General features: G+C 69.9%; 50 protein-coding genes (1 of these 50 running past the window's edge). 32 read left to right on the top strand and 18 right to left on the bottom strand.

What is annotated here, in order from left to right; all coding sequences use genetic code 11:
* A protein-coding gene (locus HF576_RS06200) for a choice-of-anchor I family protein (RefSeq protein ID WP_168911836.1) crosses the window boundary here: on the bottom strand, nt 1-1,480 show its 5' end (the start). Its footprint begins 2,513 nt before the window's first position; the window shows 1,480 of its 3,993 coding nt (coding positions 1-1,480); it begins with the start codon at nt 1,478-1,480; its stop codon lies off the left edge, out of view.
* A 228-nt stretch (nt 1,481-1,708) separates the two neighbouring features.
* Between HF576_RS06200 and HF576_RS06195 the strand changes: the two genes are divergently transcribed.
* Genes HF576_RS06195 through HF576_RS06185 form a run of 3 tightly spaced genes read left to right on the top strand, consistent with a single transcriptional unit; the run spans nt 1,709 to nt 4,604 of the window.
* Complete coding sequence (locus HF576_RS06195) at nt 1,709-2,893, top strand: acyl-CoA dehydrogenase family protein (RefSeq protein WP_168911835.1); 1,185 nt, start codon at nt 1,709-1,711, stop codon at nt 2,891-2,893.
* 26 nt (nt 2,894-2,919) lie between these two features.
* The gene (mmsB, locus tag HF576_RS06190; RefSeq protein ID WP_168911834.1) at nt 2,920-3,831 is read left to right on the top strand and encodes a 3-hydroxyisobutyrate dehydrogenase; all 912 of its coding nucleotides are present in this window, start codon (nt 2,920-2,922) and stop codon (nt 3,829-3,831) included.
* Complete coding sequence (locus tag HF576_RS06185) at nt 3,828-4,604, top strand: enoyl-CoA hydratase (RefSeq protein WP_168911833.1); 777 nt, start codon at nt 3,828-3,830, stop codon at nt 4,602-4,604. The genes mmsB and HF576_RS06185 overlap by 4 nt, the downstream gene beginning before the upstream one ends.
* Before the next feature lie 114 nt (nt 4,605-4,718).
* On the opposite strand, the gene HF576_RS06180 is transcribed toward HF576_RS06185, so the two are convergent.
* The gene (locus HF576_RS06180) at nt 4,719-5,255 is read right to left on the bottom strand and encodes a MarR family transcriptional regulator (protein ID WP_168911832.1); all 537 of its coding nucleotides are present in this window, start codon (nt 5,253-5,255) and stop codon (nt 4,719-4,721) included.
* Between the two features lie 90 nt (nt 5,256-5,345).
* Between HF576_RS06180 and HF576_RS06175 the strand changes: the two genes are divergently transcribed.
* The 6 genes from HF576_RS06175 (at nt 5,346) to HF576_RS06150 (ending at nt 11,986) form a co-directional block, all read left to right on the top strand.
* Complete coding sequence (locus HF576_RS06175; protein WP_168911831.1) at nt 5,346-6,122, top strand: electron transfer flavoprotein subunit beta/FixA family protein; 777 nt, start codon at nt 5,346-5,348, stop codon at nt 6,120-6,122.
* Nucleotides 6,123-6,133: 11 nt separating this feature from the next.
* The gene (locus tag HF576_RS06170; RefSeq protein WP_168911830.1) at nt 6,134-7,132 is read left to right on the top strand and encodes an electron transfer flavoprotein subunit alpha/FixB family protein; all 999 of its coding nucleotides are present in this window, start codon (nt 6,134-6,136) and stop codon (nt 7,130-7,132) included.
* 6 nt (nt 7,133-7,138) lie between these two features.
* Nucleotides 7,139-9,043 (top strand): cytochrome b/b6 domain-containing protein, encoded by a 1,905-nt coding sequence (locus HF576_RS06165; RefSeq protein WP_168911829.1) that lies wholly within the window; start codon nt 7,139-7,141, stop codon nt 9,041-9,043.
* A gap of 98 nt (nt 9,044-9,141) precedes the next feature.
* On the top strand, nt 9,142-10,446 hold the full coding sequence (locus HF576_RS06160) for a sensor histidine kinase (RefSeq protein WP_168911828.1): 1,305 nt from the start codon (nt 9,142-9,144) through the stop codon (nt 10,444-10,446).
* A complete protein-coding gene (locus HF576_RS06155; protein ID WP_168911827.1) occupies nt 10,434-11,111 on the top strand; it encodes a response regulator in 678 nt (225 codons plus the stop codon). Before HF576_RS06160 ends, HF576_RS06155 begins: the two co-directional genes overlap by 13 nt.
* A complete protein-coding gene (locus HF576_RS06150) occupies nt 11,108-11,986 on the top strand; it encodes a DUF4097 family beta strand repeat-containing protein (RefSeq protein ID WP_168911826.1) in 879 nt (292 codons plus the stop codon). The genes HF576_RS06155 and HF576_RS06150 overlap by 4 nt, the downstream gene beginning before the upstream one ends.
* Before the next feature lie 65 nt (nt 11,987-12,051).
* Here HF576_RS06150 and HF576_RS06145 read toward each other — a convergent pair whose 3' ends face one another.
* From HF576_RS06145 to HF576_RS06135, 3 genes are all read right to left on the bottom strand, one after another.
* Nucleotides 12,052-12,741, bottom strand: a complete 690-nt coding sequence (locus tag HF576_RS06145) for a pentapeptide repeat-containing protein (RefSeq protein ID WP_168911825.1) — start codon at nt 12,739-12,741, stop codon at nt 12,052-12,054.
* Nucleotides 12,742-12,751: 10 nt separating this feature from the next.
* The gene (gene cofE / locus HF576_RS06140; RefSeq protein WP_168911824.1) at nt 12,752-13,537 is read right to left on the bottom strand and encodes a coenzyme F420-0:L-glutamate ligase; all 786 of its coding nucleotides are present in this window, start codon (nt 13,535-13,537) and stop codon (nt 12,752-12,754) included.
* 169 nt (nt 13,538-13,706) lie between these two features.
* Complete coding sequence (locus tag HF576_RS06135; RefSeq protein WP_168911823.1) at nt 13,707-14,213, bottom strand: GNAT family N-acetyltransferase; 507 nt, start codon at nt 14,211-14,213, stop codon at nt 13,707-13,709.
* Nucleotides 14,214-14,525: 312 nt separating this feature from the next.
* Here HF576_RS06135 and HF576_RS06130 point away from each other — a divergent pair, with 312 nt between their 5' ends.
* From HF576_RS06130 to HF576_RS06120, 3 genes are all read left to right on the top strand, one after another.
* Nucleotides 14,526-15,086, top strand: coding sequence for a thioesterase family protein (locus HF576_RS06130; RefSeq protein ID WP_168911822.1), 561 nt, complete (start codon nt 14,526-14,528; stop codon nt 15,084-15,086).
* Nucleotides 15,087-15,206: 120 nt separating this feature from the next.
* Entirely contained in the window at nt 15,207-15,779 is a 573-nt protein-coding gene (locus HF576_RS06125; protein ID WP_168911821.1) for a hypothetical protein, read from the top strand.
* A 45-nt stretch (nt 15,780-15,824) separates the two neighbouring features.
* Nucleotides 15,825-17,261, top strand: a complete 1,437-nt coding sequence (locus HF576_RS06120; protein ID WP_343234176.1) for a hypothetical protein — start codon at nt 15,825-15,827, stop codon at nt 17,259-17,261.
* On the opposite strand, the gene HF576_RS06115 is transcribed toward HF576_RS06120, so the two are convergent.
* From HF576_RS06115 to HF576_RS06105, 3 genes are read right to left on the bottom strand one after another with little or no spacing between them, the layout of a single operon-like run.
* Nucleotides 17,165-17,677: a hypothetical protein gene (locus HF576_RS06115; RefSeq protein WP_168911820.1), complete on the bottom strand. Its 513-nt coding sequence runs from the start codon at nt 17,675-17,677 to the stop codon at nt 17,165-17,167. The two genes, HF576_RS06120 and HF576_RS06115, sit on opposite strands and share 97 nt — an antisense overlap.
* Nucleotides 17,674-18,366: a DUF4352 domain-containing protein gene (locus HF576_RS06110; RefSeq protein WP_240948647.1), complete on the bottom strand. Its 693-nt coding sequence runs from the start codon at nt 18,364-18,366 to the stop codon at nt 17,674-17,676. Before HF576_RS06110 ends, HF576_RS06115 begins: the two co-directional genes overlap by 4 nt.
* Nucleotides 18,356-19,027, bottom strand: a complete 672-nt coding sequence (locus HF576_RS06105; RefSeq protein ID WP_205834743.1) for a hypothetical protein — start codon at nt 19,025-19,027, stop codon at nt 18,356-18,358. Before HF576_RS06105 ends, HF576_RS06110 begins: the two co-directional genes overlap by 11 nt.
* Before the next feature lie 70 nt (nt 19,028-19,097).
* On the opposite strand from HF576_RS06105, the gene HF576_RS06100 reads away from it, so the two are divergent.
* Nucleotides 19,098-22,919: a proline dehydrogenase family protein gene (locus tag HF576_RS06100; RefSeq protein ID WP_168911818.1), complete on the top strand. Its 3,822-nt coding sequence runs from the start codon at nt 19,098-19,100 to the stop codon at nt 22,917-22,919.
* Nucleotides 22,920-22,940: 21 nt separating this feature from the next.
* On the opposite strand, the gene HF576_RS06095 is transcribed toward HF576_RS06100, so the two are convergent.
* The gene (locus HF576_RS06095; protein ID WP_240948646.1) at nt 22,941-23,972 is read right to left on the bottom strand and encodes a LacI family DNA-binding transcriptional regulator; all 1,032 of its coding nucleotides are present in this window, start codon (nt 23,970-23,972) and stop codon (nt 22,941-22,943) included.
* 320 nt (nt 23,973-24,292) lie between these two features.
* Between HF576_RS06095 and HF576_RS06090 the strand changes: the two genes are divergently transcribed.
* The 5 genes from HF576_RS06090 (at nt 24,293) to HF576_RS06070 (ending at nt 30,176) form a co-directional block, all read left to right on the top strand.
* Nucleotides 24,293-25,657, top strand: coding sequence for an extracellular solute-binding protein (locus tag HF576_RS06090; RefSeq protein ID WP_168911816.1), 1,365 nt, complete (start codon nt 24,293-24,295; stop codon nt 25,655-25,657).
* 73 nt (nt 25,658-25,730) lie between these two features.
* The gene (locus HF576_RS06085) at nt 25,731-26,660 is read left to right on the top strand and encodes a carbohydrate ABC transporter permease (RefSeq protein WP_168911815.1); all 930 of its coding nucleotides are present in this window, start codon (nt 25,731-25,733) and stop codon (nt 26,658-26,660) included.
* Nucleotides 26,657-27,583: a carbohydrate ABC transporter permease gene (locus HF576_RS06080; protein ID WP_168911814.1), complete on the top strand. Its 927-nt coding sequence runs from the start codon at nt 26,657-26,659 to the stop codon at nt 27,581-27,583. Before HF576_RS06085 ends, HF576_RS06080 begins: the two co-directional genes overlap by 4 nt.
* 52 nt (nt 27,584-27,635) lie before the next feature.
* Complete coding sequence (gene arfA / locus HF576_RS06075) at nt 27,636-29,147, top strand: arabinosylfuranosidase ArfA (RefSeq protein WP_168911813.1); 1,512 nt, start codon at nt 27,636-27,638, stop codon at nt 29,145-29,147.
* 12 nt (nt 29,148-29,159) lie between these two features.
* Nucleotides 29,160-30,176 carry a LacI family DNA-binding transcriptional regulator gene (locus HF576_RS06070; protein ID WP_168911812.1) on the top strand — a complete coding sequence of 339 codons (1,017 nt, stop codon included), beginning with the start codon at nt 29,160-29,162 and terminating at the stop codon, nt 30,174-30,176.
* Between the two features lie 117 nt (nt 30,177-30,293).
* On the opposite strand, the gene HF576_RS06065 is transcribed toward HF576_RS06070, so the two are convergent.
* The gene (locus tag HF576_RS06065) at nt 30,294-31,868 is read right to left on the bottom strand and encodes an alpha/beta hydrolase-fold protein (protein WP_205834741.1); all 1,575 of its coding nucleotides are present in this window, start codon (nt 31,866-31,868) and stop codon (nt 30,294-30,296) included.
* Between the two features lie 330 nt (nt 31,869-32,198).
* On the opposite strand from HF576_RS06065, the gene HF576_RS06060 reads away from it, so the two are divergent.
* A complete protein-coding gene (locus tag HF576_RS06060; RefSeq protein ID WP_168911811.1) occupies nt 32,199-34,409 on the top strand; it encodes an alpha/beta hydrolase-fold protein in 2,211 nt (736 codons plus the stop codon).
* A gap of 54 nt (nt 34,410-34,463) precedes the next feature.
* Here HF576_RS06060 and HF576_RS06055 read toward each other — a convergent pair whose 3' ends face one another.
* Nucleotides 34,464-35,024 (bottom strand): pyridoxine/pyridoxamine 5'-phosphate oxidase, encoded by a 561-nt coding sequence (locus HF576_RS06055; RefSeq protein ID WP_168911810.1) that lies wholly within the window; start codon nt 35,022-35,024, stop codon nt 34,464-34,466.
* Nucleotides 35,021-35,722 (bottom strand): DUF4386 domain-containing protein, encoded by a 702-nt coding sequence (locus tag HF576_RS06050; RefSeq protein WP_168911809.1) that lies wholly within the window; start codon nt 35,720-35,722, stop codon nt 35,021-35,023. Before HF576_RS06050 ends, HF576_RS06055 begins: the two co-directional genes overlap by 4 nt.
* 93 nt (nt 35,723-35,815) lie before the next feature.
* Between HF576_RS06050 and HF576_RS06045 the strand changes: the two genes are divergently transcribed.
* From HF576_RS06045 to rocD, 5 genes are all read left to right on the top strand, one after another.
* Nucleotides 35,816-36,250, top strand: a complete 435-nt coding sequence (locus HF576_RS06045) for a hypothetical protein (RefSeq protein ID WP_168911808.1) — start codon at nt 35,816-35,818, stop codon at nt 36,248-36,250.
* The gene (locus tag HF576_RS06040) at nt 36,250-36,465 is read left to right on the top strand and encodes a helix-turn-helix transcriptional regulator (RefSeq protein WP_168911807.1); all 216 of its coding nucleotides are present in this window, start codon (nt 36,250-36,252) and stop codon (nt 36,463-36,465) included. Before HF576_RS06045 ends, HF576_RS06040 begins: the two co-directional genes overlap by 1 nt.
* Before the next feature lies 1 nt (nt 36,466).
* Nucleotides 36,467-37,486 carry an NAD(P)-dependent alcohol dehydrogenase gene (locus tag HF576_RS06035; protein WP_168911806.1) on the top strand — a complete coding sequence of 340 codons (1,020 nt, stop codon included), beginning with the start codon at nt 36,467-36,469 and terminating at the stop codon, nt 37,484-37,486.
* A 138-nt stretch (nt 37,487-37,624) separates the two neighbouring features.
* On the top strand, nt 37,625-38,509 hold the full coding sequence (ddaH, locus tag HF576_RS06030; RefSeq protein WP_205834739.1) for a dimethylargininase: 885 nt from the start codon (nt 37,625-37,627) through the stop codon (nt 38,507-38,509).
* Between the two features lie 10 nt (nt 38,510-38,519).
* Nucleotides 38,520-39,746, top strand: a complete 1,227-nt coding sequence (gene rocD, locus HF576_RS06025; protein WP_277348805.1) for an ornithine--oxo-acid transaminase — start codon at nt 38,520-38,522, stop codon at nt 39,744-39,746.
* 46 nt (nt 39,747-39,792) lie between these two features.
* On the opposite strand, the gene HF576_RS06020 is transcribed toward rocD, so the two are convergent.
* Nucleotides 39,793-40,485 (bottom strand): FadR/GntR family transcriptional regulator, encoded by a 693-nt coding sequence (locus HF576_RS06020; RefSeq protein ID WP_168911805.1) that lies wholly within the window; start codon nt 40,483-40,485, stop codon nt 39,793-39,795.
* A gap of 94 nt (nt 40,486-40,579) precedes the next feature.
* Nucleotides 40,580-42,325 (bottom strand): molybdopterin-dependent oxidoreductase, encoded by a 1,746-nt coding sequence (locus tag HF576_RS06015; protein WP_343234175.1) that lies wholly within the window; start codon nt 42,323-42,325, stop codon nt 40,580-40,582.
* 149 nt (nt 42,326-42,474) lie between these two features.
* On the opposite strand from HF576_RS06015, the gene HF576_RS06010 reads away from it, so the two are divergent.
* The 4 genes from HF576_RS06010 to HF576_RS05995 all read left to right on the top strand — a co-directional run bounded on the left by HF576_RS06010 (nt 42,475) and on the right by HF576_RS05995 (nt 46,241).
* Nucleotides 42,475-44,169 (top strand): circularly permuted type 2 ATP-grasp protein, encoded by a 1,695-nt coding sequence (locus HF576_RS06010; RefSeq protein WP_168911804.1) that lies wholly within the window; start codon nt 42,475-42,477, stop codon nt 44,167-44,169.
* Entirely contained in the window at nt 44,163-45,095 is a 933-nt protein-coding gene (locus HF576_RS06005; RefSeq protein WP_168911803.1) for an alpha-E domain-containing protein, read from the top strand. Before HF576_RS06010 ends, HF576_RS06005 begins: the two co-directional genes overlap by 7 nt.
* Complete coding sequence (locus HF576_RS06000) at nt 45,092-45,937, top strand: transglutaminase family protein (protein WP_168911802.1); 846 nt, start codon at nt 45,092-45,094, stop codon at nt 45,935-45,937. Before HF576_RS06005 ends, HF576_RS06000 begins: the two co-directional genes overlap by 4 nt.
* 157 nt (nt 45,938-46,094) lie before the next feature.
* Nucleotides 46,095-46,241: a hypothetical protein gene (locus tag HF576_RS05995; protein ID WP_168911801.1), complete on the top strand. Its 147-nt coding sequence runs from the start codon at nt 46,095-46,097 to the stop codon at nt 46,239-46,241.
* Between the two features lie 13 nt (nt 46,242-46,254).
* Here HF576_RS05995 and HF576_RS05990 read toward each other — a convergent pair whose 3' ends face one another.
* Nucleotides 46,255-47,256 (bottom strand): substrate-binding domain-containing protein, encoded by a 1,002-nt coding sequence (locus HF576_RS05990; RefSeq protein WP_168911800.1) that lies wholly within the window; start codon nt 47,254-47,256, stop codon nt 46,255-46,257.
* A gap of 159 nt (nt 47,257-47,415) precedes the next feature.
* Between HF576_RS05990 and HF576_RS05985 the strand changes: the two genes are divergently transcribed.
* On the top strand, nt 47,416-48,813 hold the full coding sequence (locus tag HF576_RS05985) for a glycoside hydrolase family 5 protein (RefSeq protein ID WP_168911799.1): 1,398 nt from the start codon (nt 47,416-47,418) through the stop codon (nt 48,811-48,813).
* Nucleotides 48,814-48,849: 36 nt separating this feature from the next.
* On the opposite strand, the gene HF576_RS05980 is transcribed toward HF576_RS05985, so the two are convergent.
* Both HF576_RS05980 and HF576_RS05975 read right to left on the bottom strand, forming a co-directional pair.
* Nucleotides 48,850-50,499 (bottom strand): MGH1-like glycoside hydrolase domain-containing protein, encoded by a 1,650-nt coding sequence (locus HF576_RS05980; RefSeq protein ID WP_168911798.1) that lies wholly within the window; start codon nt 50,497-50,499, stop codon nt 48,850-48,852.
* 114 nt (nt 50,500-50,613) lie between these two features.
* On the bottom strand, nt 50,614-51,933 hold the full coding sequence (locus HF576_RS05975; protein ID WP_168911797.1) for an ABC transporter substrate-binding protein: 1,320 nt from the start codon (nt 51,931-51,933) through the stop codon (nt 50,614-50,616).
* A gap of 297 nt (nt 51,934-52,230) precedes the next feature.
* Between HF576_RS05975 and HF576_RS05970 the strand changes: the two genes are divergently transcribed.
* Genes HF576_RS05970 through HF576_RS05960 form a run of 3 tightly spaced genes read left to right on the top strand, consistent with a single transcriptional unit; the run spans nt 52,231 to nt 55,533 of the window.
* Entirely contained in the window at nt 52,231-53,172 is a 942-nt protein-coding gene (locus HF576_RS05970; protein ID WP_425522978.1) for a carbohydrate ABC transporter permease, read from the top strand.
* Between the two features lie 46 nt (nt 53,173-53,218).
* Complete coding sequence (locus tag HF576_RS05965) at nt 53,219-54,130, top strand: carbohydrate ABC transporter permease (protein ID WP_168911796.1); 912 nt, start codon at nt 53,219-53,221, stop codon at nt 54,128-54,130.
* Between the two features lie 11 nt (nt 54,131-54,141).
* Entirely contained in the window at nt 54,142-55,533 is a 1,392-nt protein-coding gene (locus HF576_RS05960) for a Gfo/Idh/MocA family protein (protein ID WP_168911795.1), read from the top strand.
* On the opposite strand, the gene HF576_RS05955 is transcribed toward HF576_RS05960, so the two are convergent.
* Entirely contained in the window at nt 55,509-56,930 is a 1,422-nt protein-coding gene (locus HF576_RS05955) for a rhamnulokinase (protein WP_168911794.1), read from the bottom strand. The two genes, HF576_RS05960 and HF576_RS05955, sit on opposite strands and share 25 nt — an antisense overlap.
* Nucleotides 56,931-56,973: the final 43 nt, after the last annotated feature.

Raw genomic sequence — 56,973 nt, 5'->3', positions numbered from 1 at the left:
CGTCGGTCGGCGACGAGATGTCGAAGACCGCGATGCCGCTGACGCGCTCGAGGCCCACGAACGCGTAGGTACGGTCACCCACGGCGCCGATGGCGACGTTCTCGGGCTCGGGGCCCTTGGAGTCGCTGCGCGACTCGAGGTCGCTCGCACCGTGGTCGGAGTTGAAGTTGGCGGGAGCAGCCGAGTGGGTGATCTGCTCGAGCGCGTCGCCCGAGTCCCACACCAGCTCGCCGTCGGTCGACCAGATCGAGAACGACCGGCCGCCGTACGAGTAGAGCTCGGAGTAGCAGCCTGCCTCGGTGTCGAATCCGTCCTCGATCGAGACGTTGAGTCGCCCGAGGTCGGCGTCGCCCGTGAGCCCTGCGAGCGGCTCGCACACCGGACCCTGGCCGTCGTCGGCGAGGTCCTTCACGCGCGACTCGTCGACGTAGTCGCCCCATTCGCGCACGTCGCCCTCGTTCGCGGTGACGAGGTAGGTCTGGCCGCCGACCGAGTACGACTGGATGCCGTCGGGCATGTACATGCCCTTCAGGCCCGCGTAGGTGCGCACATTGAAGGTCGGCGCGCCGTCGGGGTCGCGATCGCTGGCGTCGAGCCCGGCGCCTTCGGCACCGTGATCCTTGAAGCCGAGCGCGTGGACGTCGGTGACGGTGGCCGAGGCGAGGTCGACGACCGCCAGGGCGTTCGCCTCCTGCAGCGAGACGTAGGCGACATCGCCGTCGACGGTGACGTACTCGGGCTCGAGATTGCGGCTGACCGGGTGGTCGTCGCCGTGGGGGGTCGGACCGAACACCCGCACCTCGTCGGCGAGCGGCTTCGAGCCGCCGGCCTCGAACTCGTGGAAGGTCGCCGTCTTCACGGCCTCCTGGGCCGGCGCGGCGACGCCGTCGGGGAGCGCGACGACGCTGACGGAACCCTCCGGGTCGCTCGAGAAGTCGTCCGCCGGCTCGCCCTCGTTGGCGACGACGGCGTAGGCCCCGTCCTTCGCGACCGTCACCATGTCGGGCAGCGCGCCCACGACGACGGAGCCGAGGACCGCGGATGCCGCGTCCTGCGCGTTCGCGTCGAAGAACACCAGCGTGCCGGGGTCGGTCTTCACGGGTGCCTCGAACGCGACGACGCCGAGGCCGTCCGCGCGCACCGCGACCGAGTTGGCCACGCCGGTGGAGCTCAGCTGGAACGCCTCGGTCATCGAGGTCGGGTCGCTGTAGTCGAGCACGCTCACCGAGCCGGCCTGCGCGTTGACGACGAAGAGGCGGTCGCCGTGGGCGGCGACGATCTCGGCCGCGCCCTCATCGAAGGCGCCGGTCTCGAACGTGCCGAGCGGCGAGAGCGCGAGCGCGGCGTCCGGCGCGGAGTGCGTGATCGGATCGGGGACGATCGCCGCCGTGGCGGCGGTGAACGGCGTCAGCGCGAGGGCGCAGACGGCAGCCGTCGTCGTCGCGAATGCGACGAGTCGGCGAGGGGCGTGCGAAGGCATCGATTTCCTCACGGGAGGGGGCGGGTGTCGCGCGACAGAGTGCGCCCCCTGTGCCTACAGAGTGCGGGTGTCGTCGCGGTGAACGACGGGCGACGGAACGGTGCATTCACTGGCCGTCCTAGCAGATACATGGACGTCCATGTAAAATCGGATGCAGTGCCGACGAGGGCACGAAGACAACGATCCGGATGCCGCACAACGGCGCCGTGGATCGGCGAAGGAGCAACGGTGTCCACCACGATCACCCCCGAGCTGACGACCGACGAGCGGGCAGCGATCCTCGATGCCGTGCGGGAGTTCGCGCAGACCGAACTCGAACCGCACGCGCTGGAGTGGGACGCGGCATCCCACTTCCCTCGCGAGACGCTGCGCCGAGCCGGCGAACTGGGCCTCGGCGGCGTGTACGTGCGCGACGACCTCGGCGGGAGCGGGCTCTCGCGCTCCGATGCCGTCGCGATCTTCGAGCAGCTGGCGCAGGGCGACACCGCGATCGCGGCCTACATCACGATCCACAACATGGTGGCGTGGATGATCGACACCTACGGCACCGAGCCGCAGCGTCAGCAGTGGCTGCCGCTGCTGACGTCGATGGAGGGCTTCGGCAGCTACTGCCTGACCGAGCCCGGAGCGGGTTCGGATGCCGCGGCCATCACCACGAGCGCCATCCGGGTCTCTGACGAGGATGGCGACGACGAGTTCGTGCTGACGGGCGTCAAGCAGTTCATCTCGGGTGCCGGCGAAGCATCCGTCTACATCGTCATGGCGCGCACCGGCGAACCGGGCGCCCGCGGGATCACCGCCTTCCTCGTGCCCGACGGCACGCCGGGACTGTCGTTCGGGGCGACCGAGCACAAGATGGGCTGGAACGCGCAGCCCACGCGCCAGGTGATCCTCGACGAGGTGCGGGTGCCGGCGTCGAGCATCCTCGGCGGTGAAGGGCAGGGGTTCAAGATCGCGATGTCGGCGCTGGACGGCGGCCGCATCAACATCGCCGCGTGCTCGCTGGGCGGAGCGCAGTGGGCGCTGGATCGCGCGGTGCGCTACGTGCACGAGCGCTTCACGTTCGGCGAGCCGCTCGCCGAGAAGCAGTCGGTCGTGTTCACACTCGCCGACATGGCCACCGAGCTGCGCGCCGCGCGCGCGATGGTGCGGGATGCTGCGACCGCGCTGGACGCCAAGATCGCCGGATCCGACGTCGACGACGCCGCGATGCAATGCGCGATGGCCAAACGCTTCGCGACCGACGCCGGGTTCCGGGTCGCGAACGAGGCCCTGCAACTGCACGGCGGCTACGGGTACCTTCACGAGTACGGGATCGAGAAGGTCGTGCGCGACCTGCGCGTGCACCAGATCCTGGAAGGCACGAACGAGATCATGCGCGTCATCATCGGCCGGCAGCTGCTGGCCGGCTGACGCGCCGACGGACAAGGACGTCTGCAATGAGGATCGCATTCCTGGGGCTCGGGCACATGGGCCTGCCGATGGCGAAGAACCTGGCCGCCGCAGGCCACGAGGTGGTCGGCTTCGACGTGATGCCGGCTGCCGTCGAGGCGGCGCGAGAGGCGGGACTGACCGGCGCCGACTCGGGGACGGATGCCGCGGCCGGCGCGTCGGTCGTGTTCACGATGTTCCAGACCGGCCAGCAGGTGCTCGACGCCTATCGCGGCGTCGACGGGGCCGAGGGGCTGCTCAGCGTGGCGGCATCCGGAACGCTCTTCGTCGACTGCTCGACGATCGCCGTCGACGACGCCCGGGCCGCGCACGAGCTCGCCGAAGCCGCAGGACACCGCTCGCTGGACGCCCCCGTGTCGGGAGGGGTGGTCGGGGCCGAGAACGCGACGCTCGCGTTCATGGTGGGCGGGTCGGACGAGGACTTCGAGGCCGCGCGCCCGCTGCTCGAGACGATGGGCCGTCGGGTGGTCCACTGCGGCGGGGCGGGGCTCGGCCAGGCCGCGAAGGTCTGCAACAACATGATCCTCGCGGTGTCGCAGATCGCGGTGGCCGAGGCGTTCGTGCTGGGGGAGCGGCTCGGGCTGTCGCACCAGGCGCTGTTCGACGTCGCCTCCAACGCGTCGGGTCAGTGCTGGGCGCTCACGACCAACTGTCCCGTGCCCGGCCCGGTGCCCACGAGCCCCGCCAACCGCGACTACCAGCCCGGCTTCGCGGGCGCGCTCATGAGCAAGGACCTGGGCCTCGCCGAGCACGCCGTGACATCGGCGGGCGTCGACGCGAAGATGGGGATGCTGGCGCGCGAGGTCTATCGCGAGTTCGCCGAGGGGCCGGGCGCCGGTCAGGACTTCTCGGGCATCATCAACACGATCCGCACGCGGAGCGGGGAAGGCAGCCGATGACCGAGTTCGAGACGATCCTCGTCGACACGCGGGGGAAGGTCGGGTGGATCACCCTCAACCGGCCCGACGCGCTGAACGCCCTGAACACCCAGGTCATGCACGAGGTGGTCGTCGCAGCGTCCGCGTTCGACGCCGACGACGGGATCGGCGCGATCGTCGTCACCGGCTCGGAGCGCGCGTTCGCCGCGGGCGCCGACATCAAGGAGATGGAGGACAAGTCCGGTCTCGACATGGTCATGAGCGACCACTTCGGGGGCTGGGCTCAGTTCGCCGCGGTGCGCACGCCGGTGATCGCTGCCGTGTCGGGCTATGCGCTCGGCGGCGGGTGCGAGCTGGCGATGATGTGCGACATCATCCTCGCGGCCGACACGGCGAAGTTCGGTCAGCCTGAGATCACGCTAGGAGTCATCCCCGGCATGGGCGGGTCGCAGCGGCTCGTCCGCGCCGTGGGCGCCTACAAGGCCGCCGACCTGATCCTCACCGGACGCATGATGGATGCCGCCGAGGCCGAGCGCTCGGGACTGGTCTCACGCGTGGTGCCCGCCGCCGAGCTGCTCGACGAGGCGCAGAAGCTCGCTGACGGCATCGCCGCGAAGTCGCTGCCGTCGCTGTTCGCGGCCAAGGCCGTGCTCGACGCGGCGCTGGAGAGCTCGCTCTCGGAGGGTCTGCGGCTCGAGCGCCACGTCTTCGCGTCGCTGTTCGACACCGCCGACCAGAAGGAGGGCATGGCCGCCTTCCGCGAGAAGCGCCCGCCCGGGTTCGAAAATCGCTGAGTGGAACCCCCGGTCGTTGAGCGAGCGAAGCGAGTCGAAACGTCTCGAGCCGACGTCGCACGCACGTCCGATGCGTTTCGTCTCGCTCGTTCCTCGCTCGCTCGACGACCGGGGTCAGAACGGCTCGGGCTGGGGTCGCGGGTCGGCGAAGTCGCCGGCGTCCTTGCGCAGTCGCGCGATGATCCGCACCAGCTCTGTCGTGTCTTCCTCGGCCAGCCCCGGCTGCTCGAACACCTCGGCGTTGAGCGCGGTCGTCGCCCGCTCCACCAGCGCTCGGCCCGGCTCGGTGAGGACGAGCATCGCTGCGCGCCCGTCCGTCGGATGCGGCTCGCGCGCGACGAGCCCGTCGCGGGCGAGCCGGTCGACGGTGTTCGTGACGCTGGTCGGATGCACCTGGAGGCGCGCGATGGCGCTGGCCATCGGCATCCGTCCCTCTCGTGTGAACCCCAGCAGACGGAGCATCTCGTACCGCGCGAACGACAGGCCGAACGGCTTGAGGGCGGCGTCGATGCGCGCGAACATCAGCTGCTGCGCGCGGATGATCGAGGTGACGGCGGTCATGCCGGCGGCAGCCGATTCCCAGCCGTGCTCGATCCACTGGCGTTTGGCCTCGGCGATCGGATCGACCGGAAGACGCCTGGTTGCTGCCACGTGGACCTCCCGCACCCACCGTACCGGGCGGGCGGTTCGTCGGTCCTGCAGGCCGGGCTTTAGACTCGACGCCAGCGTGAGGAGATCGTCATGAAGATCGTCGTCCTGGTCAAGGAAGTCCCGGATACCTACGGGGATCGCAAGCTGTCGCTGGAAACCGGCCTGGCCGACCGCGCGGCGAGCGAGACGGTGCTCGACGAGATCGGGGAGCGTGCCCTCGAGGTCGCCCTGTCGTACGCCGACAAGACGCCGGGAACCGAGGTCGTCGTGCTGTCGATGACCCCGGAGTCGGCTTCGGCCACGGTGCGCAAGGGGCTCGCGATGGGCGCCGCTTCGGCCGTGCAGGTGGTCGACGACGCTCTGCTGGGCGCCGATCTGGGCCTGACCGCAGAGGTCCTCGCGGCGGCCCTGAAGCGCGTCGGGTTCGACCTCGTGGTCGCGGGCAACCAGTCCACCGACGGCTCGGGCGGCGTCGTGCCGGCGATGGTCGCCGAGCTGCTCGATGTGCCGGCGGCGACGTACCTGAACTCCGTGGAGATCACGGATGCCGCCGTCAGCGGCGTGCGCGCCTCGGACGGCGCGACCATGCAGGTCTCGGCGCCGCTGCCCGCGGTCATCTCGATCACCGAGGCGCTGCCGGACGCGCGGTTCCCGAACTTCAAGGGCATCATGGCGGCGAAGAAGAAGCCGTTCGAGACGCTCTCGCTCGAGGACCTCGGCATCGACCCGCATGATCCGAATGCCTCGCGGTCGATCGTGATCGGGCTCAGTGAGAAGCCGCCGCGTGAGGCGGGCGTGAAGATCGTCGACGAAGGCGATGCGGGCGAGAAGCTCGCCGAGTTCCTCGTCCAGAACCGGCTCGTGTGAGGGTGAGTGAGATGGCTGAATTCGCAGATGACTCGATCCTCGTGCTGCTCGAGACGACCCCCGCTGGAGCGCTTGCCAAGTCCGCGGCCGAGCTCCTGGGTGCGGCCTCCCAGGTCGGGTCGCCCGTCGCACTGGTGATCGGCGACGCGGCGCTGGCGACGGACACTTCGACTCCTTCGTCGCTCAGTGCAAGCGCCGCCGCCCTCGGCGCGGCGTCGGTGCTGGTGGCCCCCCGCGTCGACGGACTGACCGTTCCGGCTGTCGACGCGCTCGCCGCCGCGGCGGACCGCGTGCGGCCGGACGCGATCCTCGTGCCCCACTCGATCGAGGGCCGCGAGGTCGCCGGGCGGTACGCGGCGCGCACGCGCTCGGGTCTCGCCGTCGACGCCGTGGGCGTCTCGCGCGACGCGGAGGGCGTCGTGGCGCACCACTCCGTCTACGGCGGGTCGTACAACGTCGACGCCGCGGTGACGTGGGGCGCGCCCGTCATCACGATCCGGCTGGGATCGGTGGATGCCCGTGCCGAAGCGATCGCTCAGCCGACCGTGCACGAGCTGGACGTGCGAGCCTCGGGCCGCGCGGCGGCGACGGTGTCGTCGGTGGATGCCGCCGTGGTGGCATCGTCGCGTCCCGAACTGCGCGGAGCGGCGAAGGTCGTCTCCGGCGGTCGCGGGCTCGGCTCGGAGGAGAAGTTCGCGCTCGTCGAGCAGCTCGCCGATGCGCTCGGAGCCGCCGTGGGAGCCTCGCGCGCCGCTGTCGACGCGGGCTACGTTCCGCAGACGTACCAGGTGGGGCAGACCGGCGTGTCGGTGTCACCGCAGCTGTACGTCGCGCTCGGCATCTCGGGCGCCATCCAGCACAAGGCCGGCATGCAGACCGCCAAGACCATCGTCGCGATCAACAAGGACGGGGATGCCCCGATCTTCGAGATCGCGGACTTCGGTGTGGTCGGCGACCTGTTCACGGTGGTGCCGCAGCTGATCGCGGCCCTCGAGGCGAAGAAGGCGTAGGGCGCTGTGGCCACCTTCGGTTCTTCGGTGCGCCGCGGCTTGCCGCGCCGTCCCGGCGGCGAGCCGTGGCCGCCGCCCGGCGAGGCGCCCGTCGCGACCGCCGAGCCTGCCCAGGCGGCTGTCGCCGTCGCCCCGGAGCCCACGAGCCCGCAGCACGTGACCCCCGAGGCTGCCGCGGTCACGGTGCCGGTTGTCCAGGGGGCAGAAGCCGCGGGTTCAGAGCCCCTGAACCCGCAGGAAGTGACCCCCGAGGCTGCGCCGGTCGTGGCGCCGGTCGTTGAGCGAGCGGAGCGAGACGAAGCGCCCGGGCCGACGGCATCCGCTGCCCGTCCGGTGCGCCGTGGGCTGCCACGCGTGCCCGGCGGCGAGCCGTGGCCGCCCGCCGGCACCGCGCCGGTCGCTCAGGGGGCAGGCGCTGCGGCTACGACGCCGTCGACCCCGCGGGATGTGACCCCCGAACCTGGGGTTCGGCCGGTCGACCAGGCTCAGCGGGCAGAAGCGGCGACGTCCGTCGCGGCGATGCCGCAGGATGTGACCCCCGAACCCGCGGCGGCGGAAGCGCCCGACGGGGCGACCCGGCTTCGGCGCGGGTTGCCTCGTGTGCCGGGCGGCGAGCCGTGGCCCCCGGCCGGGCTCGCGCCGACGCCGACGCTGGCGACCGGAGCGGAAGTGACGACGGATGCGGCGGCGACAGCGGCCGCGACGGTCCCGGATGCCCCGGCCGCAACCGACGCGCCGGTCCCGGGTGCCGCGCCGACAGCGGCTGCGACGCCCCCGGGTGCCGCTTCGACGCCTGCCCCGCCGGTCGCAGGTGCCGCGACCGCACCGGCTGCGGCGGCCCCGGATGCTGCCGCACCAACGACCGCCCCGGCCCCCGCCGTTGCGGCGACGGCCTCGGGCGTCGCCCTGGACCGGCCGCTGCCCTTCACCCGCACCGTGTGGCCCGGTCGGGCCGCACGTGAGGCCGCACCGGCGGCGGAGCCGAAGCGGATCGGGCCGTTCACGAAGCTGCAGTGGGCGGGCGCGGTCGTCGTCGGTGGCGCGGGGCTGCTGTACGCCGCCGGGATGGCGGTCGCCCTGGTGCGCTGGCTGCTGTCCACCCAGTGGGGCGTCGACTTCCTCGCGGCATACCCGGGGGAGTATCACCTGCCCGAGACGGCGCCCGTCGGCTTCCCCGCCTGGCTCGGGTGGCAGCACTTCTTCAACGTCTTCCTGATAGTGCTGATCATCCGGTCGGGCCTGCGCGTGCGCACCGAGAAGCGTCCGACCGTGTTCTGGTCGCCGCGCACCAACAACCGCCGCAAGATCAGCCTCACCCTGTGGTTCCACCAGTCGCTCGACATCCTGTGGGTGGTCAACGGAGTGATCTTCGTCGTCCTGCTGTTCGTCACGGGGCAGTGGATGCGGATCGTGCCGACCAGCTGGGAGGTGTTCCCCAACGCCGTCTCCGCGACGCTGCAGTACGTGTCGCTCGACTGGCCGACCGAGAACGGCTGGGTGAACTACAACTCGCTGCAGCAGCTCGCCTACTTCGCGACGGTGTTCCTCGCCGCACCGCTGGCCATCATCACGGGCGTGCGCATGTCGGGCATCTGGCCCAAGAACGCCAAGGCGCTGAACAAGGCGTATCCGGTGGAGTGGGCGCGCGCCGTGCACTTCCCGGTGATGCTGTACTTCGTCCTGTTCATCTTCGTGCACGTCGTGCTGGTCTTCGCGACCGGGGCGCTGCGGAACCTCAATCACATGTACGCGGCGCAGGGGTCCGCCGACCCGGACGCGTACGCCATGAACTGGACGGGATTCTGGATCTTCGCGGTCTCGATCCTGGTGATCGCGGCGGCGTGGGTCGCCGCCCGCCCGCTGGTGCTGGCACCCACCGCGCGGTTGTTCGGCAAGGTCTCGGGACGCTGATGTACGCGGGATCCCGGGAGCAGTCTGGGGGATAACCCGAACGCAGGTCTCGGGCTGACTCAGGGGCGCGCGAGGCGCGATCGCCCTACCGTGAGGGTATGAGTTCCGACACCTCCCTCTCCGCGCAGCCTTCCGCGCCGCCTTCCGCGCCGCCCGTCACGTCGCCGTCCACGGCGACGCCGGCCCGGGTCGCCGGCGCGATCGCACAGCTGGCGGCCCTCGGGGTCGTCGGTCCGGTGATCTTCACGGTGCTCGCCACGATGCTGGCGCTGGGCATCGGCCTGCTCGCGGTGCTGGGCATCGGCCTGCTCTTCCTCGTCGCCCTCGCCTACCTGATCTTCGCGCTCGGCTGGCTCGAGGCGGCCCGTGTCGACGGCCTCTACGAGTTCGGCCTGCCGCCCCGCCGCCTGCGGGTCAGCGGTCGTCCCGGTTTCGGCGGCTTCCTGCGGACGCTGTGGCTGCAGGCCATCGATCCGCTGAGCTGGCGCGGGGTCGCCAACGCGGCGATCGCGACCGTGCTGGGGTGGCTCGTGCTGGTCCTCATCGGCTTCGCCGCCTCCGGCGTCGTGCTGGTGTTCGCACCGCTGTTCGCGGAAGACGGCGGCATCACGATGGGCCAGACCAACATCGCCGTCCCGCTCGCGTGGGCCGTGCCTGTCGGCCTGCTGTCGGCGCTCGTCGGCACCGCGGGCGTGATCGGTCTCGGCATCCTGCATGGGATCCTCTCGCGGGCGATCATGGTCCCGTCCCAAGAGGCGCAGCTTGCAGAGGCGGCGCGCACCTCGAGCGTGCAGCGCGAAGGAGCTGTCCGCGCCGCCGACGTCGAGCGCACCCGCCTCGAGCGCGACCTGCACGACGGCGTCCAGCCGCGGCTGGTGTCCGTCGGCATGACGCTGGGCCTCGCGCAGCAGAAGATCGATTCGGACCCGGATGCCGCCAAGGCCCTGGTGGCCGAGGCCCACACCTCGACGAAGGCCGCCATCACCGAGCTGCGCCAGCTGGCGCGCGGCATCCACACCGCCGTCCTCGACGATCGAGGACTCGACGCCGCGCTCTCGGCGCTCGCCGGCCGCTCGGTGGTGCCGGTGCACCTCGATGTGCGCATGGAGGGCCGGTGCAGCCGCGATGCCGAGGCCGCCGCGTACTTCACGATCGCCGAGGCGCTCACCAACGCCGCCAAGCACGCCCGCGCGACCGAATGCCGTGTCGTGGTGCGACTGCGCGAGCCGGGGACGCTGTGGGCGCGAGTCGAAGACAACGGCATCGGCGGAGCCACGGTCATGCCCGGCGGCGGTCTCGACGGCATCATCAACCGCGTCGTCGCGGCCGGCGGTCAGGCCAAGATCGACAGCCCGGCCGGCGGGCCGACGTCGGTGGAGGTGAGCATTCCGTGCGCATCCTGATCTGCGAGGACTCCGCGCTGCTGCGCGAAGGGCTGGTCCGCGTGCTCGAGGACGCCGGACACACCGTCGTCGCCGCGCTCGCCGACGCCTCTCAGCTCGACGAGACAGCCGATCGGACCTCACCCGACCTGTGCATCCTGGACGTGCGCCTGCCGCCGACGTGGACCGACGAAGGCATCCGTGCCGCCCTCGCCCTGCGCAGCCGCCATCCGGCCCTGGCGCTGCTCGTGCTCTCGCAGTACGTCGAAGAGCGCTACGCCGCCGACCTCATCGCCCCCAGTGCCGGATCGCTCGGATACCTGCTGAAGGACCGCGTGGCGGACGTGTCGGACTTCCTCGAGGCCGTCGACCGCATCGCGGGCGGCGCGACCGTGCTGGATCCTGAGGTGGTGGCCCAGCTGCTCAGCAGGCGGGCCCGCGACACCCGGATGCAGCGGCTCACCGACCGCGAAGCATCCGTTCTCGCCCTCATCGCCGAAGGCCGGTCGAACCAGGCCATCGCACGGACGCTGCACGTGAGCGAGGGCAGCGTCGAGAAACACATCACCGCGGTGTTCCAGAAGCTCGGGCTCGAACCCGACGAATCCGGAAACCGCCGAGTGCTCGCCGCACTCGCCCACATCGAGCACGGCGGGATCCCGCCGCAGACAGGAGCAGACCGATGAGCATCGCCACCCCGCCGCCGGCACCGCCCGCGCCTCCGGCGCCGCCGACCCAGAACCCTCCGACGCAGAGCCTGCCGAACCAGCCCGCGCGCGAGTCGTCGCGCGTGGTCGCGATCGTCGTGATCGTGGTGGGCGCCGTGATCCTGCTGGGCGCGATCGTCTCGTCGGTACTCGGCACGTGGGCCGCGGCATCCGTCCACACCACCTCGCGCACCGTGGCCGTCGACGGCGTCACCGAGCTGGACGTCCAGGTCGACGCCGGCGACATGCGGGTCGAGTTCGCCGATATCGACGACGCCGAGCTCGAGGTGCGCAGCGCATGGGGCATCGACCGCTGGACGCTCGCGCGCGACGGCGGCGAGCTCATGATCGCCTCTCCGAACGGCTGGTTCAACGGCTGGTTCGGAGGCTGGCTCGGCGGGAACGGCAGTGCTGTCCTCCGCCTGCCGCAGTCGCTCGAGGGACTGGATGCCGACCTCGGGCTCGCTGCCGGAGACCTGACGGTCGACGGGTCGTTCGACGAGCTCGACCTGCAGGTCGACGCCGGGAGCGCCGAGGTCTCGGGCTCCGCGAACAGCGTCGAGGCGCATCTGAGCGCGGGGCGCGCCGACCTGGTGCTCGACGACGTCGGCGATGCGCAGGTCACAGTGAACGCCGGCTCGCTGGAGGCTGCCTTCTCCGGCAGCGCTCCGAACGAGCTCATCGCCGAGGTCAACGCCGGCTCGCTCCGCCTGGTGGTGCCCGACGGCGAGTACGACGTGAGCTCGGACGTTGCCGCCGGCGACTTCGACAACCGCATCGGCAGCGTGCCCGGGGCCGCCCACACCATCCGGGTCACGGTTTCGGCCGGCGACGCGGTGCTGCGGGCGCAGTAGCCCCACGCCGCCATCACGCCGTCGTCCTCCTGTCGATATCGGCAGGGGGACGACGGCGTTCCGGGTCAGTCGTCGACGAGGATGCCGGTGAGCTCGGCGAGCGCGGGCGCCATGAGCTGCAGCTGCTCTCGCGAGATCGTCGCGCCGCGCAGGCCGGCCATCCCCACGACCTCGAGCACCTCGGCACCCCGCAGGTCGACGTCGGTGAGGTTCGCCCCGCTGACGTTGAGGGCACCGATCCGGCTGCCCGGGAATGCGACGCGACGGGCCGTGGCCTCGAGCAGATCCAGCTCGTCGATCCTGCAGTCGACGAACGCGACGTCGAGCAGCTCGGCGCCCCGGAGGTTGACGAACCCCAGCTTGCAGCGCGTGAAGCGGATGCCCCGCCACGTCGTGTCGAACGCCTCGAACGATCCGAACCGGCTGTCGCGGAACTCGACATCGCGCAGTCCTGAACGGGCGGCGCTCACCACGGGCGCGTCGACGCCGTCGAACACGGACTCGACCACCCGGGCCCCGCGCAGCGTCCACGAGCCGACGGTCGTCCCGGTGACCCGGCATCCGTCGACGGTGTCGCCCGTGCCGAGCGCCCACTCGTCGATCGCGAGCCCGGTGTACTCGATGGCCTCGAACCGGCCGGCCTCGAACGCGGCGGTGTCGCCCGGGGTCAGCCCGGTCAGCAGTGACTCGTCGAAGTCGAAGGCCGGCGCCTGCGCTCCCCGGGATCCTCGGGCTCTCGCCGCACGCGCGTTCATGCCGAGCACACTACGGGGCGCGTCCGACGTCGGCGGCCTGTCCGGCCGCGAATCCCTCGGCGTACGCCTCGTCGGCGCCGAGCCGGAACATGTCCCGCTCGAGAGCTCGGACGATCGACCGCGCGCCGGGCAGCTCGAGCGACCCGACGAGGTCGGCCCGGCCGCGCACGACCGCGACCGGCAGCCGCGCCGCCTTGCCTTTGACCAGGTCTGCGGCGGCGGCGAGCTCGTCGGCGACGCACGGCATGGTCACCACGAGCGGGCGGCCTTCGGCATCCGTCCCCCCTCGCAGGTCCTCGAAGACGTGCACACCGCCCGCGCCGATGGCGTGATCGGTCTGACCCTCGCGCCACGCGCGCCCGAGGGTGTCCGACACGATCACGCCGACCTCGACCCCGAGGCGTTCGCGCAGTCCCGTCGCGATCGTCCTTGCCGACGCGTCGGGGTCCTCCGGCAGCAGCAGCACCGTGCCATCGGGCGTGTTCGAGGCGTCCACGCCGGCCGCTGCCGACACGATGCCCAGGCGGTTCTGAACGATCCGCGTCGTCGAGCCGGTGGGCAACGTGCGGGATGCCACGACCCGCACCGTCTCGGCGGTGATGGCGTCTTCGCGGTCGTCGGCGACGACGAACCGGCCCTCGGCCTTCGACACGATCTTCGAGGTCACCACGAGGATGTCGCCGTCGGCGAGCCCGCCCCCGGCCGCTTGCGAGATCACGTCGACGAGGTCGGTGCCCGCGGTGATCTCGGGGATGCCGTGCAGGGGCCAGATGGTGAGCGGGGGGCGAGGCTGCATCCGTCCAGTCTCGCGGATGCGGGGCGCTCGTCGCCGCGCGGTGTTCCCTTTCGAATCGCGCACTTTGCAGAGGTCGGGTTCAGTTTCGCGACAAGTGCGCGATTCGAAAGCCCTGCGAGAACGACGAAGGGCGTGTCCGGCGAACCGGACACGCCCCGTCGAACGAGCGTCAGCGCACGAAGCGCACTTCGGTGAGCGTCTCACCGAGGAACGGCTCGGTGTGCGTCGCACCGTCGAGCGTGAAGCCGTTGCGCGTGTAGAACCGGTGCGCGCGCGGGTTGTCTTCCGCGACCCACAGGTAGAGCGGCTCGCTGTCGGCCACGACGGCGTCGAAGAGCTTCTGGCCGATGCCCGTGCCGTGGTACGCGTCGAGCAGGTAGATGAAGTACAGCTCGCGGAACCGCGGAGCGTCACGGTCACGGGCGGGACCCGAGCCGGCGAATCCGACGATCTCGCCGTTCACGAGCGCGGCGAACATCTTGAACTCGGGGCCCTGGGCTGCCCAGTGGGTCCACAGCTCGGCCATGCGCTTGGGTGAGACCGCCTCGAGGGCGGCCTTGCTGATGAGGTGGTCGTACGTCTCGTGCCAGCAGGTGGCGTGCACGCGGCCGAGGGCCTCGGCGTCGACGTCTCGCACCGGACGGACGACGATGTCGGTCTGGAGTTCGGCTTCCATGGGCCAGACTCTACGCGCGTCGCCGCGAGACGGGAAATCGCCCCAACCGCCGGTGAACGAGCGATGACGAGCGGAAACCGCAACCCCCGCACTCGGCCGCAGCAGGTTCCGCGCCGCGCACCGGCGCCGACCTTGTTGTTCCCGCGCCGACCATGTCGGCATGGTGGGCGTGAGAACCACAAGGTGGATCGGGGAAAGGACATGGTCGGCGAAGGGCCGCACCCGCGTAGATCTACCCGCAGTGGGATGCCGGCTGTCGGCATCCCACAATCGAATCGGCAGATCGCGCGAGGGTCGCTACCATCGCACCTCGTGAACGTGATCTGGCGGACCCTGCTCGTGATGATCACCGCGCGGCGGCGCGCGAAGCGCCAGGGCCGGCTCGGGCCGACCGGGATCGGGCGGGTGCGGCTGACGACGCTGCCGACCGACATCGACCTGCTGCGCCACATGAACAACGGCCGCTATCTGTCGCTGTTCGACCTCGGCCGGTGGGATCTGCTGGTGCGCACCGGCCTGTGGGACGTGATGCAGCGCCGCGGCTGGTATGCCGTCGTCTCGAGCGAGACCGTCACCTTCCGCAAGTCGCTCAATCTGTGGCAGCGGTTCGACGTCGAGTCGCGCCTGATCGGGCACGACGACAAGGCCATCTACCTCGAGCACCGCGCCGTGGTGGCGGGGGAGGTGTACGCCCGCGCGATCATCCGCGCCCGCATGCTCAAACGCGCCGGCGGCACGCTGTCGCACGAGGAGCTCTTCGCGGCGGTGGGTCGCCCCGAGGGCATCCCCGAGGTCGATGAATGGGTGCATGACTGGGCTGCGGCATCCGCCCTTCCGCCCACTCGCGCAGACGCCCCGAGCGTCTGGAACTGATGCCGGCCTAGCGCACGAAGAGGCGCGCCGCAAGCCGTTTGCCAGGCACCTGCGTGGTGCGGTTGCCTGACGGTCGAAGCGCCGGCCACCCGTCCGGCGCCGGAACCGAAGGAGTGCGCCGTGGACACGACCACCCTCATCTGGATCATCGTCGGCATCGCCGTCCTGCTCGTGATCGTCGTCGTCGCCCTGCTCATGACAGCGCGCAGCCGCCGCGAACGGCGCGTCGAGCACCAGCACGACCGCGCCGAGGAGCTGCGCGAGGACGCACGCTCGACCGAGCTCAAGGCGCTGGAGCGCGAAGCCGACGTCGCTCGGGCACGCGCGGAGACAGCCTCGGCCAACGCGGCCGCCGAAGCGGCGCGCGCTCGCGCCGCGGAAGCGTCCATCGACGCCGAACGGCGTGCAGGCGCGATCGACGAGCATCAGGCCGACGCCGAGAAGCTGCGCGCCGAACAGGCCGAGAAGCTCCGGAAGGCCGACGACGTCGACCCGTACGTGACGGAGGGACGAACGGATGCCCCGGCGGGCGCCCCGCCGGCGGCCACCGCCGACGCTACCCGGCGTGACGCCCGCGATGACGGCACGGTGCGCAGCGACGGCACCGTCCACCACGACGGGACGCGCGACGAAGTGGCCGCCGACGAGATCGTCGACCCGGCGGACCGCCCACGCCGCGCCGACGGTACCTGAGCCGTCATCGTGCGCTGAGGCGGCGAGGACCGCTACCGTGAACTCGTGATCGCGGTCCTCCAGGTCGCCGGCCGCCTGCTGTGGCAGCACTGGCCGGCACTCCTCGCCTGGTATCTCGGCGCCATCCTGGCGCGCTACGCAATCATCGAGATCGCGGGCTTCGTCGGCGCGTACAACGCGGTCGCGGGGTCGTTGCTGTTGCCTCTCGCGATCCTCGCGCGGCTCATCGCGCTCGTCGCGATGTTCCTGGTCCTCCGCGACGGCATGCGCCAGCTCAACGCCATCGCACCGCTCACGACCGACCCTGCGACGCGCCGGCGCGAGTTCCTCGACGCGCTGATGACGGGGATCCTTCCGTTCTTCGCGTTCTATGCCGCGTGGGGGTACCTGCGTGAGGACGCGGTGGCGTACTTCGCGCGAGTGCTCGAGGTCGACACGGAGCTGGGCTGGCAGCAGTTGGCGGCCGAGCTCGCGGGCGAAGAGGGCGCCGCGACGCAGGTGGCGGGCGACGGCCAGGTGGGCGAGCTGACCATCACGCCGATCACGATCGCGATCGTCGTCATCGCCTTCGCGCTGCGGTGGCTGTGGAAGCGGCACCGCGAGAAGCTGCCCCGCTGGACGGGCGGCTTCGCGGCCTACCTCGAGGCGCTGTGGGTCTACTACACGGTCACGGTCATCGGTCTCGCTCTCGGCGTGGTGACCTCGTGGGTTGGATCGCGTCAGGCGATGGTGTGGCTCGCTGACTTCCGCGAAGCGATCACCGCCGGCTTCGCGCCGCTCGCGTGGATCTGGGAAGGCGTCGAGTGGTTCCTCGGCGAGGCGGGCGGCATCATCCTCCTCCCCGTCGCCTGGCTCACCATCTCGGGCGTTGTGTACGGCCAGGCGGTCGCACCCCGTGCGGTGACGACCGAGAGCCTCGGCGGCGAGGTCGGCCGCCGCATCCGTTCCCGTTACCGGTCGCTGCCGCAGCGCCTGCGCGCGCGGCTCGCCGACATCTGGAGCGACCTCGTCGGCCGCTTCACCCCCATCGGCCGGGCGTTCGTGCTCATGTGGCGCGCGGGTCCCGTGCTGATCGGCGGGTTCGTGCTGCTCTACACACTGCTGCTCGGACTGCAAGGCCTGCTGGAATGGGCGATCCCGCGCGCCTTCGGACCGCAGGACTTCGAGGACTTCTGGATCGTGAACGACCAGCTCATCTTCCTCATCGCCCCGCTGCTGATCGAGCCGATCCGCATCGCCCTCGTCGCGGGCGGCTATGACGCCGTGATCGGCAAGCTGCGCACGCGTGAGGCCGAGGCGGTCGAGATCGAGGCGAAGGAGCAGGTGGATGCCGCGGCATCCGTTCCTCTGGAGAGCGCCGCTGACATGCCTCCGGCCCGCCCGGCTCAGGGGGCGACGACGGCGCTCACGAACTCCGGGTACGATCCCGCGGAGCCGAACTCGACAGTGAACGGTCCCGACGCGTCCTCGGGCACCAGATAGTCGAGTTCGACCTCGTACGGAGCCGTTGCTTCGTCGTCGCAGAAGGTCCAGCGGTCCGAGTCCCATTCGCGCCCGAGATCGTCCCGGGGCGTCCACTCTCGCATCGCGCCGTCCACTTCCCTCAGGACGAAGGCGGAGCATGCGATCGGCGGGTCGCCGGGGTCGATCTGCACGGTGACCGCGAGAACGCGTGCGTCCTGCGGGGCCAGCGGCAACTCGGTGAACTCCGCCGAGACAGGCCCCACGTGCGCATCGGCGTAGCGGACGGATTCGCCCGGTGCCACGCTGATCGGCTCTGTGGCCGAGCCCTGCCGGATCCCGGCCCACTCGTTCCACGACATCGTCAGCGCCGCAGCCGGAATCAGCACCGCGAGCGCACCCAGCGCGATCGCGTTGGACCGCCACCACCCGGTCACGGATTCACCCAGCCCGTCTCGACCAGTTCGGTCTCGTCGACGACCGGCACGTCGGCCAGATCGAACGACACCACGATCATCGAGTCGAGCCGCACGTCGTTCCCGGGTGCGAGGGCGAGTTCGAGCGTGCCCGAGCCCTCGTCGAGCCCCTCCGGCAGCTCGAAGGCGAGGCTCCCGGTCTGGGTGATGCCCGCCGTCATCGTCGTGTCGAGAAACGACTCCGGACGATCGCTCGCGCTGAACCGCACGCCGTCGATCACGACGACCGCGTGGTTGATGTCTCCGCCCTCCGAGATGACTGACGCGGCCTGCAGGTCGACGACGAGCCAGTTGCCCTCCGCCGTCCAGCCGTCGGCGGCGCTGAGGCGGGCGGTGCGCCGGATGTCGGTGACCGTTCCGGTGAGGTTGCGGCCTGTTGCCTCCTGTCCGACTGTGACTTCGACAGGGAACGGCGCCTGCGCCTGCTCCTCGCCCGGGGTCACGAGCGCGACCAACCAGGCCGCGACGATGAGACCGGCGCCGATCGCCCACGCCGCCCACCCGGGCAGACGGCTCGTCGGTGCGACAGGGGCCAGGGCCGGCCCTGCGGCCGGCGTCGCATCGGCAGGGGACACCGCGTCCGCAGCCGGTTCCGGCCCGGCGGCCGGGACGCCCGGCTCGGCGGCGCTCGTCCCGGTTTCAGCCGTCATCGCCGGCCTCCTCCGGTTCGGCGCCCGCGCCGACGTCCTCGATCTCGAGGGTCACGGTCGCGTCCGGGACAGGGTCGGTCCACCACTGCCCGTTCATCACGAACGAGCCGGTGTACAGCGACAACTCCTGCAACGTGACCGTCAGCTCATCGCCCTCCGCATAGTCGTCGGCGTCCACGGCCCACGTGTACACGAGCTCAGCCGGCACGCCGGGCTGCAGTTCGGGGCTGGTGGTCGCGTCGTCCAGCCGCGCGACTGACGAGTCCGCCTCGGCGTCCACTCCCTCGATGGTGAACGAATCGCCGATGCTCTCCTTTCCGAACGACCCTTGAGGCTCGTCCCACGTGTTCTCGACGTCGACGACGAGCGCCAGCACGCGCTGCCCTTCCTCGGGGAAGACGCCGGAGCCGGGGAGCTCGTCGATGAGCACCGCGCGCTTGACCGTCAGCGACCGCTGATCCGTCACATGGGCGTCGCCCGGTTCGAGCTGTGCGAGCTCGGGCGGAGCCGCCGTCGCGAGGCCGCCGAAGGCCGCCGTCGCCGCGAGGAAGGCGGCCGTGGCGAGGCCGGCGAACCATCGCGTCGGCACCCTGTCGGTGGCCGCGCGGATCCACTCGAAGCGGCGCCGGGGCACGGGCGCGGCGTCGGGCGACTCGGACACGAGCACAGCCTACGGCGAGTTGCCCCCGGCATCCGGAATCCGAACCGCTCCGAGACCGTAGGCTGGTCGCATGGTGACCGACCCTTACGAGGGGGACACCGACCGTCCGGCCCCCGGCGACGACCTCGCTGCCCGTGCCGTGACGCTGGCGCAGCGGTGGATCACCGAGAGCGCCGAGGTCGACGTGGACCCCGCAGCCGAGCGACTCGCCGGCGTACTCAAAGACCCGAACGGCCTGCCGTTCACGATCGGGTTCGTCGACGGGGTGATGCGTCCCGAGAGCTTGTCGGCCGCGGCATCCCAGCTTCATCGCATCGCGCCGCTCGTGCCCGAGTTCCTGCCGTGGTATCTGCGCGGCGCCGTGCGCGTGGGCGGCACGGTGGCCCCGGTACTGCCGTCGCCGGTCGTGCCGATCGCGCGGCGCGTGCTGCGCGAGATGGTCGGGCATCTCGTCGTCGACGCCCGGCCCGAGAAGCTCGGCCCCGCGATCGCCGCGATCCGCGAGAGCGGCGCGCGGCTGAACCTCAATCTGCTCGGCGAGGCCGTGCTCGGCGAGCAGGAGGCGCTGCGCCGGCTCGAGGGCATCCACGATCTCATCCGCCGTCCCGACGTGGACTACGTGTCGGTCAAGGTCTCGGCCATCGCGAGCCACATCTCGATGTGGGCCTTCCACGAGGTCGTCGACAAGGTCGTGGAACGACTGCTGCCGCTGTACCTCTCGGCAGCGAGCGACCGCACCTTCATCAATCTCGACATGGAGGAGTATCGCGACCTCGACCTGACGATCGCCGTGTTCACCCGCATCCTCGAGGACCCCCGCCTGCGCGACCTCGAGGCCGGCATCGTGCTGCAGGCCTACCTGCCCGACGCCCTGCCCGCGCTGCAGGAGCTGACCGCGTGGGCGCGCGCACGCGTCGCCGACGGAGCAGCGCGCATCAAGGTGCGGCTCGTGAAGGGCGCGAACCTCGCGATGGAGCGAGTGGATGCCGTCATGCACGGCTGGTCGCTCGCGACCTACGACGCGAAGGTCGACTCCGACGCGAACTACGTGCGCTGCCTCGACTTCGCGCTGCGGCCGGAGAACACGGCGGCGGTGCGGATCGGCGTCGCGGGCCACAACCTCTTCGACATCGCGTACGCCCGGCTGCTCGCCGAGCGCACCGGCGTGCGTGCGGACACGTCGGCAGGCTCAGTGCCGGCGACGTCCGGCGCCGCCGGCGCGTCGCCGGATGTCGAGTTCGAGATGCTGCTCGGGATGGCGCAGGGCCAGGTCGCCGCGGTGTCGCGCGAGGTCGGACACGTGCTGCTCTACGTGCCGGTGGTGCGCCCCGACGAGTTCGACGTCGCGATCAGCTACCTCGTGCGGCGCCTGGAGGAGAACGCCTCGAGCGAGAACTTCCTCTCGGCCGCGTTCGACCTCGCCGAGGACCCGGCGATGTTCGAGCGCGAACGCGACCGGTTCCTCGCGTCGCTCGCGCGCGCGGGCGACACCACCCTTCCGATCGGACCCCGACGCACGCAGGACCGCACGGCAGGGCCCGGCGGGTCGCCGCGCGCGCGGGCACGGCTGCTGCGCGGCGGAGCGCCCGAGGAGGACGCCGGACTGACGCAGGCTGTGATCGGCATCGCCCGGTCCGCCGTCGCGGTCGACTCCACCATCGACGCCGGCGCCGACACCGCGCCGGTCGCGCCGTCGGTCGAGGAGCAGGTCTTCGGCGGTGAGGCCTTCGTCGAGACCGCGGTGTTCGCGCCGCGAGAGACGGCCGCCCGCAGCGTCGGCGCACCGGGCTTCCGCAACACCCCCGACACCGACCCGGCTCTGCCGGCGAATCGGGAATGGGCCCGCGGCATCCTGTCCCGTATCGACGTGTCCCGCGCGGGCGACGCGACCATCGCAGCCGCACGGGTGACGGGCGAGCCAGAGCTTCAGCAGATCGTGGCACGGGTGAGGGATGCTGCGGCCGCATGGGGCGCGACGCCCGCGGCCGATCGCGCCGCGGTGCTGGCCGAAGCAGCGCACGCGCTAGAGGCGCGCCGCGGCGAGCTGATCGAGGTCGCCGCCTCCGAGACCGGCAAGGTCTTCGCCGAGGCCGACGTCGAGGTGAGCGAGGCCGTCGACTTCGCGAACTACTACGCAGCCACGGCGCGCGAGCTCGACCGGGTCAGCGGCGCCGTGTTCGAGCCGGCCCGGCTGACCGTGGTGACGCCGCCCTGGAACTTCCCGATCGCCATTCCGGCGGGCGGCGTGCTCGCCGCCCTCGCGGCGGGTTCGGGCGTCGTGTTCAAGCCCGCACCCCAGGCGCGCCGCTGTGCGGCCGTGGTCGCCGAGGCCTTGTGGCAGGCAGGAGTGCCGCGCGATGTGCTGGCTCTCGTCGACATCGACGAGGGCGGCCTCGGGCAGGCGCTCATCGCGCATCCCGCTGTGGACCGCGTCATCCTCACCGGCTCGTGGGAAACTGCGGCCCTGTTCCGGTCGTGGCGCCCCGACCTGCCGCTGCTCGCCGAGACGAGCGGCAAGAACGCCATGATCGTCATGCCGTCCGCGGATCTCGATCTGGCGGCATCCGATCTCGTCAAGAGCGCCTTCGGGCACGCCGGGCAGAAATGCTCGGCCGCGTCGCTCGCGATCCTCGTCGGACCGGTCGGGCACTCCCGCAGATTCGCGCGACAGCTCGTCGACGCGGTCACGTCGCTGCGGATCGGCTCGCCGACCGACCCGCTCGCCGAGGTGGGCCCCGTCATCGAGCCGCCGCGCGGCAAGCTGCAGTGGGCGCTGTCGACCCTCGACGAGGGCGAGAAGTGGCTCATCGAGCCGCGCCTGCTCGACGCCGATCCAGAGTTCGCCGGGCGCCTGTGGTCTCCCGGCATCCGCACGGGCGTGCAGCCGGGATCGCGCTTCCACCACGAGGAGTTCTTCGGGCCGGTGCTGGGCGTCATGCACGCTTCGTCGTTGTCGCACGCGATCGAGCTGCAGAACGCCGTCGCGTACGGCCTGACGGCGGGCCTCTACACGCAGAACCCCGAGGACCTCTCCCTGTGGCTCGACCGTGTCGAGGCGGGAAATCTCTACGTCAACCGGGGCATCACGGGAGCCATCGTGCAGCGCCAGCCGTTCGGCGGCTGGAAGCGGTCATCGGTCGGCCCCGGCACGAAGGCCGGCGGACCAAACTACCTGGTCGGCCTGGGCCGCTGGCGCGCGACCTCCCGCGGCGCGGCATCCGCGACCCTGCACCTGCGAGGCCTCGACTCGCGCATCGCCGCGATCATCGAGGCGGCACAGCCCTCGCTGGACTACGACGCGTTCGAATGGCTGCGGCGGGGTGCGCTCTCGGACGCGATCGCGTGGGACCGCGAGTTCGGGCAGGTCAAGGATGTGTCGGGACTGGGCATCGAGCGCAACCTCTTCCGCTACCGCCCCGTCCCTTCGGTCGGCCTGCGGGCCACCGCGGATGCGACCTGGCAGGCGGTGCTGCGGACCGTCGTGGCCGGTGTCCGCGCCGGGTCGGCCCTGACGCTGAGCGCGCCGGTCGGACTGCCGGCCGCCGTGCGGCGGGTGCTGAGCGACCTCGGGGTCGGGGTCTTCGTCGAGTCCGACGAGCAGTGGCTCGAGCGGATCACCGCGACGGATGCCGGCATCCGGGCGGCAGCCGACGACGGCGTCGCGACTCCCCGGCCGACGCGCGTGCGGCTGATCGGTCCCGCGGAGGCGGTCGCGGCGCTCCACGGGCAGCTCTCGCGCGCAGCCGGGGGAGACCCCGACCTGGCCGTCTACGACAACGACGTGACGACCGCGGGACGACTGGAGCTGCTGCCGTTCCTGCGAGAGCAGTCGGTGACGATCACCGCGCACCGCTTCGGCAACCCCGACCCGTGGTCGGAGGCTGTGATCTAGCGACGGGGGCCCTGGCCCGTCCTACTCGTCGTCGTCGGCGCTCGCGAAGCCGGTCGACTCGCGAGCGACGATGCGGAAGGCGGGCTTGAAGGTCTCGGGCGGGCGCCGCTCGCCCTTCTCGTTGATGCGCTCGATGAGCCGGTCGACCGCGATCGCGGCGATCTCGTCCCTGCCGGGGTCGACCGTGGTCATCGAGGGCACCGAGTACCTGCTCTCATCGATGTTGTCGAAGCCGATGACGGCGACGTCGTCCGGAACGGTGATGCCTTCTTCGCGGAGCGCGCGCAGCACACCGAGGCCGAGCGTGTCGCTGAGTGCGAACACCGCATCGAAGGCGACGCCCTCGCGAACCATGACGTGGATCGCCGCCGCACCGCCGGCGCGGTTCCACCGGGACATCTCCGTCGTACGCACGAGAGTCGGATCCAGCTCGATCCCCGCCTGCTCGAGGGCCCGCACGTAACCCTTCAGACGCAGGTTGGCCGAGCTGGGCTCTTCGCCGCCGTGCAGATCGGCGCCCACGAGAGCGATGCGCCGCCGGCCGATCGACAGCAGGTGCTCCACGGCTGCCTGTGCCGACGACATGTTGTGCATCGTGACGTGGTCGGTCGGGCCGCCGAAGATCCGCTCACCGAGAAGCACGAGAGGCCCGTCGACCGACAGGGCCGGCGCATCCTCCTGGCCCAGGCTGACCGGGCTGAAAAGCAGCCCGTCGAGGAACCGGGGCCGGCTGCTCGCCACCGCCCGCAGCTCGGCGTCGCGCTGACCGCTGGTCTGCTCCACCATCACTCCCAGTCCGCGCTTCTCGGCGGCGCGGATGACGGCATCGGCGAGCTCGGCGAAGTAGTTCTCGCGAAGCGAGGGGACGGCGAGTCCGATGACTCCGGTGCGACCGGATCGCAGACCGCGTGCCGACAGGTTCGGCCGGTAATCGAGCTGCTCGATGGCCTCGATCACCCGATCGCGTGTCCCTGGGCGCACGTGCGGATAGTCGTTGATGACGTTCGAGACCGTCTTGATCGAGACGCCCGCCACCCGGGCGACGTCGTGCATCGTCGGTCCCATCGACGCTCCCGCTTTCCCCTGTGGATGTCTCACTCTACTGCGCCCGACGTCCGCATCGCGGTGGCGGAAGGCTCGCATCGCAGGACAGCATCCGACGAATCTACATCGTTGCAATGCGAAGTTTCGCAACCGCCCCAGGATTTTTCGGAATGGTCTTGACAGTGGCGTGCACCCGGTGGGAAGGTGTCTGCAAATGTTGTTCTACAACGTTGTAGACCGAACCCGAGTTTCGGCCCGCTTCCCGAGCGGCTGACTCTCGCGACGGTCGCGCACCGACGAAGAAGTCCCGCAATCGAAAGGAAACTCCAGTGAAGACGAAGCACGTCCTTACTGCGGTCACGACGCTCGCCATGCTCGGCGCCCTCGCCGCCTGCTCGCCCGGCGGCGACGGTGGCAACGCCGATGGTGGTGGCGGCGACGCCGCGACGAACTGCACCAACACGATCCCCAAGGAAGACCTTCCCGTCGTCACCATGTGGGCGTGGTACCCCAACATGGAGCTCGTCGTCGACAACTTCAACGAGGAGAACGACGAGGTCCAGGTCTGCTGGACGAACGCCGGCGCCGGCGGCGACGCGTACGACAAGTTCCAGACCGCCATCTCGGCGGGCAGCGGTGCGCCGGACGTCATGATGGTCGAGGCGGACCGCATCGCGACCTTCCAGGCGCAGGAGGCCCTCGTCGAGCTGAACGACCTCGGTTACGAGGACGTGAAGGACAACTTCAGTGAGGGCGCGTGGAAGGACGTCTCGGTCGGCGAGGGCATCTACGGTGCTCCGGTCGACGGCGGCCCGATGGGCATGATCTACCGCACCGACATCTTCGAGCAGTACGGCGTCACCCCGCCGACGACGTGGGAGGAGTTCGAGGCGACGGCCCAGGCCGTGAAGGATGCCGGGGGCCCGGTCTTCGCTAGCTTCGCCGCGAACCAGCCCGCAGCGACGACGGCGCTGATGTACCAGAACGGCGCGCAGCCGTTCGAGTACGACCCCGCCAACGAGGGCGAGATCGGGATCAACCTCAACAGCCCCGAGATCAAGGAGGTCCTCGACTACTGGAGCGGCCTGGTCGAGAAGGGGCTGGTCGGCACCGAGGACCAGTTCACCCCCGAGTACATCGCGGGCGTCATCGGTGGCGACTACGCCACGTACCTCTCGGCCGCGTGGGCCCCCGGCTACCTGCAGGGCGCGGGCGTCGGCGAGGGTGCGGACGCCGGTGTCTGGGCAACCGCCCCGATGCCGCAGTGGGACGCGAACAACCCGATCGCGATCAACTGGGGCGGCTCCGCCTTCTCGGTCTCGAGCCAGGCGAGCGACCCCGAACTGGCCGCCAAGGTCGCGTTCGGCGTCTACGCGGACCAGGCCTCGCTGGATGACGGCTGGCAGAACCAGATCATCTTCCCGCTGAACGTCAACGTGCTCGAGTCGCCGGAGTTCCTCGACTACGAGGTGCCCTTCTTCAGCGGCCAGCAGGCCAACAAGGAGGTGTACGTGCCGGCGGCGAACGCCTACGAGGGCATGACCTACACCCCGATCGGGCAGTTCTACTACTCGCAGCTCACGGAGCAGATCGCCCGGATCAACGAGGGGTCCGCAACCGGCTCGGAAGCGGCGGACGCCCTGCAGGAAGCGGTCGTGGCCTACGCGGAGGAACAGGGGTTCACCGTCAAGTGACCTGAAAGCCGGGGGCCGGTCCGTGCTCACGCGGGCCGGCCCTCGGTCATCCCTTCACCTACCCGGAGAAATCATGACTGCCTCAACAGCAAGTCCCCTGACGAAGAAGGGGCACCGGCGCTCGACCAACGCGCGCCAGAATCGCACCGGCTGGCTCTTCGTCGGTCCGTTCGCGATCGTCTTCCTGGCGTTCCTCGTGCTGCCGATCGGCTTCGCCCTCTACCTGAGCCTCTTCCAGAAGTCGCTGATCGGCGGGACGCGGTTCGTCCTGTTCGGCAACTACGCCAAGGCGTTCACCGACCCGTCCTTCCTGGACGGCGTGTGGTTCGTCATCCGCTTCTCGCTCGTGCTCATCCCGCTGCAGATGGCGGTCTCGCTCGCGATCGCGCTGATGCTCGACATCGTCGTCTCGCGCTTCGCGCGGTTCTCGCGCCTCATGATCTTCATGCCGTACGCGATCCCGACCGTGATCGGCGCCCTGATGTGGGGGTTCCTCTACAGCGACAACTTCGGTCCGCTCGCGGAGCTCTTCGAAACATTCGGCGCGACGGCCCCTGATTTCCTGAGTCGCGGCCTGATCTTCTACGGCCTGCTCAACATCGTCACGTGGCAATGGGCCGGCTACTACATGATCATCCTGTACGCCGCACTGCAGGGCATCGATCCCACCCTGTACGAGGCGGCGCGCATCGACGGCGCGTCCCAGTGGCAGATCGTCCTGCGGATCAAGATCCCGCTGCTGGCACCGGCGCTACTGCTGATCCTCGTCTTCGCCCTCATCGGCACACTGCAGTTCTTCAACGAGCCGAAGATCCTGCAGCAGCTCGCCGCGGGAGCCATCCCCGACGACTTCACCCCGAACATGTACGCCTATCAGCAGGCGTTCTCGCTGGCGAACTACAACTACGGCTCCGCGATCTCGTTCGCCCTGGGCGCTGTCGTGTTCCTCTGCGTGTACATCTTCCTGTTCGCCACCCGCAAGCGAGGGAGCATCTTCTCATGAGCGTCACCCCCACCGAGCGCATCGTCACGCGCCGGACGCCGGGCCGCCTCGTCGAACGCCGGCGGGCTCCCCGGACCCGCGGACGCGTGTCGCTGAACATCGTGCTGGCCCTGCTGATGATCTACTTCCTGATCCCCTTCTGGTGGGTCATCGTGAACAGCTCGAAGAGCTCGGCCGGCCTGTTCGGAGGCGGCAGCTCGCTCTGGTTCGCCTCGGACATCAACTACGTCCAGAACTTCATCGACCTGTTCACCTACGGCGGAGGGATCTACGCGCGCTGGCTCGCGAACTCCGCCCTCTACGCGATCGTGGGCGGCGTCGGTGCGACGGTGCTGTCCGTGCTCGCCGGCTACGGCTTCGCGAAGTACCGCTTCGGGGGACGGAGCCTGTCGTTCGCCATCCTGCTCGGCGCCGTGATGGTGCCCACGACCGCGCTGGTGATCCCGACATTCGTGCTGTTCGCGCAGGTCGGCTGGACCAACACGATCTGGGCCGTGATCCTGCCGTCGCTGCTCAATCCGTTCGGCGTGTACCTCATGAACGTGTACGCGCGCGATTCGGTGCCCGACGAGCTCCTGGATGCCGCCCGGGTCGACGGCGCGGGAGAGTTCCGCTCCTTCTTCGTCGTGGCGCTGCCGCTGCTTCGTCCGGCGATCGTGACGGTGCTGCTGCTGTCGGTCGTGGCGTCCTGGAACAACTACTTCCTGCCGCTCGTCATGCTATCGGACAACCGCCTCTTCCCGGTGACCGTGGGCATCGGGCTCTGGCAGTCCACCGCCTCGACCTACGGCGCGGCCGGGGGTCAGAGCCTGTGGAGCATCATCGTGCTCGGCTCGCTGGTCTCGGTGATCCCGCTGATCATCGCCTTCTTGACGCTGCAGAAGTACTGGCAAGGCGGACTCGCAATCGGAAGCCTGAAGTGAGCCGGCTCCCCTCGCCCCCTCGTTCCCGTTCCGCCTGCCCTGGAAGAGAAGCATGATCCGCGCACACCTCACCATCGACCCGCACTTCGAGGTCGGAGTCGTCAATCGGCGTCTGTTCGGCTCGTTCGTCGAGCACCTGGGCCGCTGCGTGTATGACGGCATCCATGAACCGTCGCACCCGACCGCCGACGAGCACGGCTTCCGTGCCGACGTGGTGGAGCTGGTCAAGGAGCTCGGCGTCTCGACCGTCCGGTATCCCGGCGGCAACTTCGTCTCGGGCTATCGGTGGGAGGACGGCATCGGGCCGCGCGAGGAACGGCCCCGGCGGCTGGACCTTGCCTGGCACTCGACCGAGACCAACGAGATCGGGCTCGACGAGTTCGCGACGTGGCTGGAGAAGGTCGGCGGCGAGATGATGTACGCGGTCAACCTCGGCACGCGGGGGGTGCTCGAAGCGCTGGACGTGCTGGAGTACGCCAACCACCGCTCCGGGACGCGCTTGTCGGATCAGCGGGTCGCCAACGGGCACCCCGAGCCTCACAACATCCGGATGTGGTGCCTGGGCAATGAGATGGACGGTCCGTGGCAGCTCGGACACAGCACGGCCGAGCAGTACGCACAGCTCGCCGCGGCCACGGCGAGCGCCATGCGGCAGGTCGACCCGGACCTCGAGCTCGTGGTCTGCGGCAGCTCGAGCGCGCAGATGCCGACGTTCGGGGAGTGGGAACGCGTCGTGCTCGAGAAGACCTACGACAACGTCGACTACATCTCGTGCCACGCCTACTACGAGCCCAAGGGTGAGGACTACGGGAGCTTCCTGGCTTCCGCCGTCAACATGGACCGCTTCATCGAGGCCGTCGTGGCGACGGCCGATCACGTGAAGGCGATCCGGGGCAGCGACAAGTCCATCAACATCTCGTTCGACGAGTGGAACGTCTGGTACCAGTCCCGCTACCAGGAGGTGGAGCGGATCACGGATGTCGACAACTGGCCGGTCGCGCCGCGCCTGCTCGAGAACTCCTATTCGGTGCTGGATGCCGTCGTCTTCGGCAACCTCATGATCTCGCTCATCCGTCATGCCGACCGCGTGACGGCGGCGAGCCTCGCTCAGCTGGTCAACGTCATCGCACCGATCATGACGGAGCCGGGCGGACCTGCGTGGCGTCAGACCACCTTCTTCCCCTTCTCGCTCACCTCGTCGCACGCGCGGGATGTCGCTCTCGAGCTGAAACTCGACAGTCCCACCTACGACACGGAGCTCTACGGCACCGTGCCGCTCGTGGACGCGGTGGCGACGCACGACGCGAACGGCGGCGGCACCACGGTCTTCGCGGTCAACCGGAGCCTGACCGAGGAGGTGACGCTCGAGATCGACACCCTCGCCCTCGGCGGCGTCTCGCGGGCGGAGGCCACCTCGGTCTTCGACGAGGACATCCATGCGGCGAACACGCTCGAGGATCCTGACCGTGTGCGGCCGAGGCAGAACACATCGGTCGAGCTCGGCGAGGGGACCGTTCGCATCACCCTCCCGCCCGTCTCGTGGACGGTGCTCACGCTCGAGTGATTCGGGGGCGACATGACTCGCAACCAGCGGGTGACCCTCAAAGAGATCGCAGCCCAGACCGGGGTGTCGATGACGACGATCTCGAAGGTGCTCAACGGCGCGACAGACGTCTCATCCGCGACGCGCGCGCTGGTCGAAGACAGCCTCCGAAGCAGCGGCTATCGCCGACGCAAGAGCAGGAAGCGACGCGAGTACATCGAAGTCGTCCTGCATGAACTCGACGGCGACTGGGCACTGGCGATCATCGAAGGCGTCCGCGAGAGCGCGGCCGACGTCGGACTTGCGATCACTCTCTCCGTCACGGGTGATCGACGGGCCCCTGGTCCGGAGTGGCTCGACTCCGTCGTGCGCCGCGGGCCGACCGGGATCATCCTGCTCTTCGCCGGCATCTCGCCTGAGCAGCGCGCGATGCTCGATGCCCGCGGCATCCCGTTCGTCATCATCGATCCCGCGGGCGATCCGGCGCCCGGCATCCCCTCTGTCGGTTCGGCCAACTGGTCGGGCGGCCTGACCGCCACGAGGCATCTGCTGGAGCTCGGCCATCGCCGCATCGCGGCCATCACCGGCCCCGAGGACGTCATGTGCGCGCTCGCGCGGCTGGACGGGTATCGCGCGGCGATGACGTCCGCCGGGATCGAGATCGAGGCGGGATGGATCCGCTACGGCGACTTCCAGCGCGAGGCGGCTGAGCGGCACGCGCGCGAGCTGCTGCGGCTGCCCGATCCGCCGACCGCGATCTTCGCGGGGAACGACGTGCAGGCGCTCGGGGTGCTGCACGCCGCCCGGGCGATCGGGCTCGACGTGCCGCGCGACCTGTCGGTCGTGGGATTCGACGACCTCGCGGTCGCCGGACTGGCCAGCCCCCGGCTGACGACGATCCATCAGCCGCTGCGAGAGATGGCCGAACAGGCCACGCGCATCGTGCTCCAGCTCCTGGACGACGTGCCTCCGGAGGTCACCCGTGTGGAGCTTGCCACCCGCCTCGTCGTGCGGGATTCGACAGCCCCGCCACCCGCGATCGGCGTCTAGGACACAGGCGACGGATGCCTCGACCCGGCTCATGCGCCGGATCGAGGCATCCGTCATTCCATGCCGACCGGAAGAGGGCTGTCGGAACGCGTCCTCGCAGCCCCCCTCAGCGGGAGGTCACTCCAGCCAGTGGCTCAGGTTGGACGTGATCTGGCCGGCCAGGGTTGTGAGCCCGGTCGCCTGCTCCGCGGTCACCTTTCCGGCTGCCTGGAACTCGCTCACCTGCGTGACGTAGCCATCCAGCACCTCGAGGGCACCGGTGCTGTCTCCGTTGGTGACGAGCTTCAGCGCCTGCTCGAGCTTGACCGTGAGGGCGTTCCTGTTGCCCGCGTTCAGGCTCGTCGCCGCGACGCTGTCCTTCAGCTGCCCGATCTCGTCCTGGATGAACGCCTCGGGGTGCCAGAGATAGTCACGCGCCCAGATCGAGAACAGCTGGTTCCAGGCGTTGAAGTCGTGCGCACCGGCGACCGTCGTGTTCTCGATGAACCCGACGTTGTCGAGGTTCGCCACCGAGTTCGGGTTGGGCAGACCGAAGTCCCAAGCGCCGCCGCCGAAGTGGATGTACGGGTAGAGCAGGTCCGGCGTCGAAGCGGGGACGCTCGCGCCACCGCTCCAGGGGCCGTAGTACCCGAACTGGTCGGCATCGTCTCGGATCAGGTTCTGGGTGACGGCGGAACCTGCCGACAGGCCCGCGAACGCCCGGTCGATCGCGTCGGCCGAGACGTTGTAGTTGGCCTCGACGAACGGGATCACGACGTTGCGCAGGTTGGGGTACGCGTCGCCGAGGACGGCCTGGTTCCCGACGGGTCCGAGGGAATTCGTGTTCGTGGTGATGACGACCGCGGGCTCGGTGGTTCCGTCGTCGAGCAGGTTGTCCATGATGACCGGGACGTTGCCCATGTTCATCCAGTCGGACTGGTCCTGGCCGCCGCCGTGCTGCATGTAGATCGTCTTGTACGGCTCAGCGCGGTCGGGGTCGTAGTCCGGCGGGAGGTACACCCCGATGGTGCGCGGGATGGTGCCGCCCAGCGGGGGCAGACCCGGGACCTCGACGTAGCTCCACGCGCCCTTCGCGGAGTCCTCACGGGGAAGCTCGATCTGGCGCGCGGCGAGGGGCTCGAAGTTCTGCTTCTCGGCGTCGTACGGCACGAACACCTTGTTGAACGCACGCCGTGCCGTGCCGGTGATCCCGTCCGGCGCGAAGATCGGCGAGTTCGCCGGGTCGGCGACCCAGTGGTTCGTGTTGTTGTCGACGTAGAACCAGTACTGGTTCGCGCCGGCCGCGAGCGGCACGTCGACCTCCCAGTAGCCGTTCCCGACGTTGGTCATCTGGACGTCGTATCCGCCGCCGCCGCGCATGAGGCCGGGCTGATACTGCGACGGCTGGTAGACCGTCGGGTCCGCCAGGTCCGCCCAGTTGCGCAGCACGATGTCGGCGACGAACCGCACGCTCGTCGCGTCGGGGTTGTGGTACACGAAGTGCCCGGTGTAGCCCGTCGGCGAGTTCGGGTCCGCGTAGACGGTCGGCCCCGGTGTCGGGTCCGCGGCCTGGGCGGCCAACGGGACGGTGCCGAGCACCATGACCGTAGCCAGCCCGAGAGCCGTGAAGGGCTTCACGAGCCGATGGCGCCGACGGGCGACGACCGCCCCCGGGGCCTCCCCCGTGTGATTCGTCCGTGGGAAAACGCTCATTGCTGTTCCTCCTTGAATAGCCGTCGTGTGCCTCGACGCGGGCTCCGACGTCGCCAGGCTAGCCACGGTTTACGACGTTGTAAAGAGAATCTTTACGACGTTGTAAATCACTCGACATCCGGACGGCCGAGTCCGGACGGCGCGGATTCACAACGTTGCAGATTTGGTCTTGACCGTTCGCCCAGACCTTGCCAGAGTGTCGGCGTACGGCAATTTACGACGTTGTAAATGAGTTGTGGTGCGCAACGTCGTGAATCGTCTTCCACCTCTCCGGCATGCGGGCGTGCAATCGCTCGTCGAGCCGGTTCACTCAGATGAGACGAGGAATCGATGGTTATGACATCCGAGATGCGGCGCACGCGCCGGTTCGGGAGAACGCGAGGACCGGTCGCGCTGCTGACGGCCGCGCTCCTGGCTCTGGCGGGGCTCACCGCGGCGGCGCCCGCCGCGGCGGCCGACCCGTGGATCGCGGTTCAGGAGGACGGATACCTCCGCATCGCCGTGCCGAACGCCGCGGTCGAGTCCGCAGTCGGCCCGGTGTCGCAGGTGGTCGTCGAGGGCAACTTCGGCCCGTCCCACAACTGGGCCCAGATCGGCCTGCAGCGCAGCGGGGCGAACTGGACGGCGACGTACGGGCCGTTCGAGCCCGGCCTGTACTACTACCAGGTCACGGGCGACGACAGCAAAGTCCTGAAGGACACGAGCAACCCGACGAGCGTCGGCTCGGAGCCGGAGTGGAGCACCTTCTTCATCCCGGGCGAATCGGCCGCACTTCTGGCGGACGCCCCGGAGGCAGCGGGCAGCATCGAGACGCTCACCTACGACAGCACCGTCGCCGGCGAGCAGCGTGAGGCGCTCGTGTGGGTGCCCCCGACGCACGCCGACCGGGGTAAGAAGCTGCCGGTCCTGTACCTCCAGCACGGCGGCGGCCAGGGCCACCGCGACTGGGTCGACGTGGGCCGCGCCGAGCAGATCCTCGACAACCTGTGGCTGTCGGGGCAGATCCAGGACATGCTCGTCGTGATGGGCAACGGCAACGTGCCGGACTTCACCGCGGAGCTGCTCGAGAACATCGTTCCCGCAGTCGAGAGCACGTACAACGTGTCACCGTCGAAGAACCACCGCGCGCTCGCGGGCCTGTCGATGGGCGGCGGCCAGTCGTTCGCAGTGCTTCGCGATCACCCGGGCGAGTTCGAGTCCGTCGGGATCTTCGGCTCCGGAAGCATGTTCGGGCAGATCGGCGAGCTGGACGCCACCACGGTGGCCCGGATCAACGACCGCACCGACCTGGTCCGCATCTATGTCGGCAACAAGACGGATTCGGCGTACAACCGCGTCTTCGACTCGCTGCAGAAGTTCGACGCCGCCGGACTCGAGTACCAGTTCGACGGAGTCAATCCGGATGCCGGCCACAACTGGAACGCGTGGCAGGAGAACCTCATCGACTTCGCTCCGCGACTGTTCACGGACGCGCCGTCGGACCCCGCGATGAGCGAGGGGCACACGGCTCTCACCGAGCGGTTCGAGCCGCCGGCGCCGGGCACCACGCCCACCCCGTGGCTCAGCGAGGACGGATTCGTCACGTTCGAGACCACGACCGACTTCGCGGACGCCGAGTACGTCTCGGTGTGGGCGAACTGGGCGCCGGGCGGAAGCTGGCTGCGGGTGGAGATGAACAAGGTCGGTGACCGCTGGCGCGCGACCGTGGGGCCGCTCGAGGAGAAGTTCTACCACTACCGGCTCATCGTCGACCGCCAGTCGGTGAAGGACACGTCCAACCCCACCAAGGTGACGTCCGAGCCCGCGTGGAGCACGTTCCTCGTTCCGGGTGAGGGCTCACGCCTGCTCGCCGACGTCCCCGAAGGCCAGGGCGGCGACCTCGAGGTCATGACGTACCAGAGCACGGTCGCAGGCCAGGAGCGCAGCGCCTACGTGTGGACCCCGCCGGGGTACGACCCTGAGCGGGCCGAGCCCTACCCGGTGTTCGTGCTCAACCACGGCGGCGGGCAGAGCTGGACGGACTGGGTCGAGGTGGGGCGCGCGCGTCAGATCCTCGACAACCTGTCGATCGACGGCGCGATCGAGCCGATGGTCGTCGTGATGCCGAACGGCAACGTCAGCAACTACCCGAGGGAGCTGCTGGAGAACGTGATCCCGGTGACGGAGGAGCGCTACAACATCAGCAGCGATCCCCTCGATCGGGCGCTGGCGGGCTTGTCGGCCGGCGGCGCGCGCACGGTCTCGGTGCTGAAGGCGCACCCCGGTGAGTTCGCATGGATCGGCACCTTCGCGGCAGGCTTCGGCGGCACGGCTGGTGTCGATGCCGCGGCCATCAACGCCGGAACCGAGCTGTACCGGCTCTACACGGGCGACATCACCGACTTCACGTACGGATCGGTGATGAACTCCCTGCCGGTGCTGGATCAGCTGGGCATCGAGTACGAGTTCAACGGCGTGACCGTCGGACCGCACGGATGGGATGTGTGGCAGCAGAACCTGATCGACTTCGCCCCGCGCCTGTTCCAGGACGGCGCCGAGTAGGAGATCACGCGACGGCGCACCGGCGCTCCCATTCGGGAGCGTCGGTGCGTCGTTTCACGACTGAGGTCGCGTGATGGTCCACTCGCCCTCGACGCGGTCGTACGTGAGCCGCAGGTGGCGACGGTCGGGGGAGCCCTGCCAGAACTCGACGTGGTCGGGCACGACGCGCCACAGCACCCACTCGCCCTCGGGCAGGGTGGCGCGCACCTCGGCGGGGCGGCGCGCAAGGTCCGCGGCGCTCTCGTCCGGCTCGGCTTCGACGACGGCGCCCCGTACGCGGACGGCGCGCATCTGGGGTTGCCACCAGAACGACAGCGCCGCGGCGGGAGCAGCTGCGAGCTGCTGTCCCTTCTCGCTCGAGCGCTCCGAGGCGAAGGCCCAGCCTTCCGGGCCGACGTCCTTGAGGATCAGCAGACGGGCGTCCGGCATCCCGTTCGCGTCCACCGTCGCGACCGTCATGGCGAGAGGCTCGGCTATGCCGGCGTCCAGCGCCATCGAGAGCCACTGCAGGAAGAGCTCTTCCGGCGTGGATGGCAGCTGGGCGAGATCGAGCGGTGGAGGCGAGCCGACCAGCGAGGGGACGGCGCGGAGCATCGCAGCGGTGTCGGAGGTCATCCGACCATCGTTCCACGCGCCGGCGCGCCGGCCGTGCCGGTGCGGATGCCCCGGATCAAGAGGTAGGCGATCATCCAGAACTCGCCGACCGTCGCGGGCAGCGGCAGCGCGTCGACGAGCCAGCTCGGCGCCCCCGCCCAGCCAAGACCGATCGCGGTGCCGGCGATGTACCCGGCGCCGCCGCCGACCAGGAGCCATCCGAGCGCCCGGGGCATCCGGGATGTGGAGAGGATGTAGACGCCCATCGGGATCAGCCAGAGACCGAAGAAGAGCCCGCCCGCCGTCCAGAAGCCCTGCGAGATCTGGAACAGCATCGCGACGGTGGCCGCGGCATCCGCTGCTCGTGCCGGCGCTTCGGCGATTCCGACGGCGGTCGTCATCATCGCGACGCTGCCGAGGATGGCCGCCGCGTTCGCCATGCCGAAGGCTGCCACGCCGAATGCGGCGTCCGGTCGGTCCTGGCGGAAGAGCGCGTAGAACCCGAGCGCGGCCAGCGCCTGAGCCGCGACGATCCCGACTTCGAGTACGAGCGCGAGGTGGGCGAGCGCGGCGTGTGAGTGCAGTGCGGCGAGCGTCGCGTCGGCGTTGCCGGGAATGTACAGCTGCGGCCGGATGAGGAGGAACCCCGCCATGCCGAACGCCGCCAGTGCGAGGTAGGCCGCGCCCGTCCAGCGGGCGGTGTGAGTGAGGGTGTGCATCGGACGACTCCCTTGTGTAAACAATTCTTGACACCGCACGCTACGGCGGGCTATCGTCCGTGTCAAGAATCTTTTACTCGAAGGATGAGGCCGATGGTCTATGAAGAGCGCAACCTGTGGTCGAGCCTGATCGCGACGTTCGTCGCCATGACGGCGTATGTGATCGTCGTGCTGCAGCAGGCGGGCGGCGGTCCGCTCACCGACGTCGACTGGGTGCCGATCATGCTGTGGACCATCGGCGGCAGCATCGTCGGCGCCATCGTCCTGAGCATCGTGTGGGGCATGCTCGCCGGCCTCAAGAATCCCGACGAGGTGGGCAAGTCGGATCAGCGCGATCGCGACATCTCGCACATGTCGACGCGCGTCGGCCAGGCGTTCATGACCATCGCCGGCCTCGGTGTCCTCGTGCTGTGCGCCTTCGAGGCGGACTGGTTCTGGATCGCCAACACGATGTTCTTCGGCTTCGCCGTCTCCTTCACCGTGGGCGGCATCGCCAGCGTGATCGCCTACCGCCGCGGGCTGGTCTGATGGTCAAGCCCACGCGCGTGACCAACTCCATCCGGTCGCTGCGGGAGTCCGCCGGGCTCACGCAGGCCGAGCTCGCGGGGCGCATCGGCGTCACGCGCCAGACCCTCATCGCGATCGAGCAGGGCAGGTACTCACCCACGCTCGAGCTCGCCTTCCAGATCTCCCGTGTCTTCGGGGTCGGCCTCGACGACGTCTTCCAGTACCCGGAGGAATGACATGACCGCACACGCCCAGACCGAGACCGGCACGATGCCCGCGTGGCGCCAGGACCGCTACGGCGAGCCCGACGCCGTCGTGCTCGAAGAGGCGGGGGCGCCCACCCCGGGCAGGGGCGAGGTCCTGCTGCGCCCGCGCGTGACCGCCCTCAACAACGGCGACCTACGGGTGATGCGAGGCGAGCCCCGGCTCGTGCGCGCCGCATTCGGGCTGCGCCGTCCGAAGCAGCCGGTGCGGGGGATGGATGTCGCGGCCACCGTCGTCGCAGTCGGTGGCGGAGTCACGGACTTCGCGGTCGGCGACGAGGTCTTCACGGAGCTCCCCGGTGGCGGCGGGCTGGCTCGCCTCGCGCTCGCCCCGGCGAAGCGCCTCGCGCGGCGCCCGGCCGACCTCGACCCGGCGCTCGCGGCGACGCTGCCGATCGCCGGCGGCACGGCGTGGCAGGCGCTCGACCTGGCCGGCGTCGGCGGGTCCACTCGGCGTGTGCTCGTGATCGGCGCCTCGGGCGGTGTGGGCACTTTCGCCGTGCAGCTCGCCGCCTTGCGTGGAGCGGAAGTGTGGGCGCTGTGCGGTGAGCGCAATCGTCCGCTCGTCGAGGGGCTCGGCGCCACCCGCTCGTTCGACTACCGGCAGGTCCAGCCCGGCTCGCCCGAGCTTGCGCCCGGCTCGTTCTACGCCGTCATCGACATCGCAGGAACAGCGCCGCTGCGCGCCCTTCGGAGCCTCGTCCGGGATGGCGGCACGGTCGTGCTGGTCGCCGGCGAGGGCGGTCGCATTCTCGGACCGATGGGCCGGATCCTCCGCGCCGCGCTGATGTCGATCGGCTCGCGGCGACCGCTGCGCGCGTTCGTGGCGGCGACCGATACCGGCGTGCTGGCGCAGCTCGCCGCGCACGTCGTGGCGGGCCGTGTCCGGCCGGTCATCGAGCGGACCTTCCCGTTCGATCAGGCACGCGCCGCCCTCGCCCATGTCGCCGCCGGTCACACGGTGGGCAAAGTGGTGGTGACCGCGTCCGACTGAGCCGAGGCATCCGGTGCGCGCATTCCCAGGCGGTGCACAGGCATCGTGAGAGAATGAGTGCGGCGTGCCCGAGTCGCCGGCTTCCGCAGCTCCGCCGGGCCTCTGGACAGCGTCCGCCGCACGTTCGCAAGGAGACAGATGTCCACCCACGACACCGCGCCCGGCGCCTCGACCACCACCGCCACCGGAGCGGCCCGGATCCAGCAGCACCGCCGCTACCTCATGTGCCGTCCCGAGCACTTCACGGTGAGCTACACGATCAACCCGTGGATGGAGCCGGCGAACCCGACCGACACCGCGCTCGCGGTGCAGCAGTGGCAGAAGCTGTACGACACGTACATCGAGCTGGGCCACGAGGTGCACCTGATCGACCCGATCGAGGGTCTGCCCGACATGGTCTATACCGCCAACGGCGGCTTCGTCATCGACAACGTCGCGTACGGCGCCAAGTTCCGGTTCCAGGAGCGCGTGCCCGAGGGCCCCGCGTTCATGGACTGGTTCCGGGCGAACGGGTTCGAGGTCGCCGAGCCGGTCGAGGTGAACGAGGGGGAGGGGGACTTCCTGCTCGTCGGCGACACGATCCTTGCCGGCACGGGGTTCCGCTCCACCGGTGACAGCCACCGCGAGCTCGCCGAGGTCTTCGGCAAAGAGGTCGTGAGCCTCAACCTGGTCGACCCGCGCTTCTACCACCTCGACACCGCCATCTCCGTGCTCGACCCCGTCGAGGGCCCGGGCGGCGTGGAGCGCGCGAACATCGCCTACCTGCCGGGTGCATTCGACGAGCGCAGCCAGGCGATCCTCGCCGAGCGCTACCCCGACGCCATCCGCGTGGCCGACGCCGACGGGGCCGTCTTCGGCCTGAACTCCGCCAGCGACGGACTCAACGTGATCATCTCGCCGCGCGCGAAGGGCTTCGAGGCCCAGCTGCGTGAGCGCGGCTACAACCCCGTGCTGGTCGACCTGTCCGAGCTGCTGCTCGGCGGCGGCGGCATCAAGTGCTGCACCCTCGAGCTGCGGCGCTGACAGGAGCATCATGACCCCCTCGCACGCCACCCTCGACACCGCGATGATCCGCATCATCGCCGGCGAAGAAGAGCACGTCGCACACAACTACCACCCGCTTCCCGTCGTGATCTCACGCGGCGAGGGAGCGTGGGTGACAGACGTCGAGGGCAAGCGGTACCTCGATCTGCTGTCGGCCTACTCGGCGCTCAACTTCGGGCACGGGCATCCGGCTCTCCTCGCCGCTGCGCAGGAGCAGCTGAACCGTCTGACGCTCACCAGCCGCGCGTACCACAACGACCGTCTGGGGCCCTTCGCCGCCGCGCTCGCCGCGCTGTGCGGCAAGGAGCTCGTGCTGCCGATGAACACCGGCGCCGAGGCTGTCGAGACCGCGATCAAGGTCGCGCGGGCGTGGGGCTATCGCGTGAAGGGGATCACTCCGGATGCCGCGGCCATCGTGGTCGCGCACGGCAACTTCCACGGCCGCACGACGACGATCGTCGGATTCAGCGACGACCCCGACGCGCGTGGTGACTTCGGCCCGTTCGCGCCGGGCTTCGTCGGCGTGCCCTTCGGCGACGCCACCGCGATCGAAGCGGCGATCACGCCCGAGACCGCCGCCGTCCTCATCGAGCCCATCCAGGGCGAGGCGGGCGTCGTGCTGCCTCCCGAGGGGTACCTCCGCGCGGTCCGCGAGATCTGCACCGCTCACAACGTTCTGATGATCGCGGACGAGATCCAGTCCGGGCTCGGCCGCGTCGGCGAGACCTTCGCGTGCGACCGCGAGGGCGTGGTGCCCGACGTGTATCTGCTCGGCAAGGCGCTGGGCGGCGGCATCCTGCCCGTCTCGGCCGTCGTCGCCGACCGCGATGTGCTCGGCGTGATCCGGCCGGGCGAGCACGGCTCGACGTTCGGTGGCAACCCGCTGGCAGCGGCCGTCGGGCTGCGCGTGGTCGAGATGCTGCAGAGCGGCGAGTTCCAGGACCGCGCGAAGCTGCTGGGCGAGCACCTCGAGGCCAAGCTCGGCGAGCTCGTCGGTCACGGCGTCACCGCTGTGCGCGTGGTCGGGCTGTGGGCCGGCGTCGACATCGACCCGGCCGCCGGCACCGGTCGCGAGATCGCGGAGCGGCTGATCGCGCGCGGCGTGCTCGTCAAGGACACGCACGGGCACACGATCCGCATCGCACCGCCGCTCGTGGTGCGGGCGACCGAGCTCGACTGGGCCGTCGAGCAGCTGCGCGTGGTCCTCGCAGCCTGACACACCAGCGGGCCACGGGTTCACCGGGGCCGGGTGGTGCTGCCGTTCAGGAAGACCTCGACGCCGAGGCCATACCCCCCGCGACTTCGAAGTGACGCCGCATCGCCAGGCGGGCGGCATCCGGATCGTGCGCAGCAATCGCATCGACGATGTCGGCGTGGGCGCGATCGAACGCCTCCCCGGTGCTTCCGGGCGAGACCGACAGGCGACGCGTGCGCATGTCCTGCTGGAGGGACCGCCGGAGACCCTCCTGCAGCAGTTCCAGGATCGGGTTGTCGAGGATCCGCAGCAGCCGGCGGTGGAAGTCCGCGTCGGCGGCGTGGACCATGGCCAGATCCCCGCGGGCCTCGCCGGTCACCATGCGATCGACGGACTCGCGCAGCCCGGCGATCTGCGCGTCGGTGGCCACACGGGCGGCCGATTCGGCCACCGCCGCCTCGATCAGCTCACGGGAGTCGGCGACGTGCGCGTCGGTGAGATATCCCAGCGAATGCGCGATCGCGAAGTACGTCCGCACGAAGCCGAAGGACGGTGTCTCGAGGTACGTGCCGCGCCCTTGCGTGCGATGGAGGAACCCGAGGCGCTCCAGCACCGCGAGCTGCTCGCGCAGAGCGCCGCGGCTCATGCCGAGAGCATCCCCCAGCTCCCGCTCGGGTGGCAGACGCCGCCGTCCGGTGTCTTCGTCGATGGTCGAAAGATCGAGCAGACGCGCGACGAGCGTCTCGAGCGGATCAGGCATCGTACCTCCCCAGAAGGCCAGAGGGCAGGCCCTCCCCAGGAACCCAACCCCACCCGCATCGTACACGGCCGACTTTTGCCTGGTCGGACCAATGTCAGAACACTTCGACATGCCTCTCGTGCCAGCCGGTCGCTCCGTCCGGAGCGGGTGCCGCCCGCGTGGGCGCCTGACGCTCGCCGTCGCTGCTCGTCGCCCGGCAGCGGATCAGGTGCGCGCCCGCCTCGGCGGTCCACGGCATGCTCCATTGCACCCACGTGTCGTCCGAGATGGCGGTGGCCAGTGTCGCCTCCTGCCACGGCCCGTCGTCCACCTGCACCTCGACGCCGGCGACGCCGACCCCTTGGTGCCAGGCCACACCCGCGATCACCGTCTCGCCGGCGCTCAGACCCTGGGCCTTGCGGGGAACGTCGATGCGCGACTGCAGCTTGATGGGCCCACGCTCGGACCATCCGCGATCGGTCCAGTACGCCCGGGCGCGGTCGAAGCGGGTGACCTCGAGCTCGACCACCCATTTCGTCGCCGACACGTACCCGTAGAGGCCCGGAACGACCAGGCGCGCCGGGAAGCCATGCTCCAGCGGCAGCGGTTCGCCGTTCATCCCGACCGCGAGGACAGCGTCACGGGCGTCGGTGAGGGCCTCGAGAGGAGTGGATGCTGTGAACCCGTCGATCGACCGCGACAGCACCATGTCGGCGTCCGCGTCGGGCCGCGCCCGCGAGAGGAGCTCGCGCACCGGGTAGCCGAGCCACAGCGCGTTGCCGATGAGCGTGCCGCCGACCTCGTTCGACACGCACGCGAGGGTCGTCCAGCTCTCCTGCAGCGGAAGCGCGAGCAGCTCGTCCCACGTGAGCTCGAACTCTTCGGCGACCATGCCGTGCACGCGCAGCCGCCAGTCCGCCGGATCGACTTCGGGCACGATCAGCGCGGTGTCGATCCGGTAGAACCGGTCGTTCGGGGTCACCACACGCGCCAGCCCGGGAATCCCGAGCTCTGCCGTCGGCGGGACGGGGGATGCCTCGGTGGCCGCGGCCGGCAGCCGCAGCGCTCGCCGCGCCGCGGCCACGCCGGCCGATGCTGTGCTCCGGATGCCGCCGACCGCCGCCGCGAGGATACCGGCCACGGCGGCGGCTCCCGCCCATGCGAAGAACGCGCGACGGCTCGGCCGCGATCTCGGATCCGCTGCCGCGGCCCCGGGTTCGGACGCGCCGCCTGTGGCCTCGGCGGAGCGGGGTGTCGTGGCATCCGTCCGCTTCCGCGGATCCGGTTCCGAGGCGGGGCCCGTGTCGGCGGCGTCCGAGGTGACGCCGGTGGTCTTGACGGCGGCGGGCGTGACGGTGGCGGAGGTCGTGGTCGCGGTGCGTTGCAGCGATCGGGTGAGCAGCCACAGCGTCGTCGCGGCGACGGCGCCCGCCACGGCGGCCGGGGCCCACGCGAGCGGGCCGGCGGCGGGTCGCGTGGCCGCGATGACCGCCCCGCCGACGCCGAGGCCGGCGGCGACGATGACGCCCCACGGGGGCGTCCGCGCCTGCAGCCACCCTGCCAGTGCCGCCACGCCCAGCATGACGATGGCGATGCCCACTACGAGCGCGATCTTGTCGGCGGTGCCGAACAGCGCGATCGCGGCATCCTTCGCCCACGTCGGTGCGATGTCGATCAGGGCCGAGCCGATGGCAGCGACAGGACTGGATGCCGGAGCCAGAAGTCCGGCCGCCAGCTCACCGATCCCCGCCCCGAGCACGACAGCAGCCACCCCCGCGACCCACGTCAGGGGTGCCGCGATGCCGGACGAGGCCCGTGACGAGCGCTCGGCAGGAGCTCGTCGTCGCGCTGAGGCGGTCACATGTAGAGGCTACGCGCGCGCGGCGTCCGTGGCGGCGGCTACCGATGACGAAACGGTGACGCTCGGAGTGAGGAGTGATGCGCCCGGCGTCCGTCCGGCCATCGATGCCGGAAATCCCCCCGCAACACACCCCGCATTAGGCTCGTCGCATGGGTGATCTGTTCGACGGCTACGGCTCCACGCTGGCGCCGCGCAAGACCCCGTCGGGGATCCCCGCGTTCGACGAGATGTTCGGGGCGCCGGCCCATCCTGGCGCGGCGGCCGAATCGCGTGCCGCCTATCGGGAGCTCTACCAGGCCCTCGCGCAGATGACGCAGGAGGAGCTTCGGGGTCGCACCGATTCGCTCGCCAGCTCGTACCTGGCCCAGGGCGTCACGTTCGACTTCGCCGGCGAGGAACGACCCTTCCCGCTGGACGCCGTGCCCCGCGTGATCGCGTACGACGAGTGGTCGCGCATCGAGGCGGGCGTCAAGCAGCGGGTGCGCGCACTCGAGGCGTTCCTCGACGACGCGTATGGGCGCCAGCACTGCGTGCGCGACGAGGTGCTGCCGGCCCGGTTGATCTCGAGTTCGCAGTACTTCTACCGTCAGGCCGCCGGCATCCAGTCCGCCAACGGCGTGCGCATCCAGGTCTCGGGCATCGACCTGATCCGCGACGAGCACGGCGAGATGCGCGTGCTCGAAGACAACGTGCGCGTGCCGTCGGGCGTGAGCTACGTCATCTCGAACCGTCGTGTCATGGCGCAGACCCTCCCCGAGCTGTTCGTATCGATGCGCGTGCGGCCGGTCGGCGACTACCCCAACAAGCTGCTCGCCGCGCTGCGTGCTTCGGCGCCGGCCGGCATCGAAGACCCCAACGTCGTGGTGCTGACGCCCGGCGTGTACAACTCCGCCTACTTCGAGCACACGCTGCTGGCCCGCCTCATGGGCGTCGAGCTCGTCGAGGGCCGCGACCTGCTGTGCGTCGGCGGCAAGGTGTTCATGCGCACGACCCGCGGCCCGAAGCGGGTCGATGTGATCTACCGCCGGGTCGATGACGAGTTTCTCGATCCGCTGCAGTTCCGCGCCGATTCGATGCTCGGGGCGCCGGGCCTCATGCTGGCGGCCCGTCTGGGCAACGTCACCATCGCGAACGCGGTCGGCAACGGCGTGGCCGACGACAAGCTGCTTTACACCTACGTGCCCGAGCTGATCCGCTATTACCTGGCCGAGGAGCCGATCCTCAAGAACGTCGACACGTGGCGGCTCGAAGACCCCGGTGCGCTCGAAGAGGTGCTCGACCGCCTCGACGAGCTCGTGGTCAAGCCTGTGGACGGCTCGGGTGGCAAGGGGCTGGTGGTGGGGCCGGATGCCTCGCCCGCAGAACTCGAGAGGCTCCGCCAGCGACTGCTCGCGGATCCGCGCGGCTGGATCGCGCAGCCGGTGGTCATGCTGTCGACGATCCCGACCCTCGTCGAGGACGGCATGCGACCGCGGCACGCCGACCTGCGCCCGTTCGCCGTCAACGACGGCGAGGACGTGTGGGTGCTTCCCGGCGGGCTGACCCGCGTTGCACTTCCCGAGGGGCAGCTGGTGGTCAACTCCAGCCAGGGCGGCGGCTCGAAGGACACGTGGGTCATCGGCGGATCCGCACCCGCACACGTCGAATACGGGCAGGGTCAGGGCGTGTCGGGGCTGGTCGCCGACCAGGCCGCGACCGTGACCGCCGCCATCCCGATCGTCTACGACGCCCAGTCCGAGCCGACGCACTCGCCCCACGACGGGCCGCGCACGCCGGTCGAGCAGGCCGAGCAGCAGCAGCAAGCACAGCGTTCGCCCCGAGCCGCCGAGGACACCTCATGCTGAGCCGGATCGCGGAGTCGCTGTTCTGGATCGGGCGCTACATCGAGCGCAGCGACGGCACCGCCCGCATCCTCGACGTGCACCTGCAGCTGCTGCTCGAAGACCCGTGGATCGACGAGGACACCGCGTGCCGGTCGCTGCTGAGCGTCATGGGCTCGCTGCCGCCCGAGGGCGTCGACCAGGTGCGTCGCGAAGACGTGCTTTCGCGACTGGCGGTGGACCGTATGAACCCGTCGAGCATCGCGTACGCCCTCACCGCAGCGCGAGAGAATGCCCGCCGGGCACGCGAGATCGTCTCGACCGAGTTGTGGGAGACCCTCAACACCACGAACGCCCGGATGCCGCGGCGCCTGCAGAACGACCGCGTGCACGAGTTCTTCCAATGGGTGCGGGAGCGGGCGGCGCTCGCGGTCGGCATCGTGGACTCGTCGACGAGTCGTGACGAGGCGTGGCAGTTCTTCACGCTCGGACGCAGCATCGAGCGCGCCGACATGACAGCCCGTCTGCTGGCGACGCGATCCCTGACCGAGGTGTCCGGCCCCTCCTGGACGACCATCCTGCGGTCTTGCGGCGCGTACGAGGCGTATCTGCGGACGTACCGCGGCATGCCGAGCGCACGCAACGCGGCGGAGTTCCTGCTGCTGGACCGGCTGTTCCCGCGCTCGATCATCTACTCGATCCAGCGCGCCGAAGAGTGCATGAGCGCGATCGATCCGCGCGCCGACCGAGTCGGGCACTCCAACACCGTGCTGCGCGCGCTCGGGCAGATCCGCAACGACCTCGAGTACCGGCCGATCTCCGAGATCCTGAACGAGCTTCCCCAGCACATGCAGCGCGTGCAGACCGTCACCCGCGAGGCATCGGAGGCGATCCGCGGCCGCTTCTTCCCGACGCAGGCCGAGCCCAGCTGGATCGGAGAGATCTCATGAAACGCCTCCGCATCGAGCATCAGACGGGGTTCTCGTACCAGGGCGACGCGACCGCGTCGTACAACGAGGCGCGGATGCTCCCGGTCTCGACCGACAGCCAGTTCGTGCTCAACGCCTCACTCGACATCGAGCCGTCGACGTCGGTGAACCAGTACGTCGACTACTTCGGCACACGTGTCTCCGCCTTCGACGTGCTCTCGCCCCACTCCGCGCTCACGATCACGGCGCGGTCCCTGGTCGAGGTGAGGCCGCGGCCCCTTGAGCACATCGACCTGTCGTGGGACGCCCTGGCCCGCGAGGCGAGCCGCTCGATCGAGACCGTCGAGCAGCTGACGCAGACCGGCCGCACCCGCCCGCATCCCGAGGTCGCAGAACTCGCGCGTGCGATCGCCTCGCAGCACGACCGGCCCGGCCCGGCCGCCCACGCGATCGCGGTGGCCGTCGGCGACGCCGTCGAGTACATGCACGGCATCACCGGCGTGCACTCCACAGCGAGCGAGGCATGGGAGGCACGCAAGGGCGTATGTCAGGACATCGCCCACATCACTCTCGGCGCCCTGCGGGAGGTCGGCATCCCGGCCCGTTACGTCTCGGGATACCTCCACCCGCGTCCGTCGGCAGAGGTCGGCGTCGCGGTGACCGGCGAGTCGCACGCGTGGGTCGAATGGTTCGCGGGGGAGTGGCAGGGCTTCGATCCGACGAACAACATCGAGATCGGCGACCGGCACGTCCTGGTCGGCCGCGGCCGCGACTACAGCGATGTGCCGCCGCTGCGCGGGGTATACGCCGGCCCGTTCAAGAGCAGCCTCCACGTGAAGGTCACGATCACGCGCGAGGCCTGACTGCCGATCCGGAAATCGGACAATCCGCCCATTCCCGGATCGTCCGCGGCAAGAGCATCCGGAAAGAACGCACATCTCCGGTTCTCGGATGGCCGCGCGGCGAGACAGGGCGACCGGGCATCTGTCGCGGATGACGCGATCGATCTACGGTGGGGTCATGGACGAGCGCCGAGCCGAAGACCAGCCTGTCGAGGCCGACAACCCGACCGGCGGCGACGAGACGACCGAGGATCAGCTCGAGGCCGACAATCCGGTCGAGGAGGACACCCTCAAGACGCTGGACCCCGACAGCCCGCCCGCCTGAGCGGGCCCGGGCGTCACTCGCGCGGTGCCGCCGTCGAGCGGCGCACCTCGAGCCGCGGCTGGAAGACGACGTCGTGCTCGGGGGTCGAGCCCTCGATGAGCGACCGCATCCGTCCCCACGCCAGCGCACCGAGAACCTCGTGCGGCACCGACGCCGTCGTGAGCGACGGCGACATGAAGCGGGCGAAGGGGATGTCGTCGAATCCCGTGACCGACATGTCGTCGGGCACGCTGACGCCCCGCTCGACGAGCCCGTGGACGAGGCCGACCGCGACCAGGTCGTTGAACGCGAGGGCGGCGGTGGCGCGCGTGCGCAGCAGCGCGCCCACGGCGGCAAGACCGTGCTCGCTCCCGGCGCCGCCGGGCACGCGCTCGACCGTGACGCCCTTGACCGACTCCTGGAAGTCGGCGAGGCCACGCAGCCGCTTCTCGTTGGCGACTCCGGCGGGGCCCTCGACGTACGCGAGTCGGCGATGCCCGAGCGAGTACAGATGTCGGGCGAGCGCCTCGAAGCCGCCGCGCGAATCGACCGACAGAGTCGGGGCGGTGACCGACGAGCTCGAGCGGTTCATCAGCACGACAGGGCCGAGCGTCTCGGTGGCGCGCACGAGCGCGTCTTCGGCCATGCGCGGCGCGCACAGCACGAGTGCGTCGCATCGTCGGCGGATCTCGGCTGCGAGAAGCGGTTCATCATCGGCCGACTCGGCGGAGTCGGCGACCAGCACGCGGTAGCCCTCCTCACCGGCGGCCTTGCTCAGCCCCGACAGCACTGCCTGGAAAGAGGGGTTGGCGAGGTCGGGCACGAGGAAGCCGATGGCGTTCGTCTGCCCGAGCGCGAAGCTGCGCGCCAGGTGGTTCGGCGAGTAGTCGAGTTCGCGAGCGGATGCCCGCACCCGTTCGGCGATCTTGGGCTCGCCCAGGAAGCGGTCGTTCATGACCCGCGACACGGTGGCCGGTGAGACGCCGGCATGCTGCGCGACCTCGGCGATCGTCGTCGCCCTGGTGCGTCTGACCACGCGTGCCCCTTTCCCGTTGCGGACGATTCCGTTCGCCACATCCGCGTCACCATCCTATGGGTGCGAAACCGCTTTCAGCCGTAATCACGACGATACAGACGACGAACGAGCACCGATGCTCGGTCATCGGAGAAAGCGATTTCTTGTATCGTGAGGTCCATGAGCGATCTCAACTTCCTCACCGTCCGCGGAACCTCGCTGGCAGATGCGGCCGGCCGGCCGATCCGCCTGACCGGCGTCGGCCTCGGGGGCTGGATGAACATGGAGAACTTCATCACCGGCTATCCCGGCAACGAAGAGGCGATCCGTCGCCTGATGCGGGGCCGCATGGGGCGCGAGGCGTACGACGCGTTCTTCGAGGCGTTCATGACGGACTTCTTCGACGAGGCGGATGCTGCGCACCTGGCCTCGCTCGGACTCAACAGCGTGCGCATCCCGTTCAACTACCGGCATTTCGAAGACGACGCCGCGCCGTTCCAGCTCAAGGAGGAGGGCTTCGCACGTCTGGACCGGGTCGTGAGCCTGCTCGCCCGCCACGGCATCTACTCGATCCTCGACCTGCATGCCCTCCCGGGCCGGCAGAACCAGCACTGGCACAGCGACAACCCGACCCACGTCGCGGACTTCTGGAACCAGCGGCACTTCCAGGATCGGGTCGTGCATCTGTGGGAGGCGCTCGCCGACCGGTTCAAGGACCGGCCCGAGGTCGCCGGCTACAACCCGATCAACGAGCCGAGTGATCCGACCGGGGACGTGCTGCCCCTCTTCTACGAGCGCCTCGAGCGCGCGATCCGCGCCATCGATCCGAAGCACGTGCTGTTCCTCGACGGCAACCGGTATTCGACCGACTTCTCGTTCCTCGACGGGCGGCCCGAGCCGATGGAGAACACCGTCTACACCGCCCACGACTACGCGCTGCCGGGCATCACGAGTGCGACCGCGTACCCCGGTGTGACGCGCGGAGAGTACTTCGATCGCGCCGTCGTGGAGCAGACGTTCCTGCGTCGCACGGAGTACATGCGGCGCACCGGCACGCCGATCTGGATCGGCGAGTTCGGACCGGTGTACTCCGCCGATCGGTCGCAGGATCCCTGGCGCCTGCGCCTGCTGCAGGATCAGCTCGAGATCTACCGCGAGCACGGCGCGAGCTGGGCGCTGTGGACGTATAAGGACATCGGGTTGCAGGGGCTCATGACGGTTTCGCCCGAGAGCCCCTACCTCGGTCTCATCGGCGATCTCGTCGAGAAGAAGCAGCGTCTCGGCGTGGATTCGTGGGGCGGATCGGATGCCGGCATCCGCGAGGTGCTCGACCCCATCGAGGCGATCTTCGACCGAGAGTTCCCGGGCTACTCGCCGTATCCGTGGGGCCGGCAGCCGCACATCGCCGTGCTGGTGCGGCACATCCTGCTGGCCGAGCCGCTGGCCGAGCAGTTCGCCGACCGCTTCGGCGGCATCGACCCCGAGCGGGCGCGCGAGCTGGCCGCATCCTTCCGTTACGACGCGTGCGACGAGCGAGCTGGGCTCTCGGGGGTGCTGCGCGCGCACCTGCGCGAATGAGGCTGCGCGTCGGCGGTCCGCGTCGTCGGGGCGGGTTCAGTACTGCGGCGGAGTGAATCCGGACGAAACGCGCTCGAAGAGGCGACCCGAGTCCAGGGCGGCCACGTCGTTGGGTCCGAGCGAGAGGGCCAGGCTCGCGGCATCCGTCCGCAGTTCGCCCGTGACCGTGGCGGGCGACAGCCCCACCACTCTCGTGAGGGAGCCGGTGGCGTCGGCGACCACGCGCCAGCCTCGCGGAAACTCCAGCCACCGCTCGCCGTCGCGGTACACGTGGACGCTGGTGTCGTCAGCCGCGAGTTCATAGCGCGTGCCGCGGACCGCGCGCGCCGCCGCAACGGCGAGTGCCGACTGCCCGTGCTCGAGCCGCGTCGGCGCGAGGCCGCTGAACCAGATCTCCCCGTCGGGACGGGGGAGGATGCCGCAGTCGCGCTCGAGGGCGTCGAGGAGCCAGAGCATCGCCGGTGAGTACTTCTCGGTGTAGCCGGCATCGCCCGACCACGGGTCGAGGCACTGCGGAAAGCGGTCGTGGCCGGCGACGGCGCCGAGCACGCTGCGGTGCACGAGCGCGAGCTCGGCGACGCGTCCGTGCGCTTCGAACGCGTGCGCGGCGCGCACGAGAGTGAGGAAATTCACCGGCCCCGCCCACGAGTTGCGCGTGTGATCGCCGTCGAAGCGCGGATCGTCCATCGCGATCGAGGTGAAACCGGCCTGCGACAGGAAGCGGCGGGTGTTCATGAGGTGGCGCTCGAGCGCCTGCGCGAAGAGCCCGTCGTCGCCGATCTCGCACGCGAGCACCCGCAGCAGCACATCGGAGTTCAGCCGAAGATGCGACCCGTCGGGAAGCCGGTCGTAGAACAGTCCGTCGGACTCGTGGAAGCACTGCGCGAAGAGGGCGGAGCGGGATGCGGCGGCCTTCGCGCGCCACGGCTCAGGCCCCTCGCCGAGCTCGGCCGCGATGAGCGCGAGATAGGAGCGCTGCGCCGCGACGTTCGCCGTCAGATCGGGGGCGATGAACGGCAGGCGGGGCACCTCGGCGTCGTAGCGGGCCGCATCGCCCTCGAAGCAGCGATCCGGAATGTGCCAGAACCGCGGAGAGAGATCGTGTCCGGTGTCGAAGGTGCAGAACGCCTCGACGGCGCCGGTGCGCCGGGTGTCGCGGTGCTCGGCGAGCCACGCGTCGTTGCGCGCCATCGCCTCGTACATGCGGGCGAGATAGTCGTGGTCGGGTTCGCCGCCGGCCCTGGTGAGCAGGTAGTGGTTCCATACGCCGCGCGCGAGCGGCGTGACGGTCTGGATCTGCGAGTACGCCGGGCCGGCGTCGGTCACCTTGTACGGCAGCAGGCCATCGGCACGCTGATGCTCGGCGAAGAGCAGATGGGTCGTGCGCGTGACCGAAGGCGCGAACCGGTCGAGCAGCTCGGCGCTGATGCTCGCGGTGCTTTCGAGCCATGCGCCGTGGTAGACGCCACCCTCGTGCAGCGCCGGGGCGCCGAGCATCGGGTGCACGCAGCCGGCCAGCTCTGCGAGGGCGCGATGCCAGCGTTCCTCCAGGCCGCCGCCGATCGCTGCGAACGCCACGCCCTGGCGCTCGAGATCATCGTGCAGCGGATGCCCGGCGGCGACGCCCACACGCGAGAGCGGGTCGCTCGCGCGCAGCCGGGCGAGCGCGTCGTCGATCGCGGTCATGTGTGCCTCCGTCGTGCCGGTCCACCGGGGTGCATCGCCGGGCGTCGGTGCGCCCCGCGTCGCCAGTGTGGGCGGCCCCGCAACGCGGAGCCGCCCACGATCATGGTCCTTCGATCAGTCTGACGCCAGGGACGCCGACAGCTCGTCGACCCACTGCTGAGCGCCGTCGGCCACCGAGGTGTTGCCGAAGAGGATGTCGGATTCGATGCGCTGCGACAGCTCGTTGAGGATCGCACCGCCGGCCGGCTGGGGCGGGGCGACGACACCCACGTCGAGCACCGTCTGCAGGTACTCGGCAGCCTGCGCGTCCGCCGGTGCGAGCAGCGGCTCGACGACCGCGAGCGTGTCGGGATTGAACGGCAGTCCGCGGTTGGCGAGGATGATCTCCGCCGCCTCGGGCTGGTTCAGGAGCCAGTCCACGAGCAGAGCGGCCGCTTCGGGATGCTCGGTGCCCGACGCGATCGACCAGAACTGCGAGGGCAGCACGGCCACTCCCGACAGGTCCGTCGAGGTCGGCGGGGTGAGGATCTCGACCTCGCCACCGGCACCGGCAGCGTACGTGGCGATCTGGTTGCTATAGGCGAAGCTCATGGCTGCCCGGCCGGTGCCGAAGAGAGTGAGGTCGGGCGTGACGTTCCAGTGCTCGACGATCACCGACGGGTCGGGCAGGCCGCCGCCGGCGACGAGCTCCTCCTCCATCTCGTACCAGGACTGGATCGTCTCGGCATCGACCGCCAGCTCGCCGTCCCAGTCGTAGATGCCGGTCTCGACGTACTGGGCGACATAGGTGCCGAGGATGTCCTGGATCCGCAGATCCAGTCCCACGATGCCGTCCCCCGCGTTCGCCGAGATCTCGTCGGCGATCTCGACGAAGTCCTCCCACGTCCACGAGCTGTCGGGCAGTTCGACGCCGGCCTGCTCGAAGATGGCGGGGTTGACGAGAACGCCGATGGCGTTGCCTCCCGTCGGCAGACCATAGAGAGTGTCGTCGACGATCGCGTTGGTCAGCGTGAAATCGGGGTAGTTGTCGGTGGGCAGCTGTTCGCTCACCGTCGAGAGGTCCAGGAGAGCGCCGGCGGCGCCGTACTCCTGCGGCTTCGCGCCGCCGAGCGCGAAGACGTCGGGCGCGGTGCCCGATGCGAAGTCGGTCGCCAGACGGTTGAAGAGGTCGTCAGGGGCGCCGACCGGCTCCTCCACGACCGTGATGTTCGGGTACTCCTCCTCGAAGAGGTCGATGGCCTCGGCCATGATCGCCGAGCGCTCGTCGTTGCCCCACCACGCGATGTGGAGCTCGATCTCCTCGTCGGGGTCGAACCCCTCGGAGGAGGACGGCGGGGTCTGGCCGCCGGCCGCGCAGCCCGCCAGTGCGAGCGTCGCGACAAGGGTCGTTCCGAGGGCGGCACGCACCCTGGCTGATCGTGCATAACGCGTCATTGCGCCTCTTTCGTCTCGTGTCGGGTGCCCACCGGAACCGGCGGCACGTCGCCTCGAACGCAGGACTCGTCGAGACTCGGTATGAAACCGCTTTCTCGGAAAGTAGCAAAGCGTGCCGAGCGTGTCAATTGTTGTTGTGGCCTCGTTATCAACGCGATGACCGTTCCGGCGTCGGGCGGGTGCGCCGTGAATTGGCGGATGCTGGGCTGTTTGACGCGAGCGCGATCTTCAGGTGATACTGACCCGAGGTGAAAGCGGTTTCTCTGCCGTGGCCACCCTCGTGACAAGGAGGTCTCCGTGAGCAGCATCGGCGAGTTGCGCCAGATCGCCATCCAGGCGCGGCGCACGAAGGGCGGGGTGCGTTCGAAGAATCCCGACAACAAGGCGGGCTATCTCTTCCTCGCGCCATGGCTGGTGGGCCTGGTCGTGTTCACGATCGGCCCGATGATCGCTTCGCTCTTCCTCGCGTTCACGGACTACAACCTGCTGCAGCCGCCGCAGTTCTCGGGCTTCGACAACATCGCGGAGATGGCCGGCGACGCCCGGCTGTGGAACTCGCTGCGCGTGACCCTCACGTATGTGATCGTGTCGGTGCCGCTCCAGCTGGCACTGGCGCTCGCCGTGGCCGTGCTGCTGGATCGCGGCATGCGCGGACTGGCGTTCTACCGGTCGATCTTCTACCTGCCGAGCCTCCTCGGCGGGTCGGTCGCCATCGCCATCCTGTGGCGCCAGGTCTTCGGCAAGGACGGCATCGTCAACGAGTTCCTCGCGTGGTTCGGAATCGAGGGTCCCGGATGGATCTCGCATCCCGACTACGCCCTGGCGACGATCATCATCCTGCACGTATGGACGTTCGGGTCGCCGATGGTCATCTTCCTGGCGGGGCTGCGCCAGATCCCCGACATGTACTACGAGGCCGCGCAGGTCGACGGCGCCGGTCGCGTGCGGCGGTTCTTCTCGATCACGATGCCGCTGCTGACGCCGATCATCTTCTTCAACCTGGTGCTGCAGATCATCTTCGCGTTCCAGTCGTTCACGCAGGCCTACATCGTCTCGGGCGGCACCGGCGGGCCGTCCGACTCGACGATGTTCTTCACGCTGTACCTCTACAAAGAGGCATTCACCGAATTGAACATGGGCTACGCGTCGGCGATGGCGTGGTTCCTGCTCATCGTGATCGCCGGCTTCACCGCGTTCAACTTCTGGCTCTCGAAGTTCTGGGTCTTCTATGACGACTGAACTGCAGCCGACAGCATCCGCCGCACTTCCCGAAGGACGTTCCGCCATGACCGCACTCGAAGAAGCCCCGACCCCCGTCGCGCCGCCACCCGTCGACGAGTACGAGCGACGCCGACGTCGCCACCGTCGCGCCGACGCCGTGCGCTCGCTGTTCAAGCACGCGGGACTGATCGTGCTCTCGCTGCTCATGATCTACCCGCTCATCTGGCTGGTGGTGTCCTCGCTCAAGCCCAACAGCGAGATCTTCACCGACCTCGGCATCTTCACCACCGACCTGACGATCGAGAACTACGTCCACGGGTGGACGTCGCAGCAGCTGCCGTTCGGGCACTTCCTGATGAACTCGACGATCCTCGTGATCGGCGCCATCATCGGCAACCTCGTCTCGTGCTCGCTCGCGGCCTACGCGTTCGCACGCTTGAAGTTCTGGGGACGCAACGCGTGGTTCGCCGTCATGCTCGGCACGATCATGCTGCCGTTCCACGTGGTGCTGGTGCCGCAGTTCATCATCTTCCGCGAGCTGGGCTGGCTCGAGACCTTCCTGCCGCTCATCGTCCCCAAGTTCCTGGCCATGGACGCGTTCTTCATCTTCCTGATGGTGCAGTTCATCCGCGGCCTGCCGAAGGAGATCTTCGAGGCCGCGCGCATCGACGGGGCAGGACACGTGCGCATCTTCGGGCAGGTGACGCTGCCGCTCATGGTTCCCGCCCTCGCGACGACGGCGATCTTCACGTTCATCTGGACCTGGGGTGATTTCTTCGGCCCGCTGATCTATCTGCGCACGCGTGAGAACTTCCCGGTGTCGGTGGCGCTCAAGGGCTTCATCGATGCGCAGTCGTCGTCGAACTACGGCGCGATGTTCGCGATGTCGGTCGTCTCGCTCATCCCCCTCTTCCTCGCGTTCCTGCTCGGCCAGCGCTATCTGGTCAAGGGCTTCGCGACCACCGGCATCAAGTGAGCAGGCATCTCATGAGCAACGACGGGCCTACGCGACGAACCCGCTACGCGATCGTCGGCACGGGCAGCCGCGCCGAGATGTACCTCGACGCGATCACGGGGCCGCATGCCGGCGTGGCAGAGCTGGCGGCCTGGTCCGACACGAACGAGGGCCGGCTGGACTGGTACGACGCGCGACTGCGTGCACGCGATGTCGCGTCGCCCGCCCGCTTCGCACCGGCGGAGCTGGGCGAGGCGATCGCCCGGCACGGCATCGACCGCGTGATCGTGACCTCTCCGGACTGGACACATGATCGCCACGTCGTCGCGGCGCTCGAGGCCGGGGCGGACGCGGTCGTCGAGAAGCCGCTCACGACGACGGCCGACGGCGTATGCGCGATCGCGGATGCCGCGGCCCGTACCGGCCGCGAGGTCACGGTCACCTTCAACTATCGCTATTCGCCGCGCAACTCCGCGCTCAAGCGGGTGGTGAGCTCGGGCGAGATCGGCGAGGTCACCTCGGTGCATTTCGAGTGGGTGCTCGACACGTCGCACGGAGCGGACTACTTCCGCCGCTGGCACCGCGACAAGGACCGCTCCGGGGGTCTGCTCATCCACAAGGCCTCGCACCATTTCGACCTGGTCAACTGGTGGCTCGGCGACACCCCCACGCGCGTCTTCGCCAGCGGCGGGCTGCGCTTCTACGGCGCCGAGAACGCCGCCCGGCGCGGACTCGGACCGCGTCCGGCGCGCGGCTCCGACGACTCGCCGCTGCGCGACGCCTTCAGCCTCGACCTGCGCGACGACCCGCAGCTGCGGGGGCTCTATCTCGAGCAGGAGGCGTACGACGGCTATCTGCGCGACCGCGACGTCTTCGACGCCGGCATCACGATCGAAGACAACCTGTCGCTCGTCGTGGACTACGCCGCCGGCGCGTCGATGTCGTACGCGCTCAACGCCCACTCGCCATGGGAGGGGTACACCGTCGCGATCAACGGGACCCGGGGCCGGGCCGAGCTCACCGTGGTGGAACGCGGCGAGGTGCTGCTGGCAGCATCCGGTCGTCCTACCGCCATCGTCGACCCCAGCGCCCGACCCGACCACGTCGACGGCGGCGCCGGACGGCCGGTCGGGGAGTGGCTGGTGGTGCAGAACCACTTCGGTCGTGCCCGGCAGGTGCCGATCCCGGCGGGCGACGGCGGCCACGGCGGCGGCGACGCGCGCCTGCTCGCCGAGGTCTTCCGCGGTGTGGGCGAGGACCCGCTGGGGCACGCCGCAACATGGCGCGACGGCGTCGCCGCCGTCGCAGTCGGACTGGCGGGCAACCGGTCGCTCGAGACGGGGAACGCCGTGCGCGTGAGCGAGCTCTCGCTCGGGATCGAACTCGGCGCCCCGCCTGCTCAGCTGTCGGTGCGGGGCTCGTAGCGCACGGGGGCGGTGGCGCCCGCGACCACGCGACGGAGGTCCTCGAGGGTCGCATCGGGGCCGAACCAGCCGTGAGCGCGTGCCTGCACGAGCACGTTGCCGAGCGCCGTGGCCTCGACCGGACCGGCGAGCACCGGCAGCCCGGAGCGGTCGGCCGTCGCCTGGCACAGCAGGCGGTTCAGCGCGCCGCCGCCGACGATGTGGATCACGTCGATGTCGCGAGCGGTGAGCCGCCCCGCCGTGGCGACGGCATCCGCGAACGCCTGCGCGATGCTCTCGACGATCGCGCGAGCGAACGCCGGCCGCGACGCGGGCACCTTCGCACCCGACTCTTCGATGACGGCCGCGATGCGTGCGGGCATGTCGCCGGGAGCGGCCAGGCGGCTGTCGTTGGCGTCGAACAGGGGAATGTCGCCCACTGCAGCGGCGGCATCCAGCAGCTCGGGAAGATCGATCGGCGCGCCGTCCTCTGCCTCCCACGTGCGCACGGACTCGCTCAGCAGCCACAGCCCGGTCACGTTGTGCAGGAACCTCACGCGACCGTCGACGCCGCCCTCGTTGGTGAAGTTCGCCTCGCGCGCCGCGTCGGTCACGACGGGCTCGTCGAGCTCGACGCCCACCAGGCCCCACGTGCCGCACGAGATGTACGCGGCGTCGGCAGAGCTCAGCGGCACGGCGACGACCGCCGAGGCGGTGTCGTGAGACCCGACGGCGATCACGTCGAGCGCGGCGCCGACGCGCTCTCGCGCCTCGCCGCGCAGCGTCCCGAGCCGGGTGCCGGGATCGGCGAGCGGAGGCAGGGCGGATGAGGGGACCCCGAGCCGCTCTGCGAGCTCGCGGTCCCATTCCCCGCTGCCGACATCGACGAGACCGGTGGTGGAGGCGTTCGTACGCTCGGCCACCCGTGCTCCGGTCAGCAGGAACGTCACCAGATCGGGGATGAGGAGGGCGATCTCGGCATCGGCCAGACGCCTGTCGACGGCGTACTGGTAGAGCGTGTTGAACGGCAGGAACTGCAGCCCGTTGCGGCGGTAGAGCTCCTCGAACGGCACCTTCGCGTGCACCGCCTCGACCCCGCGCGCGGTGCGGTCGTCGCGGTAGTGGAACGGCTCCGCGAGCAGCTCGTCGCCGTGCACGAGGCCGTAGTCGACCGCCCACGAGTCGATGCCGATGCTCGCGATCCCCGGTTCCCGGCGCACGGCCTCGGCCAGCCCGTCGATGACGTGACGGTACAGCGCCGTGAAGTCCCAGTGCAGCCCGTCCGGCCCCGCGACGGGACCGTTCGGGAATCGCGCCACCTGCTCGAGCCGCAGCATCCCGTCGTCGACGTAGCCGAGCATGACGCGACCGCTCGTCGCCCCGAGGTCGACCGCCGCGACAACGCCGCCCGACGTCATCGCCGGGCTCCTTGCGTTTCGCCTCGCTCGTTCCTCGCTCGCT

It is taken from the genome of Microbacterium salsuginis, from assembly GCF_012524205.1.
Taxonomy (GTDB): Bacteria; Actinomycetota; Actinomycetes; order Actinomycetales; family Microbacteriaceae; genus Microbacterium; species Microbacterium salsuginis.
The sequence above is the reverse complement of the archived record's forward strand: the minus strand, read 5'-3'. Positions and strand labels throughout refer to the sequence as shown.

Coding starts and splice junctions, on each gene's coding strand:
- HF576_RS06175 (WP_168911831.1), top strand. CDS start 5,346: ATGAAGATCGTCGTCCTGGTCAAGGAAGTCCCGGATACCTACGGGGAT.
- HF576_RS05975 (WP_168911797.1), bottom strand. CDS start 51,933: ATGACGCGTTATGCACGATCAGCCAGGGTGCGTGCCGCCCTCGGAACG.
- HF576_RS05955 (WP_168911794.1), bottom strand. CDS start 56,930: ATGACGTCGGGCGGCGTTGTCGCGGCGGTCGACCTCGGGGCGACGAGC.
- HF576_RS06110 (WP_240948647.1), bottom strand. CDS start 18,366: ATGACGGCTGAAACCGGGACGAGCGCCGCCGAGCCGGGCGTCCCGGCC.
- HF576_RS05960 (WP_168911795.1), top strand. CDS start 54,142: ATGAGCAACGACGGGCCTACGCGACGAACCCGCTACGCGATCGTCGGC.
- HF576_RS06070 (WP_168911812.1), top strand. CDS start 29,160: ATGACTCGCAACCAGCGGGTGACCCTCAAAGAGATCGCAGCCCAGACC.
- HF576_RS06170 (WP_168911830.1), top strand. CDS start 6,134: ATGGCTGAATTCGCAGATGACTCGATCCTCGTGCTGCTCGAGACGACC.
- HF576_RS06150 (WP_168911826.1), top strand. CDS start 11,108: ATGAGCATCGCCACCCCGCCGCCGGCACCGCCCGCGCCTCCGGCGCCG.
- HF576_RS06000 (WP_168911802.1), top strand. CDS start 45,092: ATGAAACGCCTCCGCATCGAGCATCAGACGGGGTTCTCGTACCAGGGC.
- HF576_RS05980 (WP_168911798.1), bottom strand. CDS start 50,499: ATGACCGCGATCGACGACGCGCTCGCCCGGCTGCGCGCGAGCGACCCG.
- arfA (WP_168911813.1), top strand. CDS start 27,636: ATGATCCGCGCACACCTCACCATCGACCCGCACTTCGAGGTCGGAGTC.
- HF576_RS06065 (WP_205834741.1), bottom strand. CDS start 31,868: ATGAGCGTTTTCCCACGGACGAATCACACGGGGGAGGCCCCGGGGGCG.
- rocD (WP_277348805.1), top strand. CDS start 38,520: ATGACCCCCTCGCACGCCACCCTCGACACCGCGATGATCCGCATCATC.
- HF576_RS05995 (WP_168911801.1), top strand. CDS start 46,095: ATGGACGAGCGCCGAGCCGAAGACCAGCCTGTCGAGGCCGACAACCCG.
- HF576_RS06145 (WP_168911825.1), bottom strand. CDS start 12,741: ATGAACGCGCGTGCGGCGAGAGCCCGAGGATCCCGGGGAGCGCAGGCG.
- HF576_RS06185 (WP_168911833.1), top strand. CDS start 3,828: ATGACCGAGTTCGAGACGATCCTCGTCGACACGCGGGGGAAGGTCGGG.
- HF576_RS06020 (WP_168911805.1), bottom strand. CDS start 40,485: ATGCCTGATCCGCTCGAGACGCTCGTCGCGCGTCTGCTCGATCTTTCG.
- HF576_RS06135 (WP_168911823.1), bottom strand. CDS start 14,213: ATGGAAGCCGAACTCCAGACCGACATCGTCGTCCGTCCGGTGCGAGAC.
- HF576_RS05965 (WP_168911796.1), top strand. CDS start 53,219: ATGACCGCACTCGAAGAAGCCCCGACCCCCGTCGCGCCGCCACCCGTC.
- HF576_RS06060 (WP_168911811.1), top strand. CDS start 32,199: ATGGTTATGACATCCGAGATGCGGCGCACGCGCCGGTTCGGGAGAACG.
- ddaH (WP_205834739.1), top strand. CDS start 37,625: ATGTCCACCCACGACACCGCGCCCGGCGCCTCGACCACCACCGCCACC.
- HF576_RS06160 (WP_168911828.1), top strand. CDS start 9,142: ATGAGTTCCGACACCTCCCTCTCCGCGCAGCCTTCCGCGCCGCCTTCC.
- HF576_RS06005 (WP_168911803.1), top strand. CDS start 44,163: ATGCTGAGCCGGATCGCGGAGTCGCTGTTCTGGATCGGGCGCTACATC.
- HF576_RS05985 (WP_168911799.1), top strand. CDS start 47,416: ATGAGCGATCTCAACTTCCTCACCGTCCGCGGAACCTCGCTGGCAGAT.
- mmsB (WP_168911834.1), top strand. CDS start 2,920: ATGAGGATCGCATTCCTGGGGCTCGGGCACATGGGCCTGCCGATGGCG.
- HF576_RS06095 (WP_240948646.1), bottom strand. CDS start 23,972: ATGCACGACGTCGCCCGGGTGGCGGGCGTCTCGATCAAGACGGTCTCG.
- cofE (WP_168911824.1), bottom strand. CDS start 13,537: ATGCAGCCTCGCCCCCCGCTCACCATCTGGCCCCTGCACGGCATCCCC.
- HF576_RS06100 (WP_168911818.1), top strand. CDS start 19,098: ATGGTGACCGACCCTTACGAGGGGGACACCGACCGTCCGGCCCCCGGC.
- HF576_RS06035 (WP_168911806.1), top strand. CDS start 36,467: ATGACCGCACACGCCCAGACCGAGACCGGCACGATGCCCGCGTGGCGC.
- HF576_RS06080 (WP_168911814.1), top strand. CDS start 26,657: ATGAGCGTCACCCCCACCGAGCGCATCGTCACGCGCCGGACGCCGGGC.
- HF576_RS06045 (WP_168911808.1), top strand. CDS start 35,816: ATGGTCTATGAAGAGCGCAACCTGTGGTCGAGCCTGATCGCGACGTTC.
- HF576_RS06040 (WP_168911807.1), top strand. CDS start 36,250: ATGGTCAAGCCCACGCGCGTGACCAACTCCATCCGGTCGCTGCGGGAG.
- HF576_RS06055 (WP_168911810.1), bottom strand. CDS start 35,024: ATGACCTCCGACACCGCTGCGATGCTCCGCGCCGTCCCCTCGCTGGTC.
- HF576_RS06010 (WP_168911804.1), top strand. CDS start 42,475: ATGGGTGATCTGTTCGACGGCTACGGCTCCACGCTGGCGCCGCGCAAG.
- HF576_RS06050 (WP_168911809.1), bottom strand. CDS start 35,722: ATGCACACCCTCACTCACACCGCCCGCTGGACGGGCGCGGCCTACCTC.
- HF576_RS06085 (WP_168911815.1), top strand. CDS start 25,731: ATGACTGCCTCAACAGCAAGTCCCCTGACGAAGAAGGGGCACCGGCGC.